The sequence below is a fragment of the Pseudoalteromonas sp. SG44-17 genome (assembly GCF_014164235.1).
In the GTDB taxonomy this organism is placed as follows: domain Bacteria; phylum Pseudomonadota; class Gammaproteobacteria; order Enterobacterales; family Alteromonadaceae; genus Pseudoalteromonas; species Pseudoalteromonas rhizosphaerae.
The window spans coordinates 1-57,671 of sequence record NZ_JACJEV010000008.1 but is presented as its reverse complement, the minus strand read 5'-3'; the positions used below and the strand labels follow the sequence as shown (position 1 = coordinate 57,671).

Below are 57,671 nucleotides of genomic sequence, written 5' to 3'. Positions count from 1 at the left end.
TCACCGTGCGGCACCTTCTCGATTCCAATCAATGAAGGTAAAGGCAACGATAACAACCAAATCGATGAATACCTTGGTGAATACAATGGCCCAGGCGTGCAGCATTTAGCATTCTTAACAGATGACCTAGTAAGCTCACTAGATAAGCTTGATAAATCAACCATTGCCACGCTTGATATTATCCCTGAATACTACGATACAATTTTCGATCGTGTACCTTGGGTTGCAGAAGATAAAGAAAAGATCCGTGAACATCAGATCTTAGTCGATAGCCAAAGTGAAAATTGCTACTTATTGCAAATTTTCTCGAAAAACTTATTTGGCCCAATCTTTATCGAGATGATCCAACGTGTTGATGACGGCGGTTTTGGTGAAGGTAACTTCCAAGCACTGTTTGAATCAATCGAGCGCGACCAAGAGCGCCGCGGCGTTTTATAAGCACCGTATTGTAAATTTAAAAAGCAGCGTACTTCGCTGCTTTTTGTCGTTTCATCAATATTATAAATGACAATCTGAATTTCACTGTTTAAATCGCGCTATTCATCACCATATCCACTGTAAAGCGCGACTGACTAAACCAAAGGAAATGTAATGAGTTTAATTAACGAAACCCATGATATAAATTTAACTAGCTGGGTTGCCTCAGCAAACGTTGCAAATTGTGACTTCCCAATTCAAAACCTACCATTTGCAGAAGTACGTCGTAAGAACTCTGACGAAGCTTTTCGTGGTGCTGTTGCCATTGGCGACCAAGTTATCGACCTTGCCAAAGTAAACGAGTTAGCTATTTTCTCAGGCGATGCACAAACAGCCATAGCAGCAGCAAGCCAAGCAACATTAAATGAATTTATGGGTCTTGGTCAGCAATATTGGTCAGCGCTACGTTTAGCATTATCTAAAGCATTACGCGAAGGCGCCGCTGAACAAGCTAAGTTAAGCGACGCATTAATTGCCCAAGCAGACATTGAGTTTGCATTGCCATGTCGTATTGGCGATTACACTGACTTTTACACATCTATCTATCATGCAACAGCAGTCGGTAGCTTATTCCGTCCTGACAACCCGTTACTGCCTAACTATAAATGGGTACCCATTGGTTACCATGGCCGTTCTTCATCAATTGATGTGTCAGGTCAAACCTTTCATCGCCCAAATGGTCAAACTAAGGCGCCAGACGCTGAAGTACCATCGCTTGGTCCGTGTAAACGTTTAGATTATGAGTTAGAGCTAGGCATTTATTTAGGTAAAGGTAATGAATTAGGTGATGCCATTGCTATCGAAAACGCTGAAAACCATGTATTTGGTTTTTGTGTATTCAATGACTGGTCAGCACGTGACTTACAGGCATGGGAATACCAACCATTAGGTCCATTCCTTGCGAAAAACTTTGCTTCAACTGTATCACCGTGGATTGTAACCACCGAAGCATTAGCACCTTATAAAACATCATGGACTCGTGATGAAAATGACCCACAACCATTAGATTATTTAGAATCAAGCCAAAACCGTGAGCTTGGCGCCTTTGATATAAAAATGGACGTGCAAATTGAGACCGCTAAAATGCGTGAACAAGGTGCTGCACCTTCATTAGTCTCTAAATCAAGTTTCAAACATTCATACTGGACAGTGGCACAAATGGTGACTCATCACACAGTAAATGGTTGTAACTTTATGCCAGGTGATATGCTGGGCTCAGGTACGCAATCAGGTCCGACTCATGAAGAAGCTGGTTCATTACTTGAACTGTCTCGTGGTGGTAAAGAAAAAATCACCCTTAATAACGGTGAACAACGCAGCTTTTTAGAAGATGGCGACAACGTTATTATGCGTGGTTGGTGTGAAAAAGCCGGTTTTGCTCGTATCGGTTTTGGCTGCGTAGAAGGAACGGTTCTTCCTGCTAAGTAACTAAGTTGTAAACATTTATTAAATGTATTTATTATAAGGAGGCGACCAACGCCTCCTTTTTTAAGATTAATTACAATTTTTTACTGGCTTTTTCAGCTCAGATTGCTATCTTAATTCGGTTAATAGCCAGTGTTTATAAGCCATGTCAGCATTTATTAAGTCTTTTTATCACAAATTATTCCCAGCTAGACAGCTGTTGATCCGCCAAAATGGTGAGGTTAAACATGTGATATTAGCACCTTGGTTACAAATATCAGCCGTAGCTATTATTTTAATTGCTTTAATTTGGTTGGCTGTTTCGACCCTGCGAATATACTCTCAAACCAACAAGATTTCCGATATCGAACAAAGCCAATTATCAAAACAACAACAGTGGCAGCAACAAAGTAAAGAACAACAAGCACAATACGATAAACAGTTAGCCCAGCTTGCGGTGCTAGAGCAAAAGCATGCTTTATTGCAGAGCATGATCGATTCTTTACCTGAGTCGATGAGTAATCCCACACTGCCAGCAGCGCCGCCAGAAGGTGAACTCGGCGAACAACAAGAAGAGTTCCACGAACCATTAGTTGATGAAAACCCTAACAGCGCACACACTCTTTCACTCTCTGACTCTGTTAATATCGAGCAACGTTTTGCACTACTCGATAGCCAATACCAACACAGCTTTTTACAAATAGAGCAACAAATAGAACGCCGCCAGCACGATATTTTAGCGATGCTCAAAGGTGCAGGACTTGATACCGCCTTGGCGCGTCGTCTAGATGGTAATATGACAGAAACCGCGCAAGGTGGTCCGCTGGATTTATTTGATGAATCAAAGATCCCAGCTGAATTTTTAGTCATCGCAGATAAACTATTGGCGTTGAATAAGCTTGAAAATTTACTCAGTGAGTTACCGCAAACTCTGCCTGCAGCAAATTACTATATTTCGAGTAGTTTTGGCCTGCGTAAAGATCCAGTGAATAACCGTCATGCTTATCATAAAGGTGTTGATTTAGCAGGTTGGCATAAAACCGAAATATTCGCCCCCGCTGATGGCACTGTATTACGCGCAGGACGCAACGGTGGTTATGGTAATTTTATCGAACTGCAACATAAAAACGGCTTTGTAACTCGGTTTGGTCACTTAAATAAAATCAACGTTAAAAAAGGCCAAACGGTAACCAAAAATGATGTTATCGGATTAATGGGCAGCACTGGCAGAAGTACTGGCACTCACCTACACTATGAAGTATTACTTAACGACAAACATGTCAATCCAGTCAAAATAACAAAGGCGCTTTCTCGTGTTCGGTAAAAAAAAATCAACAGTAAGTAGTTCTGCAAATTCTCAACTAAAAAGAACTAGCCACACTCCTTCGATAATTTCTGAAGATGTTCGCTTAACGGGCAGCCTAGTGAGTCAAGGTGAAGTACAGCTTGATGGTCGCATAGATGGTGATGTTCGTGTTAACCATTTAGTTATTGGTAATACCGGTTGTGTTGAAGGCTCAGTGGTCGCTGAAAGCGTGATTGTAAAAGGTAAAGTAATCGGCTCACTCAACGCCAGCAAAGTAGTTATTGAACGTTCAGCGCAAGTGCACGGGGATGTTTATCAAGATACTTTAAGTATTGATGCTGGTGCAATTATTGAAGGTAACTTAAAACAACGCCATGAAGCTGAAACGGTTGAATTAATTGCCAATAACGCAGAATCAAAGCCAGAGCTTACATCTGCGCTCAGTGAAGGTGATAATGACTTGTCGTTTTTCAACAAACAAGCCGCTGAGAAAAAGTAATCGCTTTATTATTCTTTTACTTTTTCTTAGTAACGTACATTGTAATATCAGCAGTGAAGACCAATTCACTGCGAGTATTGTAAAGCTTCACTGGCACCACTAAATCCTCTTTATCTAGCCATTGTCTTGGCATTGCAATTTCTGCCACAGCTGTGACATCAGTATCAACCTTCGCTAAGTACTGCACCGTCATTCCTTTAGGGATCCAGCGATGAGTTTTATATGGCACGGTAGCATCTACCATCACACCGGCACATAACTCAGCTAAATTACACTGCGCAATAGCATGGATAGTCCCAATATGATTGTGCACACTCCGTCGGTTTTTAACCATTGCGCTGCAATGTCCGTCACGTAAATCTAAAACAGTGGGTTTCATGGAGCCAAAATAAGGGGCTTTAAAACACACTACTTTAGTAAATAACCAATTGCCAAATGGTAGACGCTTAAAACTATGCCATGCTGTTAAAACTGCAGATTTATTACTCATTATTATTTTCCATTGAATGTCGCTATTGCAAAATTAGCACATCAGACCAGTTAGCAAAAGTGCATTTATACTTATAATCTTATTGATAGATGGGTCATATGCCCTTTCTTTTTTATCTTTGCAGACCTAAAATACGCGGCAAAAGGAGCACTCATGCCAACAACCGATCGCCGCAATCATCTTAGTGTTATTTTAATTCTCGCTCTTCTGGTTATATTCTGCCCATTAGCGATTGATATTTACTTACCCGCATTTCCTGATATAGCGCAAGCATTGGCTATTGATGAGCAGCAAGTGCAACTTACCGTCGCTATTTTTATGCTGACGGTTGGCTTAGGTCAGCTTATAGCAGGTCCTTTAGCCGACAAGTTTGGCCGCCGTCCAGTCGCACTATTTGGCATCACACTGTATGGATTTGCTGGGATGTTGGCTTTTTTAGCACCTAGTTTTAGCATTCTGATGCTTGCACGTGCACTGCAAGGTTTTGGGGCTTGTGCCACTTTTGTAGTTGCATTTGCGATTGTTCGTGATACCTACGGCAGTGCTAAAAGCGGCCAAATGATCACTTACCTAAATGGTATTGTGTGTTTTATTCCGGCGTTAGCACCTATTTTAGGCGCTTGGCTGACTGTGCAATTTGGCTGGCGGATAAACTTTTTATTTTTGGCGGGGTTTGCTTGTATTGGACTAATGATCACTGCCATATATTTTAAAGAAACACGCCCTGCGGATAGCCACTATGAGGGCCACATACTCGATTTACGTCGTTTTATACCAATCATTAGCACGCCTATTTTTCTTTTTAATAGCCTAATTTGTATGGTGGCAATGTCGGCTATTTTAGCTTTTGTAACATTAGCACCGGGATGGATCATGACCGAGTTAGGTGGATCGGTCAGCGATTTTACTTTTTGGTTTACTCTCAATGCCATTGTTAGCATTGTAGCTAGCTTTATTGCACCATTGTATATCAAACGCCATAGTCAAAAAGCGTTACGCATAGGTATGAGTTTATTAATTTTCTCTGGTGTACTGATTTTAATTCTCGGCCAGTTTAAAAGTGCCTTTGCTTTTATGCTGCCAGTGTTGATTGCTGCGCTAGGCTTTGCACTTAGCTTAGGCTCAGCGGCTGGAATGGCATTATCACATTTTGCTAAACAAGCAGGTACTGCATCTGCGTTAATCGGTTTAATGCAAATGAGCGGCGCTGGAGCATTGGTTATGCTCACCCAAGTGCTCCCTTTCAATGCACCCGAGTTTATTGCTTTTCACTTATTATTATTGCTGCCACTGTGGGTTATACTGCTCAGTAATAAAGCACACGCTTATCACCCTAAAAACACATAAAAACAATGATCAATTTTGAATTTTTACTGTCATTTTTAGCCGCGAGCTTTTTAATCGCTGTTGCACCAGGTCCTTCCAATGCTTTTTTAATGGCGCAAACTTTTGCCAATGGCCGCGCAGCAGGCTTACAAAGCGCATTTGGTTTTGCTTTAGGCGGAGTGGCGCATACTTTATTTGCCGTTGTCGGTCTTACGGCTATCCTAAAAGCCTCAGAAGTGGCTTATACCAGCGTACAATACGCTGGTGCTGCCTACTTATGTTATTTAGGTGTTATGATGTTTAAAAGCACATTTATCCAGTCAGAGTGCAGTAGCGAAGATAAACCCCATGTAAGCACCAAGAAAAAAACTAATGTTATGTTTCAGGCTATGATGACTGAAGTGCTCAACCCTAAAGTAGCGTTATTTTTTATTGCGTTTATTCCGCAGTTTGTTGATCCAACCCTGTCATCATCAACTACATTTCAATTAGCTTTCTTTGGCTTACTGTATCCACTTTTTGCGTTTCCGATTGACTGCACGTATATTTACTTTGGCGATAAAATTGCAGGCTACTTTCGAGAGCACCCGCAAAGCCAAATTTGGATTGATCGTATAACAGGTGTAGTATTTGTAGTTCTTGCGGTTAATCTACTCATCTAAAAAGAAAAAGAGTCAACATGGAACAAAAACAGCAAACCCTTCCAGCGCAAAAAAATATTGCTTTAGTTGCACACGATGGTAAAAAAGCAGCCTTGCTAGCCTGGTGTAATAAACATCGCGATAACCTCAGTAAGCACACTTTATATGGCACAGGCACCACAGGTCATTTAATTGAGCGAAATACTGGACTTGAAGTTATCAAACTACTTAGTGGCCCTATGGGGGGCGATCAGCAGTTAGGCGCTAAAATTGCGGAGCATGAAATTCATGTGTTGATTTTCTTTTGGGACCCCCTTGCATCTCAACCTCATGATCCGGATGTTAAAGCATTATTACGCTTAGCTGCGGTATGGAATATTCCAGTGGCGTGTAATGAAGTCAGCGCAGATATGATTTTAAGCTCGCCTTTGATGCATAACGAGCTTGAACGGTCATTGCCAGATTACGAGAAATACCTCGCAACCCGACAAGTCATTCTATAAGCACCCTTTAACGATAAAGCATACTTGCCCATTTAGTGAGTCCGGCGGTTACACTACCGAAGTGATCGCCGTTTACCATTTTAATATCACCTAAGTGCTCAACTAATGCAGCTTTTATTAGTGGCGATTGCGCGCTGCCACCGGTAAGGTAAATCACATCAGGAACGGTCCCTGCATCTTTAATCGCTTGTTTTGCTAAACTTACTATTTGCATAATCGAATCATCAACCGCCACAGCTAAATCAGCTCGTGATAGCACTTTATGTAATTGCGGTGCTAAAAACCCTAATTCACAGTCATACTCAGTCACTGACGAAAGCGCAATTTTTGCCGCCTCCCCTTGCTGTACCAGCTGATGACCTTGCTTATTTTGCTGCAAATCGATCAGTCGTTGAAATAACTCAGGTGCTTGTACTTCACGTAACTGCGTAAGTAATTCTCGGTGATGGCTTTGACTATAAAACTGGCTTTGTAAGTTCACATCGTTAATTTTACATGCTTGCCAAAATGCTTGATTAGGCAGTGGTAAACCTGATTTAAACTGACTGCCTAAACCAAGCAATGGCATTAATGCGTGATAGCTTAAAGCAATGTCTAAATCATTACCGCCAACACGTTTACCTGTATGCGCTAAAAAGTCACGGTCACGGTCACTACTATCACGAAAGCTAGGTCCCATTTGCACAAATGAGCAGTCACTGGTACCACCACCAATATCAATAACCAATACTTTTTGATCGTGATTTAAGTCACTTTCATAATCAATTCCCGCTGCGAGTGGTTCATATAAAAAAGCCACATCTTTAAAGCCAGCTCGTTTTGCTGCACGCTCTAAAATACCAATTGCTTGTTGGTTTGATTGCTCTCCACCCACGGCTTGGAAATTTACCGGGCGGCCAATAACCGTTTGTGTTAACTCTTTTTGTAGTGATTTTTCAGCACGCTGTTTGATTTTTAAAATCATTGCGGTGGCAATATCTTCAAAGAAGTTGATTTGCCCTTGCTTTAAGCCTATTGCGCCAAAAAACGATTTAGGGGATTTAACAAAATAGCCTTCTTCAGGAAATTGCACATATTCGTTAATTGCTTCACGGCCAATAAAAAGACTTTCATCACCGGGGGCTAGATCTAAGTCAGACTTGATCCGCACCATACTATTGAGCAGGGCTTGGCGCTGGGTTTTAAAATCAGTTTCATAATTTGTACCTGTTAGATGCTGAGCAACAAAATCGACAACTAAAGCACTATGATGTGTGTATAAGGTTGAAGGGAGGTAAAACTTACCTTGCTCTAGGGGCACCAGCTCAACAGTATTTTGAGCATTCATTACACCCATTGCGCAATTAGAACTACCATAATCAAAACCAACTACCATTACTTCACCACAACTAACATCAAAAGGCCGCGCAATTTAGCATACTTACGGCTTTTTTTAAATGTTAATCAGGATCGCGTTGACGTAAAAAACTGGCAAACCGTGGTAAACCGTTTTTAGTAAAACCATGGTATCGGTATGTCACCGTCGCTCCTATTGCGGGTGGATTTTGGCGCTGTGCGTTACTAAAGCCAGTACCAATTGAAAACTCTTTTCCTTGTGGTGTAACTACTTTTAACGCCCCTAGCATGCCAGTAAATTTGCCTTTTCCTGGAAGATGAGCAATGACGACCGCTTCACTATCAAAATAAGGTTTTAACTTTAACAGCGCATCAGAACGGCCACTTTTATGCATTGCCGAGGCTAAATGCAGCATTACACCTTCACCACCTTGCTGAGTTACTTTATCAAAGTACGCAGATAATGCCTGCTCAGTGGTAAACTGATACTGCTGTACTGCTTGGATGTGAGGCTTATTTAATGTTTTTACTAAACGTAGATAATTTTCATAGCGTACTGCAAAGGGATTATGTTGATCTGGCATGTCAAATATCTGATAGGTGACTTTTTGCCAGTCACTATCCAACGGCTGTAAAGTGCGCACAATACCACTGAGGTCTGCAAAATCACCGCGCTTGGTCCACAACTCACCGTCTAACCTCAAATTAGGTAAATCAGCAATAAACCAGCCTGGCGCATGAATGGCATTGCCATTACGGGTTATCAACTGTGTTCCCGTCCAAATCGCACGGACCCCATCAAACTTCTCACTAACGAGATAGTTTTCAATGGCAAGCGCTTGATCTTGTTGATAAACCTTGGCAAGTTGGGCATCAGCGGTGATCTGTGTATCAGTTGCTAAGCAAGTAAAAGTACTGATCAGCAACCATAATACTGTTAGTCCTTTAAGCATATCGGTCTCCTTGTTTATCACCAAGCAGACTAAACTATAGCTTAGTTTGTACCCATTGCCATAGCTGCTGTAAATTATCCATGCGAGAAACAGCTAAACTTAAATCGTGGCCTAGAGTATGTTTATTCGGTATTGCAACCACAGGTACGTTTGCATTAGTTGCTGCTGTAACGCCGGTGTGTGTATCTTCAACAGCAATTGCTTGCTCTGCTGAAATCCCTAATGTTGTCAGTGCAAGTAAATAAGGGTCTCCCGCAGGTTTTGGATTTTGCACGTCGTCTTTAGTCACTACGCAGTCAAACCATTCATAAAAGCCATAGCCTTTTAAGATAGGTAACGCCTCATGGCGTGAACTACCCGTCACTAATGCCATTTTAAGATCGCTTTGCTTCACTGCCTCTAATACCTCTTCGGCAAAAGGCATTAAAGGAGGTAAATTAGTGGTAACAAATTGCTCGAATGCATCATATTTAGCCTGCGCTAACCACTGCGCTGAAACCGATAAGTTATATTGCTCAACCACTTCAATTGCCGCATCTAAGGTCGGTCGACCTGAAAAACGTTGGCAAAAATCATCTTCTTCATAGCGCACGCCAAACGGTGCTAAAACATCATTCCAACAGTTAAAGTGGACACTTTCTGAATCAACTAAAGTGCCATCCATATCAAATAATACTGCTTTTAATGTCATCCTCATTCCTTTATTTTTCAGCAACAAAAAAGGCGCTCATAGCACCTTTTTGGTTTAATACTTATGCTGTTAAACCTGCTGGCGGCTCTGCAAATGCTTCTTCACCCGTTTCAACATCTACCAACTCGTAGCCACGTTCTTTTCTAACAACTTTTAGTACAGGTTTTTCAAATGCTGTTTTTAAACGCTCTGCGTCATCTCGTAACGCATCTAAGGTGTTGCCAAAAGGCGCTGCGCCCGTTTCTGACCAATTCGTTACTTTACCATTTAGGTTATATTCAACCTCATGTATTTGATATTGCGCCGCTTCATCTTTAGTTGCTTCACAAAAAATCACTCGGTAGTTCCAAAATCCAGCCATTGTTCTTCTCTTGTTAAATTTAATTGTCGCTACTTTAGCAGTTATAAATCAGGTTTTACAATACAAAAGCCCGCAACATGTGCGGGCTTTTAATATTAGCAATTATAAAGTCTACTTAGAAAAAGTTAACTTTAAATTCAGCGCCAACATAACGCTCTTCATTAACCATTGCTGTATTGTTGTTAAAGTCGATTGCACCAATAGCAACTTGCTCATCAAATAAGTTGCGAGCAAAAATAGCTACTTCATACTCATTATTACCTTGTTCCCAAGTATAACCAGCACGCGCACCTACTTCAGTTAATGGTTTTCCTTCAAACTCAACAGCTTCATATAAGAAGAAGTTTACTTTACTGCGGTATGATACATCTGTGTAAGCATAGAAATTACCATCAGCTAACTCTGTCGTATAACGTAGTGTTAAGTTAGAAATAAACTCAGGCGCATTAGGCAAGCTGTTACCGTCAATAATAGCTTTTCCATCAACTATAGTATCTGTGATATGTAACGTATCACGAACTGGAACAGGTATTGTAATGTTGTCGTCTTTTAGCTCTGTTTTATTATAGCTAAAGTTGAACGTTGCATTTAATTCGTCTGTTAATACCCATTCAGTATCTAATTCAAAACCATAACCAGTTGTTTTGTCGGCATTGAGTAGACTCGTTGTATTTGCAGTACCACCTACAGCCGTTAACTGTTGATCATCCATTGTGAAGTAATAAACACTTGCATTTACACGGCCGCGGCCATCAAGTACATCTGATTTAATACCTGTTTCATACGACGTAACGGTCTCTGAATCAGCGGTTGTAACGTCGTCAGAAAAAGTAATACGACCTTGTATACTTGGTGCGCGGAATGTATTTGCTACTCGTGCATATAAGTTTACGTCACTGTTAAGTTTGTATGACGCAGAAATATCCCAGCTTACATGATCATCGCTTACATCTGTTGCACGAGTAATGTCTGTTGAACATTGCATTAGATTATTAAGGCAATCATCACTCACTGTTTTACGAACAGCTTCAAAGTCTTTCTTATCGTCGGAATAGCGTAAACCTGCGGTTAACTTAAGAGCATCTGATACTGTGTAATCTACAGAACCGAACACAGCCCATGCTTTAGTATCTTGTTGTTGATTAACATAACCATTCAACGCACCACCAGCTAAGGTGTCATAACCATAATTTTCGATGGTTACTGACTCATCAAAGTAAAATAAGCCCGTTTGGAAGTTAATATCACCACTAAAGTTACTTGCTAATCGTAACTCTTGTGTGTATTGATCATGATCAGGCATTACGCTTTCACTTTCTGATGGGAAAGGGATTATGCCTGGACCTTGGTAATTATCTAAAAATGCAGCACCGTAACCACCATCAATATCACCGCGAGAGCTTACTTCTGCACTTTCCCAGCCTGAAATTGACGTAATAGTATAATCGCTGAAGTCATACTCAAGCTTTAAACTTAAACCTTGCGCATCAACCGCTTGCTTTTCACGAGCCGCCGCATCGTGGTAAACAACTTTATAATCAAAGTTATCAACTAAATCGTTGGTGCCACTTTTAATTGCATTCGCGCGAAATGGAATTGGCGTACCATCCATATTACGCACGTGGTAATTTAAAAGAGCTGAGAAATCATCTTTCTCATATAAAAACTGAACACGAGCTGCGCGATCGGTGTAACCACCTAATGCATCATCTTGTTCAAAACCTGGAGCACGGTTATCGATAAAGTTGTCTTTATCTTGCCATAAGAGCGATACACGCGCCGATAAATTGTCAGTTAATCCACCACCAACAGCACCTCTAAAATCAACAGCACTATCTGTGCCGTAAGATACAGAGCTAAAACCATCAAACTCTTGGCTTGGCTTTACAGAGTCAAATTTTACCAGACCTGCAGGCGTATTACGGCCAAATAAGGTACCTTGTGGACCGCGTAGTACTTCTACACGCTCTACGTCAAAAACAGGAAAACCTTTTAAGATCGCATTTTCTTGCACTATGTCGTCAACAACGAGTGATACTGGTTGTGATGCATTCAAGTCAAAGTCGGTATTACCTAGGCCACGAACATAAAAACGTGGGAAAGTACGTCCATATGAAGATTCAATAGATAAGCTTGGGATTTTCGCATTCATAAAACGAATATCCATACCAGCTGAGCTGTATGCATCTAAGTTATCACCTTGTAGAGCAGAAACCGCTACAGGTACTTCCTGTGCGTTTTCTACACGTTTACGTGCAGTGACTTGGATAACTTCGAGTTGTTTGCTTTTTGCAACTGGAGCTTGCTCATCAGCTGCAAGAGTAGAAAATGAAGTACCTGCTACGGCAGAGAACAACGTTGCATTGATTAGGGTTGCTAACGTAGATCTTTTCATTGCTTTCATGTCGGGGTTTAACCTTTTTAGTGCACTCTTATTCAACGGTTGATGTGTTGCGCCAAATTCACTCGGCGGGTTCGGCCAATTTTTCGCGCCTTAAGTTAAGCTGCGCGGACCTCTTTGTCGAGAGTGCAAAACGAAGTAAAGAGGCTGAACGAACGCTGAAGATTATAGCACTGTGTGACACTTTTACTGCATTAATATGTACAAAAATATAAACTTTTTACAACATATGGCGACATGATAGAAGAATTTTAGAAAAATTATGCAAATATATTTATTTCATACGGACATTTGTCCTGTTAATTTCAATGGTAAAACTGTATCAGCTGTATGTAATCATCTATAGATATGTCTTTATAAACCAACTACACAAACTAACAATTTCACCCGCTAACTCGAGCAAATTCAGGATTCGCTAATTGACAATTATGCTCATTGAGTAAGCCTAGAATAGCTAAATTTAACTCTTCGATTATTTCCATATACTCGGAAAAATCAGTTGTTACTACATAACTCAATAAATCAATTTGTAATGCCCATGGCGTAAAGCCTTTAAAACGAACTCGACATGGCGTGTCATCAATCTTTTCGTGCTTATCAAGTAAGTTTTTACATGCGGCCATAAAAGCTAATAGATCATGTTGTTTAGTTTTGGCACTGAGCATTAAGTTAGGGCGATAGGAAATTCTTTCTCGCTCTGAAATGTTCTCTAACTGCATATCAACAAATTTTGCATTTGCGACGTATATAACAGATCGATCTAAAGTACGTATTCGGGTAGCACGTAAGCCTATTTCTTCGATGGTTCCCATACTTGAACCAAATTTACATAAGTTACCTATTTTCACTGGCGAAGAGATATATAAAGTAATTGCCCCTATTATATTTTCTACCGTTTTTTGCGCTGCCAATGCAATGGCTAATCCACCAATACCTAAGCCTGCAAGTAAGGTGGTGGCATTAAAACCTAAATTTTCAAACCACAATAATACGGCCACAATCACGACCAGAGTTTTTAGCACATTACTTGCTGGACGCAACAAAAATACAGCTTGTGGTTTTTTTTGCTCAATAAAGCGATCTGATAGGCGATGTTTAATAATATCAACGCAACGTAAAAACACCCAAGTCCATGCAACTAATAATACTGTTGCGCCTTGAGCAAGCGCAACGACTGTAATAGTAACATTGGAAATATCATAAAGTGAACGCGATAAAAGTACAGCCAACAATAAGCAGATAGGCCCTTTAATAAGCGCGAGTACATCGTCAGGTGTTTGCACTATAAAACGATGTAAGATCGCTGCAAAAATTCGTGTAATTAATATCGCAAGCAAAAAGAACGCAAAAAACGACCCGATAAAATAAACCCACTGCCATACCATTACTCCCAACAACTGTGTTTTGGGTAAATTATTATAAAGCCACTCGCCAAGCACGTTATAACCAAATTCATCAATTAAAAATGGGATATTACTAACTGTTGCATTCGATATTTTCCAAACTTTATTATTTCCTTTTTCATCAGGAACACGTTGTAATAATATTTGTACAGGCCCTCGCGACGTCGTTATCTCAGCAACTAAATCTCGATAACTAGGTACTGGTTCATTTTTCTTTCCTTCAGGTTTGTTACTTAATGTATCGATATCAATCCATAGCGTGCGATCAAAAACCAGTGACAGTTGCTCAGCCAGTAACTCTGGTGCAATTGCTTTAACTTCAGGTGGTAAATTTCGATAATCTAAATAATTTGTTGCTAGGGCATAATCGCGTTGGTTTACAGCACGTAAATAAGCCCGCATTGTAGTACTAGGAGTAATACGGTGGAATTCATCATAGGGCAAAGAATCAATATCAATTTCTTTGCCGGTTTCCGCGGAAGTAATTACCGTTGCTTGTAATGACTGTTCGACCTCTGAATTAGGGTTACTTTGACTATCTTCTTTGTTCTCATTATCAAACAGAGATTTTACCGTTATCTCTGGCTGTGCGAATAAACTGAAACTCAAAGAAAATAATATGGACAAGCCAATTAGTTTTAATAATGTTATGAAGTACTTATCCATAAATCAATTCCTTGAGCTGTTTTAATTTAGCACCTTACCTGTTATTAACTATAAAAGCGTTAACACTTATTTAAAAGTTAAAAACAGTATACTTCACTAGAAACTTCGCTCTAGGGCGTATTTATCTTTCTAGGTTACTATTACAGCAATATATTTGGTTTTTAGGTAAGACAAAGCTATATAGTGTGGTTATTTCCCATAAGTAAGCAATAACGCTGCATGTGATTAGGACGTAAAACAAAAAGAAAGTGGCATATCAAATTTAAAGCTAATAGCATCAAGAGACGTCGGTTTCTCTCATTTTTAACCTTAGCCAAACACATCATTAAGCTATTTAAGAAACGTATTACAAAACGACGTGGAAAAGTCTCAAAAACTTTATTTTGAATGAATAAAAGCGCTCATTAGGTAAAATCAGGGTCTATCAGCTCGAACGGTTTTGCCTAGGACGTTTAATTTTTTGTTGCCCGCATAGATGTAGATTAGAAACATGGGAAGATGCACAAACTTTGCTCTATTTTCACTTAGCCCACGTAGGTTACAAATCTAGCGTCATGATCTACTCGCCCCTAAAATGGAATGAATTTTAGCTCCCAAAGGTCAAAATGCCCCAACGCTATACACATAACGTGGAGTTTGACCTAAGTACCTACACAAGCTAACGTATATGCAGTATTTATGCTGTTAAATATAATTTTAGCGCTGTCATTAAGGAATAGAATGGATCTAACCACCACACTTTCAAAAAACTGGTCAGTACTGTTAGTACGCGGCCTCATTGCAATTATTTTTGGCGTTATTACTTGGTTAGCACCCAATGCATCTCTGAGTATTATGTTGTTATTTTTTGCGGGCTATTTTTTATTTGATGGCATGCTAAGAACATGGGTTGCTTGGAACTCTAAGCAACACAATCCCTATTGGCGCTGGTTATTGGCCGGTGGGGTGTTATCAATCATCGCAGGACTAGTTACCCTATTTGCACCAAACGTTACCGCGATACTATTACTTTATTATGTCGCTGCGTGGGCCATAGCGATTGGCGCTGTTGAAATTTTAATTGCGCTTAAATTAAGAGCGGAAATATCTAATGAGTGGATATTAATTATTACTGGGGCAATATCAGTATTATTTGGTTTATATTTAATCTTTAATCCTAGCGCAGGGATCCATACTTTACTTTGGTTAGTCGCCACTTACGCCGTACTATTTGGTGCTTTAATTGTATTATTTTCATTAAAGCTAAAAAAGATGGTGCAACAGCAATAACTCATCAATAAAAACGAAGTAATTTGCTACTCGTTGCAGCAAATTACTTCTGCAAGACTATACCGGTACCGCTGGATTTATTTCGTTGCTCGTCCCCGCCTTAATGCAATTTCACCATCAATATGTATATCGCGTTGTGGGAAAGAAATAACGACATTATGCTCAGCAAATATTTTATATACGCTAAAACGAATATCACTGCGGACTTGGCGCAACATGGTTTCTGATTCAGCACAAACCCAAAAAATAGCATTGAACACTAAAGAGCTTTCAGCAAAATCATCAAATAACACTGAAGATGCCGGCGTCGGGAGTATTGCAGGATGTTCGCTCAACACTTGTTTGATCAGTTTTTCAACTAACAATACATCTGATCCATATGCCACACCAACACTGACAGACGAACGAGCATTGCGGTCAATCAAGGTCCAATTCGTCACTGTGTTTTCGAGTAGTTGACTGTTTGGTATAAGCATGTGCACACCATCGTTACGACGAATGCGCGTGGAGCGGGTATTAATCGTTTCAACCACCCCTTTAGCGTTGCCCACTTCTAAGAAATCTCCAATACGAATTGGCCGCTCCCACATTAAAATCCAGCCACTAATAAAGTTATTAATGATATTTTGTGCCCCGAATCCTACACCAATAGCTATAGCGCCAGAAACAAAGGCAAATGCTGTTAACGGAATATTTAACACTTCAAGGGAGGTAAATATTAAAATTGCGATACTTAACACTAAATAAATACGGGTAAATAAATGCACCGCATCAGGGTTCATTTTACGTGCGAGCAGAGTTTTTCGTATTAATCGACCAATCCATGTAACCACAAACCACATGGCAAAGAGTATCAAAGGCACTTGAATAACTTTAGCTACAGTAATTTCGATATTGTTATAACTAAAAATTACATACGATAAATAATGAGAGATTGACTCTAACGTCATACTTTTTCCAAAATTAATAAAACAAATAGCTATTCAGGGTTAAGTAAGTTTAGCACGCCATAATGGCATTTACGGAGAAGTTAAAGTTCAATATGTTTTTTATGAACAAATCATTAACATTTTCTTACAGGTAATGCTATATAAGTACTGTAAGCTTAAATAAAGCACGAGGAACGAATGATGTCACAACTGACCTTAAATCAAAAATTAGCCACGTTACAACCTTTAGTTGATTTGCAACTGTTTGAATCAAGTATTGAATACCGCAATAAAATTTTGTCTGTGCTTGCAGAGCAAGAACATACTCTTAATTGCATTAATAAAGAGTTTGGTCACCAACAACCGGCTAGTTTTGGTAGCGAAAAAAAGTTTGTTTTAGGTTACAACTAATTTTGCTACTTCGCGCATGCAACATAAACCAAAATTCCCAATTAAGTACCAACCTGTAGTAGCTTTAATACGTCCTACTGTTTAAGGCTACTATTTCTCGATTTGCACTATTTTTACCTAAAAACACGTTTTTTGCGCTTAATCCCCACCTTAAACCGATAAACTTAGTTGTATATACATGAAAATTTGCTAAGTTATGGGTGTTTTATGTCTCGCCTGTTTTTCAAGGCTCACCTATTTTATGGAGTTCTCATGCGTAAGACCCTTATAGCAACTACAATTGCTAGTGCATTATTATTATCTGCTTGTAGTTCGCAAAACGATGCTGATACAAAAGAGCAAACGACTCAAGTACAAACAGTCAATGTAGACAACGTATTGATGAAACCAAGCCCATTACAATATATGGCACCAGAATTTGATAAATTTGGTACCAGTGATTATGAACCGGCATTTGATGCAGGTATTGCCCAGCAAAAAGCGCAAATCACGGCTATCGCAAACAACCCAGCTCCAGCTACATTTAAAAACACCTTAGTTGAATTAGAACTATCGGGCGAATTGCTTGATCGCGTTTCAACCGCTTTCTATAACTTATCTGGTTTGATCTCTAATGATGAGTATCAACGTATTGCAGCAAAAATGGCCCCAGTGTTATCTGCGCATTCTGATGATATTTATCTTAACAAAGCATTATTTTCACGTGTTGAAACCATTAATGGCAATAAAGCGAAGTTAAATGCCGAAGATCAGCGTTTAGTTGAGTTTTACTACACTAAGTTTGTTAACGCTGGTGCAAAATTAGATGAAGCACAAAAAGCCAAAATGCGTGAAATCAACGCTGAGCTTGCTAAGTTATCAACAGCCTTCTCGCAAAACGTATTAAAATCGTTTAAAGAGGACGTAGTATTAGTAACCGATAAAAGCGAACTTGCTGGCCTTTCTGACGCTGAAATAGCAAGCCTTGCCGCTGCCGCTAAAAAAGCAGGTAAAGAAGGCTACATGATCACGTTAGTGAACACCACGCAACAGCCGATTCTCAGCAGCCTAAAAAACCGTAAGTTACGTGAACGTATTTTTAAAGCATCAGCGACTCGTGCGCAAAATACCAATGGCCCTATCATTATCAAAGAAACCAATTTGCGCGCTCAAAAAGCAGCACTACTTGGCTATAAAGATTGGGCTTCATATGTAATGACCACACGTATGGCTAAAACCACTGAAAACGTTTATGGCATATTAGATGACTTGGCACCTAAAGCTGTAAATAAAGCAAAAGCTGAAGCTGCTGAAATTCAAAAAGTAATTGATGCATCAGGCGAAACGTTTGCCGTACAACCATGGGACTGGGCATTCTATTCTGAAAAAGTGCGCCAAGCTAAGTACGACCTAGATCCTGCTTTAGTTAAGCCATACTTTGAAATGCAATCAGTGATCCATAACGGTTTATTTTTTGCGATGGAAAAACTGTACGGCATTACTTTCAAAGAGCGTAAAGATTTACCACTTTATCACGAAGATGTAATGGCGTTTGAAGTGTTCAACGCCGATGGTAGTGCTATTGGTTTATTCTACATGGACCCTTATGCTCGTGAAGGTAAACGTGGTGGTGCTTGGATGAGTGCATATGTTAGCCAAAGTGGCTTAAAGGGCACAAAACCTGTAATTTATAACGCACAAAACATCCCTAAACCTGCAGACGGTCAGCCAACACTGATGACCTTCTCTGAAGTTACGACTATGTTCCATGAATTTGGTCATGCGGCACACGGTTTGTTCTCAGATGTAAAATACCCAAGCCTTGCAGGCACTGCAACAGCTCGTGACTTTGTTGAATTCCCGTCACAAGCGAACGAAGATTGGAACATCGAACCAACTGTACTTGCTAACTACGCGAAGCATTACAAAACAGGTGAACCAATTCCTAAAGAATTACTCGACAAAGTACTTGAGTCACAAAACTTCAATCAAGGTTTTGGCACCACTGAGTATTTAGCTGCAGCATTACTTGATATGGAATGGCATTCATTTGGTGTTGATAAGAAAATAACTGATGTACAAAAATTTGAGCATGATGCGTTAGAGAAACACGGCATTGCTTACTACCCAGTACCACCGCGTTATAAGTCTTGTTACTTTAGCCACACCTTTGCTGGTGGCTATTCAGCAGGTTACTATGCATACCTTTGGACTGAAGTATTTGCAGCTGATGCCTTTGCACATATGACAAAGCAAGGCGGCTTAACTCGTGACAACGGTGATAGCTTCCGCAAAGAGATTTTATCAAAAGGTAACAGCCGCGACTTAATGCAAAGCTATATTGAGTTCCGTGGTCAAAAGCCAACTACCGACGCCCTACTTAAGCGCCGTGGTTTAGTTAAGTAAACCAAAATGATTATAATGGGAGTCCATAATGGACTCTCATTTTTTATCGCCATTATTCATCCTAACTTTGTTACCTTCTAACTCAAATCAACACCTTACAGAAGATATATATGCTAATCTAAATAAAAAATTTAGAGTTACACAATGCAAAATATACTTTTATTTTCAACTTGCTTACTACTGACTGCATGTGCCACAGAGCCAACTGAGCACGCCGATATAGTGATCGCTAATGCGACGATCATCGACGTAACAACCGGACAACTCAGCGTTGAACAATCCCTTGCTATTCGCGATGGTGTGATCATAAAGCGCGCTAACAACTCACTAAAAAATAACTACATTACTGAGAATTACATTGATGCTAATGATCAATTTTTAATGCCAGGCCTTTGGGATATGCATGTCCATTTTGGCGGCGGTGAAGCGCTTATAGCCGAAAACAAAGCCCTGTTACCACTTTACCTCGCGTATGGCATTACTACAGTACGTGATGCTGCTGCTGATTTAAGTGAGTCAGTTTTAAGCTGGCGAGAGCAAATTAATAATAACCAATTAGTTGGCCCGACCATTTATACATCAGGGCCCAAACTCGAAGGTAAAGACTCTATTTGGCCTGGCGACTTAGAAGTTGAAACTGTCGAGGAAATGAATGCTGCTATTGATACGCTTGATGCTATGAATGTGGATTTTGTGAAAATCACCGATAGTGCATTAACACCTGAACTTTATTTAAAAGCAGTTAAAGAAGTGAAAAAGCGTGGCTACCAAATATCTGGTCATATTCCGTTTTCGCTATCAGTTACAGATGTATCAAATGCAGGGTTAGATGCCATTGAGCATATGACCTACTTGTTAAAAGCCGCAGCAATTAATGAACCTGAAATATCAGCAAAAGTGGCTTCAGGTGAACTGAGTTACCGCAGTGCTTTGCCAATTGTTACAGCAAATATTGATAACCAAACAGCTTTAAATAAATACGCCGTGTTAGCTCAAAATAACACGGCCGTAGTACCTACTTTAATTGGTGGTCAAATCACCGCTTATATTGATGAAGATAACCATCAAGATGATGAGTTTTTAAATTATTTAGGTAAAGGTCTTAAAGCCACTTACCAATGGCGTGTAGACAGAGCCAATAAAGATACCCAAGATCAAATCAAACAACGTAAAGAACGCTTTGTTAAAACAGCTCAATTACTACCTTTAGCACAACAGGCTGGCGTATCAATTATTGCTGGGACCGACGCTGGATTTTTAAATTCGTATATTTACCCAGGTTTATCTCTTCATCAAGAGCTGGCTATTTTTAGTGATTATGGCTTAACGCCATTACAAACATTGCAATCAGCAACACTTGCTGGACCACAGTTTTTAGGTAAAACGGCGCAGTTTGGAGAACTTACAGAAGGCAAAACCGCCGATATCATTTTCTTAACTGATAACCCATTAATTGATGTACGTAACACGCAAAAGCTCACTGGGGTTATTTCTCATAGTCGTTATTACAATAAAGCAGCACTTGAACAGCTAAAAGTAGATGCCAAGCAATTCGTTAGTTCACAACAGTAAATTAATCACCGGGCTCAGGTTACTTCACTGAGCCACTCCCTTTAATACTCGTTGTAGTATACACTCGCGCTTTTAGTTTGGAGTAAGCACTATGGGCTACTTATTTGCCGTCACTCTATTATGGGCGTTTTCATTTAGTTTAATTGGCGTATATTTAGCAGGTCAAGTTGATGCTTGGTTTAGTGTATTAATTCGCGTAGCCCTAGCCACACTGCTATTTTTACCGTTTTTAAAACGAACACCTCCCCAACTTGCTTGCAAACTCATGCTGATAGGCGCAGTACAACTCGGTATTATGTATAGCTTTTATTACCACTCATTTTTGTTCTTAAGTGTGCCTGAAGTACTGCTATTTACTGTAATGACCCCGCTTTACATCACGTTATTAAACGATGCGTGCAACAAGTATTTTAACCCACAGTTTTTTATAGTCGCTTTTATTGCCGTGCTGGGTGCAATTACTATTCGCTATGAAAACTTAGACAGTAACTTCTTAGTCGGATTATTACTGGTACAAGGCGCTAATATTAGTTTTGCTGTAGGACAAGTAACCTACAAACGTTTAATGCTAGGTAAGCAGCTTGATGATAAAACTGTATTTGGCTGGTTTTTTATTGGTGCACTGATTGTTGCAAGTAGCTGTTATGTCTTATTTGGTAACTCAAACAAATTACCGAGCACCTCAACACAATGGGGCATATTGATTTATTTAGGAGTTGTGGCATCTGGTGTTGGCTATTTTATGTGGAATAAAGGCGCCACGCTTGTCAATGTGGGCGCACTGGCGGTGATGAACAACTTGCTTATTCCTGCAGGCATTGTTGTTAATGTACTTATTTGGAATAGAGACGCGGACATACTCAGATTAAGTATTGGCGCGGGGGTTATGCTATTTGCCTTAGTGGTAAACCAAATAATGGCTAAAAGAGTAAATTAATTACTCTGTAGTTAAACTGTCACTAATAATTAGTAAGGTAGCGTCCACTCTGATTTTTAAGGACAAATAATGAAGCTCACACCTTTACTGACTAGTTGTTTATTATTAATTACACTAGCTGGCTGCGATGACGATGTAGAAATAGTCGAAAAAGAAGTGGTTGTTACCAACACTGAAGTTGAAATTGTTAAAGTTCCTACCCCGGTTATTGTTGAAGTAGCGCAAGGTACGAATATTCAACTCGGTGCTCGCCCCGACTACTTAATTGACGATATGGCCACCAGCGCACTAAAAACAAAATTAGAATCGTGCAAAGACGGCCCTTTTTATCGTACTGATTTTTCAATTGGTCACCGCGGTGCACCTATGCAATACCCAGAGCACACTAAAGAATCTTACATTGCAGCAGCTCGTATGGGCGCTGGCATTGTCGAGTGCGATGTGACGTTTACAAATGATAAAGAGCTGGTATGCCGCCATTCACAATGCGATTTACATACCACCACTAATATTTTAGCGATCCCAGAACTTGCCGCTAAATGCAGCGTGCCATTTACGCCAGCGGATCCTAACAGTGGTACACCCGCTGCAGCTAAATGTTGCACCAGCGATATTAGCCTGGCGGAATTTTTAACCCTTGAGGGTAAAATGGATGGCGCGAACACCAATGCCACCAATGTTAACGATTATATGAATGGAACACCGAGTTGGCGCACTGATTTATACGCCACCTCAGGTACACTCATGACCCATAAACAAAGTATTGCGCTATTTAAAGAGCTGGGTGTAAAAATGACCCCAGAGCTGAAATCGCCTCAAGTGAGCATGCCTTTTAATGGTATGACTCAAGCGCAATATGCACAAAAAATGCTGGATGAATACACGCAAATGGACGTACCCGCAAACCATGTTTATCCGCAATCATTTAACCTAGCCGACGTAGAATATTGGATTAGCACTAATCCTGAATTTGCAGCGCAAAGTGTGTATTTGGATGGTCGCGACAGCAATGCAGGGTTTGATCCTAATAACGCAGCAACATGGCAGCCAAGCATGGCAGAGCTAGCTACTGATGGCGTTAAAATTATAGCGCCCCCTATTTGGATGCTGCTAACCATAGATAACGACAGTAATATTGTACCCTCACAGTACGCTATAGATGCTAAGGCCGCAGGGCTTAATATTATTGCATGGAGCCTTGAACGCTCTGGCCCTCTAAATGAAGGCGGCGGTTATTATTATCAATCTATTAGTGATGTTATAGATAACGATGGCGACATGTTAACTGTGGTTGATGTTTTAGCACAAGAAGTGGGGGTCATGGGGATATTTTCCGATTGGCCAGCAACCGTAAGTTACTATGCTAGCTGTAATAAAATGCCTGCAAGTATTTAAACTTTAAGGCGTGTTTATTTTATCGCGCTCAGTTACCATATATTTTATATTATTTAACTGAGCGCTTTTATGATCATCCAACACCACCATGCAGACTTGCCTACCCCAACAGGTTTAATGCGCACCACGGTTTACCGCCCCGAAATGTCAGGGCAATTTCCCGCGATTATTTTTTATTCTGAAATATTTCAGCAAACCGCGCCTATTGCTCGCAGCGCTGCACTTTTAGCAAGCCATGGTTTTGTAGTACTTGTGCCAGAAGTGTTTCATGAGCTAAACCCTATCGGGACAGTGCTTGCTTATGATGATGCGGGTAAAGATAAAGGTAATAACGATAAGTGGGCAAAATCACTTGAATCCCACGATAGCGATACCCAAGCGTTGCTCGACTTTGTACAAACACAAGATTATTGCACCGGCTCTATAGGTACTATGGGTGTCTGTATTGGCGGTCACTTAGCTTATAGAGCCGCATTAAACACACACATAAAAGCCGCATTTTGCTTATATGCCACCGACATTCATAGCGATACACTCCCCGCACAAGCCGGTAATAACTCGTTTGAACGCATGGCTGATATACAAGGTGAGATTCACTTTATTTGGGGAAAGCAAGACCCCCATGTGCCACAACAAGGTCGCGACAAAATTTATCAACAAGCTGTTAGTATGGGTATTAATTACCAATGGCAAGAAGTTAACGCCCAACATGCCTTTATGCGTGATGAGGGTGAGCGATACGACGGCGCACTAGCAATCACCATGTACCAGCAAGCCGTTGCATTATTTAACCGTACTTTGTAAGCCATAAATTAGACATTTTTAAGCATACCCAATGCGGTATGCCTTTTTATAAAATAATCTTTTAAATAATCGATAAATAAGCGCAGCTTCTTAGAATCGGCGCCGCCGGGTGGAAATACGCCGTAAAGTTCTATATCTTTACTTTTATAGTCATCGAGTACAATTTCCAATAGCCCAGCTTGAACTTTTGGCCATGCATCGTAAAGTGGAATACGCCCGATACCATGGCCTGCTTCAACAAAAGCAGTTCGCGCCGCAGCGTTATTAGTCCTTAAACCACCTTGCATAGTTAAGTTATGCTTTTTACCATCTTTTTGTAGCGTTAATGTTTTACTGCCGAGCTGATACACCACCCATTGATGTTCGCTTAATTGCGCTGGAGTTTTAGGTTTACCGTAATGGGCAAAATAATCTGGCGAGCCACAAATACAGGTACTCATCGTAGTGAGTTTAGTCGCTTGTAAATTGGAGTCACTAAGCGCCACACCGCGAATCGCAAAATCAAAGCCATTTTTAATAATATCAATCACTTCGTCACTTAACTGTAAATCAATATCGATTTTGGGATACTGACGTTTAAAATCATTGATTGCAGGCACAACCAACTGCATACCGACATTCACCGGGCAGCTAATTTTAAGTAAGCCTTGTGGTTCGCTTTTTATATTTTCTATTTGCTGTTTAGCCGCATTAGCTTGCTCAGTAATAATTCTGCAGCGCTCATAATAAGCAATCCCCGCTTCGGTCAGAGCCATAGTTCGCGTTGAACGATTAAGCAGCGTCACTTCCAGTTGGGTTTCTAATTTTTTTAAGTGATAACTTGCCACTGCACGAGTAAACCCCAATTGTTTGGCGGCCGCCGTTAAACTGCCCTGCTCTACAATTTGTGCAAATACCACCATACTTTTGAGTTGCTCAAACGATACCTTCATAAGATCTCCTATACTGACTTACTTTATTGTATCAATTATTAAACCAATAAAGTTGAATTTATCATCGTTGTTTAAAGTAACCTTAGTGCATATAGTAGTTAGTAAGATAAATTAAAAATTTAAATCATCAGAAGGAATATGGTTATGGCTAAAAAAATACTTATGGTTCTTACCTCTCATGCAGAGCTTGGCAATACCGGTCATAAAACGGGCTTTTGGGTCGAAGAATTTGCGGCTCCTTATTATGCATTTATTGATGCCGGTGCTGAGGTTACACTCGCATCAGTAAAAGGCGGGCAACCACCGATTGATCCAAATAGCGCCGCACCTGATGCCGCAACAGATGCTACAAAACGTTTTGATAACGACAGTGCAGCACAAACATTGATGGCCAATACAAAAGCGCTTGGTGATGTAAATGCCAGCGACTTTGACGCCGTATTTTACCCAGGCGGTCATGGCCCATTATGGGACTTAGTTGACAATACAGACTCAATTTCATTGATTGAAGACTTTATCAAAACAGAAAAACCTGTTGCAGCTGTTTGCCACGCAAGTGCCGTGTTTTTAAATGCTAAAAATTCAGATGGCAGTGCATTGGTTGCAGGTAAGAAAGTAACTGGCTTTAGCAACAGTGAAGAAGCCGCAGTGCAACTTACTGACATTGTTCCATTGTTGGTAGAAGATGAGCTGATCAAAAAAGGCGGTGATTACCAAAAAACGGATGATTGGGGTGTGCTCGCATTAGTCGATGGCTTATTGATCACCGGTCAAAATCCTGCCAGCTCTGAGCTTGCAGCGCAAAAACTGCTGACCCAATTAGGCTAATTCTTTAATATTGTAACTAAAGCCTTGCTTAACCCAGCAAGGCTTTTCAATTAAGCATCAGGATAGGTATACTCAGTCAAACATATTTAAAATTAAGTGATGTATGGCAAACCCAAAAAGCTCTTTGAGCATTCCTCCTCTAGTCAGTAAACGCTTTACGCTTATTGGTATTATTTTATTGTGTGTTTTACTGCAAATTATTAATAGCTTACCAGGCGTTAACTTAAATGGATTAGGTATTTACCCTCGCAGTCTAAGTGGCTTAACGGGTATTTTTTTCGCGCCTTTTTTACATGGCGGCTGGGCACATTTGCTTAGTAACTTAATCCCATTTGCAGTGCTTGGCTGGCTAGTCTGCCAATATAGCGTCAAACGGTTTTGGGCTGTATTTATCTTTACTGCTGTGGTTGGAGGATTACTGGTTTGGCTATTTGGTCGCGCTAATATTCACGTTGGCCTGAGCGGTGTACTTTATGGCTTGTGGGGCTTTTTAATTTGCTACGGCATTATGCATCGGTCATTTAAGGCCATTGCTATTAGTGTCGCGGTGATATTTTTATATAGTGGTTTAATTTGGGGTGTTTTGCCACAGCGTCCCCATGTGTCATTTGAAAGCCACCTGTTTGGCGCACTCGCTGGTATTCTTATTGGCTATTATTTAGCAAAACAAGATAAGAAAAGCGCAAGTTACAAGCTTTAAAGTTAGCAAGGTTAAAGATAAAATATTAACCGTCATTATCTCGGATTAAATAAATTTGCGCTTTCTCTATTTCGGTTAGCGCTTTATACCCTCGTGGATAAGGCCATCCATGACCTCATCTAAATGATCTTCATATTACCAATGAAAGTTATCTTTGCTTCCCTTGCTCTAAATGATCAACTAGGATGGGTTGTTCGTAACCTTAATTAAAGTAACCAACGTTTAAGGAGTTTTGATGAGTAACAGCGAAAACTATACCCCGCCTAAAGTATGGCTGTGGGACGCGGAAAGTGGCGGTGACTGGGCAAAAATAAATCGACCAATTGCAGGCGCTACGCACCAGCAAGATTTACCCGTTGGTGAGCACCCTCTTCAGCTTTACTCACTGGCAACCCCTAATGGCCAAAAAGTCACCATCATGCTTGAAGAACTATTAGAGCTTGGTATCACTGAAGCCGAATATGATGCGTTTTTAATTAAAATCGGCGATGGCGATCAATTTGGCTCAGGCTTTGTGGGTGTTAACCCTAATTCAAAAATTCCAGCGCTGATGGATCACAGTACGACCCCTATAACGCGGGTGTTTGAATCAGGTGCTATTTTACAATACTTAGCAGAGAAGTTTGATGCGCTAGTGCCAAGCGACCACACCAGTAAAACCGAATGCCGTAACTGGTTATTTTGGCAAATGGGATCAGCACCTTATTTAGGCGGTGGTTTTGGTCATTTCTATGCCTATGCACCACACAAAATGCAATATCCTATTGACCGATTTACGATGGAAGTTAAACGCCAGCTAGATGTATTAAACCGCCATTTAAGTGATCATGATTACATGGCTGGTAGTGACTATTCAATCGCAGATATTGCTATTTGGCCATGGTATGGCTCGCTGGTATTGGGATATTTATACGACGCCGCCGAGTTTTTAGATGTTGAATCATATACCCACGTGATGCGCTGGGCAAAACAGATTGAACGCCGCCCTGCAGTAAAGCGTGGTCGCAGAGTTAACCAGACTTGGGGACCAGAAGATGAGCAACTAGCCGAGCGCCACAGTAAAAGCGACTTTTAACGAAAACCTAACAGCGCGATTAGTATGACTAACCGCGCTGTTACTTATGCTGGCTGTAAATCTATTTGGTTATTTCGCGCCTGCAGGATCTGTAAGCCGCGAGCTAAGAATATGCCACTTAAAATACCGTAAATCGCGCTGACAATAACCATAAATTCTGTACTTTGCGTAACTGCTAGTTGTATTGCCAACATCACTCCAACACAATATTTAGTAAAGAAAATGGCCATTATTAGTATAAATGGTACTTTGCTACCAGGTATATGAAACACATGCTGCTCACTTATGTAGCGCACTCCCTTTGGCAAACCGAATTGACGAGCGACTCCCCAACCAAGTACTAAACACACAAACCAAACTGCTAATGCAATTACACCAGAAAATGCGGAGTACACCCCAAAAACTGACAGGCCAGCCATTGCGACAGGTAACACACAAACACTGCGTAACGTGACCTCTCTTGCTCGGGTTTGTTTGACACCAAGCACAATCAGGCCGGCAAATAACGCGAACACCCACAGCGGTGTATGTTTAATTATATCAATCACTAAACTTCCTTTTTATTGTTGTTATTGCTTATTGTATTAGTGCCTTGAGCTTAATCTTATTTAAATAATTAATAAAGTTACAATTACATTTTTTTAACCTTTATATACGTAGCAAGCTTAATGGGCCATCTCGATGCTAACTTAGAGAATAGTAAAAGGCGACGACAAACAAATATCGCAGAGTGTAATCGCCATCATTTCAGTCGTAGCAAAACAACAGCGCAATTTGATAACCAAAAACCACTCAGCAGCAAACTAAAACATTCTCTTAAATCGAATGGTTAAGCCATTAAATTGCATTGTTAATTTGTAATATAAAAGGATATGCTCTTATTAGTAATTTACAATTAAAGGAACGGCTATGAAGAACGTATTATTAATCAACTCATCACTCAACGGTGAAAACGGTAATTCACATCAGCTTAGTGAGCAGTTCATTGCTGAGCTTACACAAAAAACTGACATTACAGTGACTCGTCGTGATGTTGCCGAAAACTCATTACCACACCTAACTCAAGCTGAAATGGGCGCATGGATGACAGAGCCTTCACAACGCAGCGATGAGCAAAACAAACTGGCTGCTATTTCTGATGAGTTGGTCACTGAGCTGCAAAATAATAAGCTCATCGTGATGGGCGTCCCTATGTATAACTTTGGTATTCCATCTACATTAAAAGCGTGGATCGATCGTGTTGCTCGCGCTGGCATTACGTTTAAATACACTGAAACAGGCCCAGTTGGGTTAGTTGAAAACACTAAAGTAGTTATTCTTGCTGCTCGTGGCGGTATGTACTTAGGTACTGATATGGATACGCAAACTAAGTATCTAAAAGACTTTTTTGCATTTTTAGGTATCAACGATGTGGACTTTATTTATGCTGAAGGCCTAAATATGCCAGGTGGTGATGACAGCAAAAACGCCGCTAGTAAAGAAATTTCAGATTACGTATCGGCACTTTAATTTTTTGATAAACAAGCGGTCAGTAAGGACCGCTTTTTAGTTAGCCATGCTGATTTCATTTATTACACATTCTTATCGTCAGTGGATCCGTGTAACTCAACATTCAATACTTTTGTAAACTTGGTGCTTATGTTGCAACACTCTCTATAAACCGCCCATTTCGCTATGCAAAGGTGAAATCTTTTCACAGTTAGCGAAATTATTACAAAGGAGATGAGTATGACGATTAAGAAATCTGCACAATCACATTGGTCTGGCGATATTAAATCTGGTAAAGGTCAAATTAGCACCGAAAGCGGCGCTTTAGATAATCAGCCCTATGGTTTTAATACGCGCTTTGAAGATAAAGCGGGCACTAACCCAGAAGAACTAATAGCTGCGGCGCACAGTGCTTGCTTTAGTATGGCGCTATCACTTGCGTTAACTGAAGCAAATTACGTTGCTGATGATATCACCACCAGTGCAGTGGTTAGTTTAGATGAAGTGGATGATGGCTTTGAGGTTAGTCATATAGCCTTAAGTGTAGAGGCAAAAATTGCCGGTATTGCTGAATCAGAATTTAAAAAACTGTGCGAGCAAACCAAACAAGGCTGCCCTATCTCAAAATTAATGAATGCTGAGATATCTCTCACTATGGCACTCAACTAAGCTAAAAAATTAACCGTATATAAGCCAAGTAATTATTACTTGGCTTTTTACTGCACGGTTTTTACTATACGTAAAAGGTATAAACGTAAAATTTCAGCTAAATCTCTGGCCTAGCCAAGCTAAATAAATCATGCGTTGTCGTAAAGTAATCTCCGCCCATTTTACCAACGGTATTTAAAGCTCTTGGGTCAATATAGCCGTTAACAAGTACACTTTCATCAATATAAATACCAACTACATTTAATAACATCATTTGCCCGCCACCTGCTTGTTCAGAAATAGTGACCACGTCACGTAAGCTACATTCATAACGAACCTTAGCTGCTGCCACCCCCAATGGAGTTACTGATTGACTTGCACATGATGCGATCCCCACAGCCGTAAATTCACTAGTTTGCGAAGAAAAATTACCGCAACTTTGATTCATTTGCTCCACCAGATTATGACTGACCACATTGATAACGCACTCTTTTGTGGCCAGTAAATTGTTTAAGGTATCCTTGTTTTGATTCTCAGCTGGATTTACCTGAGTCACACTCAACACTGGCGGGTTTACACTTGCCACGGTAAAAAATGAATACGGCGCAATATTCGCCACGCCATCACTACTTAACGTGCTTATCCATGCGATAGGCCTTGGCGTGATCCCACCAACCAATTTACTGTATGCCCCTTTTTGCTCGTCAGGATCAGTTAAATCAAAATACATCATCACCTCATTAAATTTAAACTCATTAAACTAAACGCCTTTTCACTTTGTTACGTATTAAAGACAAAGTAAATGAAAAAAACGCTTTATTACTATGACACACTCTTTGTACTGGTTTACTAACGATTTACGACTAAGCGATAACGCACTAATCTCTCTTGCTGCAAAGCAAGATACAGCACTTAGCTTTATATATTGTGTTGACCCTCAATGGTTTAAAAGCAATCACCATGATTGCCAATCAATGGGACAACATCGCTGGCAGTTTTTAGCGCAATCTTTACAACAGTTAAACAATACTCTGAAAGACTATGGGCAACATTTAGTGATCTACCATCAAGCTGCTCATGAGGTGATTGAACATTATTATCACCATCACAACGTGCGTACTCTATATTGCAGTGAACAAATTGGTTACGATGAGCAGCAAACGCTACTCAATGTAGCGAAAAATCATGGTGATCTTGTTATTAAACAAGCTAATACATTTACCTTATATGACAACCAGCAACTTCCTTTTACTATTAATGAACTGCCAGCAACATTTAGCCAATTCAGAAAGCTAATTGAGCAAACAACGCCCACTATAAATACACTTTTAGATCCTCCAGTGTACATAGCCAGACCTTTAATTGCTCCAATGCCTTGGCCAACTACATTGCCTAATGTCAGTAAAGAACGAACGTTATTCGCAGGTGGTGAACAAAGTGCGACTGATCATCTAGCTGATTACTTTTCAAGTGCTAATCCATCTACCTACAAAGAAACTCGCAACGCTTTAGCTGGTATTGAAAACTCAACCAAGTTTTCTCCTTGGCTTGCTAATGGCTGCATTAGTGCTCGGCAAATAGTCAACGCTTTGCGTAATTATGAGCACATTCATGGCGCAAACGACTCAACTTACTGGATTTATTTTGAATTACTGTGGCGTGAATACTTTCAACTATACAGCCTGCGTTATGGCAATAAGTTATTTTCTTTTGCCGGAATTACAAAGCGTAAGCCACTAACCAGTTTTTACCCACAGCGATTTAAGCAATGGTGCACAGGCACAACACCGTATCCCATTGTCAATGCATGTATGAAACAGCTGAATAAAACCGGCTATATGTCAAATCGTGGCCGGCAATTAGTTGCAAGCTGCTTGGTAAACGAGCTCAAGCTAGATTGGCGCTTTGGCGCTGCTTATTTTGAACAACAACTGATTGATTACGACGTGGCATCTAATTGGGGAAATTGGCAATACCTTGCAGGTGTTGGCGCGGATCCTCGCTCGGGTAGGCATTTCAATTTAGTAAAGCAAACCCAAACCTACGATGCTAATAATCAATTTATTAATCACTGGCAAGGTGATGAGGTACACGCTATAGACTCGTTAGATGCCGCAGATTGGCCGTTAAGCAGTTAATAATGCTTAAAGAATAGCGGTGGTGAGAATAAAAGTTGTAGCATACAAAACCGAGCCTTTTAGACTCGGTTTTGTACATTTTAGCAAGGTGCCACATTATTAAATGTTCTAATTTTTGTTTTTAAATCAAATGCTGCATAACCAGCCACAATAATAAAACAGCCTGCTGGCACAATATAAGAAAAAGCGACACTGAAGGTATCAATAAATACAGCCTGTACCACGGGTACTATCGCTCCACCTAAAATAGCCATTACTAATCCGGCAGCACCTAACTTTGCATCATCGCCTAAACCATGTAATGAAATTGCGTAAATAGTGGGAAACATTAACGATAAACAAGCCGATATACAAACTAAAGCCCAAACCCCACTTATAGTTGGCATTTGCACCATATATAAACATAGTAGCGTCGCAATTACAGAGGTTGCCATTAATAGTTTTGCTGGTCTAATAAATCCCATAAGCCATGTCATCACAAACCGAGAGAACAGAAAAGTGATCATACTGTATTGCAAAAACGTTCCACCGGTCACTTCGTTTGTATCAAGTGCTTCCATAACGTATTGAATGGTAAAGGTCCATACACAGGTTTGCGCTGCAACATTAAAAAACTGCGCAATAACGCCAAAGCGATAATGTGTATTTTTAAATAATCGTTTAAAGGTTGCACGAAAATCGACATGCTTAGATACCTTTTTTTGTTTGCAAAAGTTAGATGTTTTAGTAAATGCAATTGCCAGCCAAATAAGCACAAGTACGCAAGCCATACCCACATAAGGCACCATAACCGCATCTAGTTCTGCTTTTATTACCTGAGTTAGTTGCTCAGCGCTCATAGCTGCACGCTCATCTGAGGAAGCTATATTTAGGCTAGGTAAAATAAGGGTTGCGGCTAAAAACACACCGATATTAGTACCAACAGGATTGAAAGATTGCGCTAAATTTAATCTACGGGTTGCACTTTGCTGATTTCCCATTCCCATCACATAGGGGTTTGCTGAAGTTTCTAAAATAGATAGACCACCAGCTAACACAAATAAAGCGGCTAAAAAAAAGCCGTAAGTCATTGCTTGGCTTGCGGGATAAAACATAAATGCCCCCATCGCAGCCATGCCTAAGCCTGTCAATACTCCCGTTTTGTAAGAAAAGCGTTTATTTATATAAGCGGCAGGAATGGCTAAGCAAAAGTAGGCGCCATAGTAGCTAAACTGTACAAGTGCCGATTGCACTGAAGACATAGTAAATATTTTACTAAATACTTTAACTAACGGATCAGTCATATTTGCTGCAGCACCCCATGCTGCAAAGCAAAGTACAAGCAAAATAAAGGGAACCACCATCTCCTTAGAGACAAGAGGTGTTTTTGTATGTGTGTGTGTGGTCATTGCCATGTCTCAGTTGTTAACTTTGAGTAAAGCATTTAAACAGGTAAATATCACCTCGTCAATAAATCAACTATAGTTATTTATTACATTTAACAATACTTAATTGTACTCTGTCGTTAATTTAATATTAAATGATCAGCACAGTAATAAAACCAATGCTGTCGCCAAGTATGTCCGCTCAGTGTACAATTAGTTAAGTTATTCAAGACAATAACAGATTAGACAGGAATCATTATCAAAGCTAAAAACCCTCGACTCGTCTCACAAGAAGGCCGAAGCCAATCTGGCTTGCGTGCTCACAATGAACGTCGAATTATGTCTTTAATTCGTCAACAAGGGAGTGCGCCAAAAGCCGAGATAGCACAAAAAACGGGTCTTTCTGCACAAGCCGTTACAGTTATTATCAATAGCTTAGAAGCCGAGTCGTTATTAATAAGAAAAGAGCCACAGCGTGGCCGTGTTGGCCAACCCACTATTCCGTTTGCCTTAAATCCTGATGGTGCTTTTGGCATCGGCTTAAAAGTTGGTCGCCGAAGTTATGATTTAACCTTAATTGACTTGGTCGGAAATATACGCGCAACCTTAAATGAGTACTGTGCCTACCCTACTGTAAATAGTCTGCTCACTTTTCTTGAAAAAGGTATCAGCGTACTTAAAATGAGCTTAAGTGACGAGTTAGCCGAGCGTATTCTAGGTATTGGTGTGGCAACTCCTTTTGAAATTTGGAATTGGACTGAAGAAGCTGGCGCACCAAAGAAAGTAATGAATGAGTGGAAGTCTTTCGATTTTAAACAAAGAATCAATCAGATCATCTCTCTTCCTGTCTATGTATGTAATGATGATACCGCAGCATGCTCAGCAGAGCTGAGCTTTGGCAACCCAGCTCGCTTTACTGATTTTTTATACATTTTTATTGGCACTTTTATTGGTGGTGGAGTCGTTATAAATGAAACCTTATTTACTGGTAAAAAAGGCAATGCGGGAGCTATTGGCTCATTACCAAGGCCTGTACTCAATAGTGAAGGCCAACTAACATCGCAACAGCTGATCATGCAGTCTTCGCTGTATATACTTGAAAAAATGCTTAAAGATGATGGTTACAATACCGACATAGTGTGGAGTTCAAAAAAATATTGGGGAGATTTAGGCCCTGTTTTAGATAAATGGATAGATCAAGTTGCAGATGGCCTTGCCTATGCAGCACTGTGCTCACTGGCTATTTTTGATTTTGAAGCCATTGTGATTGATGGTGCAATCCCTATCAATGTAAGAGAAAAAATAGTATTAGCAACAAAGTTAAAATTAAGCCAAGCCGATCATCGTGGCATATATCGCTGTGCCGTACAAAGCGGCTCTATTGGTGCTAAAGCTCAATCAATAGGTTGCGCTAACCTACCGTTAATTATAAATTTTTCTCAAGATAACGTCAGCCTTTCCCACAACTAGCTTCCAATAAATTTATCAAGCAGCCGGCGCTATTCGCCGGCGCTTTGATATTCTGGATTACCCGCAAATAAATTCAATTAAATAACTCCATAAACTTGTACAAAAAAATAAGTAATAATAGTTGATTTATTTCTTTTAGTTCTCTACATTCTATTTACAAATTTGCCCAAACTGGTGAGGCGGGCTGATAAAACAGCAAGTTTGTAATCACACGCAACAAAAAGCAAAAAATGGTTTAGGATTTGGGCACATAATCGTAACGGGCACATCTGGTCAAAAAAGAGTGAATCTATCAATGCCATTAACCCAGCTAAGTTAGCTGGCTTGATTCGAGAAGATACATAAAGCGACGTATTTTTTGACACCAAAATCAATAACTGTCTTGGTGGTCAAGGCTTAGATTTAACCAAAGGTATCGTTTAAAACGAGACGATACCCTGACAATTTTTATAGGAATAACGTAATGGAAGTAGTTGCAATTGGTGAAGCCTTAATTGATTTACTCTCAAATGATTGTATAGATAAAACAGTATTAAGCAGCGAGCTAGGATTCACTCAATTTGCAGGAGGTGCCCCCGCAAATGTAGCTGTCGCCGTAGCAAAGTTAGGCGGTTTGAGCTCATTGCTTGGTAAGGTAGGCGATGATCCGTTTGGTCGTTTTTTAATAAAGGCACTCGATACAAATAATGTTAAAACATCACATGTTAGCTTTTCTAAAAAAGGTAAAACTGCACTAGCCTTTGTCTCATTAGATGAAAGCGGTGAACGTACATTTGATTTTTACGATAAAGACGCCGCGCATTATGATTTGCAGATTTCCGATTTAACCCCCTCTTTATTTGCAGCCCCTAAAATAGTGAGTTTTTGCTCAGGCTCTTTAGCTAAGGCTAACGTATTAAATACTACGTTAAATGCACTAAAACACTTTAAAGAAGCAGACTCGGTTACATGCTTTGATATTAATTTTCGACCTGCCTTTTGGGATGAACCACTTACAGCCCCATCCATTATTAATGATATAGCTAAAACGGTTGATGTTATTAAAGCAAGTAAAGATGAGCTGATAGCCCTGTATGGCATTGAGCATATTGAAACCGCAATAAAAAGCTGGGTAGACAATGGCGTGTCATTGGTTTTAATGACTGATGGTGGCGAGCCAATTACATTTTCCTCATGCTCATTTAGTGGTACATATCCTTGTCCACCAGCGAATGTCGTAGATACCACAGCTGCCGGTGATGCTTTTGTAGGCGGTTTTTTATACCAAGTAGCTTCGCTAGTAAGTGATAAAAACGAATTTACTGATTGGGTCAATAATTTTGAAAACGTATTAAAAGCAATCGACTTTGCAACTAAGTGTGGCGCCTCAACTGTCGCAAAGTTTGGTGCATTCGACGCTTTACCAACGCAGCAAGACCTGTCTGCCTGAGCACTTACAATCAAGCAGCCTATTTGTAACCTCTATACTAACGACTAAAACTCATATTTTTAGTTTTAGTCGTCTAACAAAATCGCTTTTAAACTACTTTTACATTTAATACGTATAAAACTATTTATGCCTAATTATTTATAAACGATACGGTTTTGATATCACCAGTATGAAAGAAAAAATAAACATAGTCTGGTTTAAACGTGACTTACGCCTAAGCGATCATCAGCCTTTAAAAAATGCGTTTAGTAATTGCCTGCCCACACTATTAATTTATAACTTTGAACCTTTACTGCTTGACGATGGGCATTACAACGAGCGGCATTGGCGCTTTGTCTATCAATCAATTGTTGATTTAAATACCCAACTAGCTCGCTTTAATAGCCGCGTGTATATATTTAATGAAGACATGCAAACCCTGCTTGAATCGCTTCACTCGCAGTTTGCAATCACAAACATTTTTAGCCATCAAGAAATAGGGCTAAACAACACTTTTGAACGTGATAAAACCATTAAAGCATGGTGCCAACACCATCATATTAACTGGTTAGAGTCGCCAACCGGGGCTGTGATACGTGGCAAAAAAAATCGCCACAATTGGAACGAACGCTGGCAACAAACCATGCAAGCACCTATTGCTATACCTAACTGGAAGCAAATAAAGCCACTCCCCCTTACTGACTATAAAACACCCAAGCTGCCTAGTGCCTATACGCAAGATAATGAATATTTTCAGCATGGGGGCCCACGACTTGCCCGTGAAGTAATGCAAAGTTTTTTTGCTGAACGCGGTAAGGGTTATCAAAAAGGAATATCTAGCCCTAGTTTAAGCCGTACTCATTGCTCTAGGCTATCGCCCTATTTAGCGTGGGGAAATATCAGCCTGAGGCAAGTGTATCAAATGGCGATTGACGCATATCATAGCACTCATGCTGATAAAAAAGGTTGGAAGCGCCCGCTTGCTGCATTTGTATCTCGCCTGCACTGGCATTGCCATTTTATGCAAAAGTTTGAAAGCGAATGCAGCATGGAATTAAAAGCATTAAATCCGGGGTACCATGCATTTCCATATCGTGATGACGCACAAGTTACTAGCGATATTGAACGCTGGGCACAGGGGCAAACCGGTATTCCTATTATTGATGCCTGTATGCGCTGTTTAAAAGCCACCGGTTATATTAATTTTAGAATGCGCGCTATGTTAGTTAGTTTTGTTACGCATCATTTAAACATCAGCTGGCAACATGCAAGCCTGCCGTTGGCTAACTATTTTTTAGACTTTGAACCGGGGATCCACTACCCGCAAATACAAATGCAAGCATCGGTTACGGGCATTAATACTATTAGACATTACAACCCGATTAAACAATCTGAGGATCAAGACCCGAGCGGTGAATTTATAAAAAAATGGTGCCCAGAGCTTGAAAAGCTGCCTGTAGAATACTTGCATGAACCTTGGGAGCAAACACCCATGGAAGCATTATTTAACGACTTTAAACTAGGTGACGATTACCCTGCACCGATGATTGATTTAACCAAAGCGTCTAAAGAAGCGAGAGAACGGCTTTGGCAATATCGCGAACGTATTGAGGTTAAGCGCGCTATTCCTGCGATTTTAAAAAAGCATGTAAGCATCGCCCCTAGATCAAAAAGTACAAAGACAAACCATCACAATGGCTCATAAAAAACTAACTTTACCGCAAAAAACCTGCCCCACTTGCAAACGTGATTTTGCTTGGCGTAAAAAATGGCAGCGCGACTGGGATAACGTTATTTACTGCTCGCAGCGCTGTAAACGCAGTAAAAACGAAGAGTCAACGCGCTAGCTAAAATTTGCAGTTAAACAGAACAAAGCTTTGTTATTGATTCTAAAAATACGGTAACATCATTGTTATTATTAATAATAAATAGCAATAATTATCCTAACGGTGGTTTTTCAGGGTAAGTAAAATAAATTAAGGGATACTATGAATTGTAAATTGGTATACCCAAATTACCTTAAAATACGAGGTTCAGTTGGAATTAAACGCAACTTAGGCAAGGCATTGATTGCAAATAATAGTGGTTCTATTGTTAAAATCAATAACGCAGTATAAGTTGCGTTTAAACCAACCCTTCGGGCATTCCACAGGAAATTACTCTCCGCGTTGTTACTTCTTAAAAGGGATTACCATTATTGCAAAGTAACGCCTTGATATTAATCCCCTGTGTAATGCTGAATTCTGTATTTTAAGATAACTTGGGTATATGGTTTACTTAAACCTAGTTTTATTGAAGGTCAATTTCGTTCGCACACATGCACGCACTGTAATGGCCACTGGATACTAATCGAAGACTTTGCAGCTTGGAAAGAGCGTAACCCAAACTTTGCATTTGCTGACAATATCTCATTCGAAGCCGACGCTACAGACACTAAAAAAGCATTAATTTGCCCAGTATCGGGGGTCATTATGCGTAAGTTTCGTATTTCTTCATCAACTGACCATCGTATTGATTACAGCGCACCAGTAGGTGGGATCTGGTTAGATGCAGGTGAGTGGGAATTACTAAAAGAAGAAGGCTTAGCTGGTACTTTGAATGCAGTAGTAACACAGCAATGGCAAAACCAAATTAGAGAGCAAAGTACCAAGCAAAACTTTAGTGACATATATGCTGATAAATTCGGCGCAGACACTTATACAAAAGTGAAAGAACTCAGAACATGGCTTAATGCACAACCGCAAAAAGCAGATTTGAGAGCCTACCTAATGGCTGAAGACCCATATTCTGCAGAAAAGTAAGCTGCTAAAAAAGTGGGACTCGCTGTATCGAGTCCTTTCATCACAAAATACACCACAGTCATTGTACTTGTTTAATTTTCTTATTGCTGTGTTAACCGCATGCGCCACTGTTTTACTGTTATACTCAAATGCTAATACGCAGAAGCCAATCGCGGCTATGTCATATTTACTTTCAACTTGTCATTCTATGCAAGTTAACCACCTGATTTAAAACCGCTTTATATTAAAAATACTAATTTAGTAAATAACAAAACCCTTTACTGAGACCATTGTTTACAGTCAAGTGTTTCGCTTGCCTGTAAAACAGCCCACAGTTTGTTGGCGAAGTAGCATCATTCGTTTATGAACTCAGCATACTTTAAACAAGGCGATAGCATGAGTGAATTAACTATTGGCGTAATTGGTACGTCACGCAAGACAGATGAACGACGTTACCCTATCCACCCAGACCACCTTAAGCGCATTCCAGAACAACTTAGAAAACAACTGATCTTTGAACAAGGCTACGGCGAAGCTTTTAATGTGAGCGATGCGCAAATAGCCGCATTAACCGCTGGTGTTGCACGTCGCAGTGATATTTTAACCCAAATAGGCACCGTGATCATCGCCAAACCGGTGCTTGCTGATTTACAAGAGCTACGTGAAGGTGGAACCCTTTGGGGCTACGTACATTGCGTACAGCAACGCGAAATAACCCAAGCTGCACTTGATAGAAAACTCACTCTCATTGCGTTTGAAGATATGTTTGTATGGTCGCCACAAGGCAATGTTGGCCGTCATACTTTTTATAAAAATAACGAAATGGCCGGCTACTGTGCGGTATTACATGCACTGCAGCTTAAAGGCATTGACGGACATTATGGTGATCAGCGTAAAACCATCATCTTTAGTTTTGGTGCTGTTAGTCGCGGTGCAATTTATGCACTCAAAGCCCATGGTTTTAGAGATATTACAATTTGCATCCAGCGCCCCGATCACGAAGTACGCGAAGAGATCCTGGACTGCCATTACGTTAAAGTTCGCCAAGGCCAACACGATGAAGCACGGATGATGGTGGTTGAACACGATGGGACGCAACGGCCACTAACGGAGCTCATTAGCGAAGCCGATATTATCGTAAATGGCACTTTTCAAGAAACTGCAAACCCAGTTAATTTTGTTATTGAATCTGAAGCGGACTGCCTAAAAGCAAACAGTTTAATTATAGATGTAAGCTGTGACGAAGGTATGGGGTTCTTTTTTGCTAAACCCACCACATTTGCAAATCCGATGTTTCGCTATGAAACCGTTGATTATTACGCGGTTGATCATACACCTAGTTATTTATGGGAAAGCGCAACACGTTCAATCTCAGCCGCCATGATTGTATACTTACCTACAGTATTAGCAGGCAAGGCACAATGGCAAAAAGATGAAACTATCCGTCGTGCGATTAATATTGAAGACGGTATAATCAAAAATACTGCGATTCTAGCGTTTCAAAAGCGCCAATTAAACCCGCCTTATAATGCACTTTAGTTATTAAACATCAATAAACACGCCGAGCAGCTAATCCTGCTCGACGAGTTCATCTGTAAGAGTCATTGTTCTGATGTTGTTTGCTCACCAGCAACTTTTTCTCTCAGTTGCATCACCACTTGCTCTGATATAGCTAAATCTCCTTGCTTGGCACTAAAGCTATGAACAACCCCGGCAGAGGCAGCAACCACTTCCAACACCACTTTATCAAAATCAACATCAAATAAAGTTTGGTCTCGTACTACGGCATCCCCCTCATTAACGTAAATTGCCGAAATCGTAGCCTTACCCATCATTCCTTGTAGTTCAGGTACTTTGATATCCATATTGCTTCCTTTGTGGTTAATTTAAATGCTATTTCGCGCCCCATGCAGCAATCAATTTTTCAAACTGAGCCTGCACATTGTTATTATTGATACCTTGAGTTTGTTGGTTAATTGCATTAACAAGCTCAGTAAATGACGTTTGGTTATTGTTACTGGTAACCGCTGCAGTTAGCGCATTCACAGCCTCTTTATTATCAAGGGCTGCAAGTTGCTCAATTAACGCCTGCAAGTGTGGCTGACAGTTATTACCAGCTATAGCACGGCTTAATTGCTCTAAACTTGCCATATAAGGCGTTTGCACAAAACCATTATCAAGCGATTGCGCTATGCTACTAATTGCTTGTTTATTATCTAAACCTTGAATATTCACACCAACACTTTGTAATAACTGGCTGTAATCGTGGCTTAGGTTGTTTTTACTAAGTTTACCGGCAATCTCTTCCAGTGATTGATGCAAATAACCCATTTGCTCCACCGCCATCATCACCGGACTGCCGGCGCCATCAAGTTTATTTAAACGTACAAAGTCACCTTTAATTTGACTAAAGCGCTGCTGCTGTTCTGCGCTTAAGGTGCCACGCAGTTCACCGAGTTTAAGTAAGTTCTCTTCAGAGCCTTTACTGAGTGTTTGCGCTTCACCACGATAATGGTCACAAATCAAGTTTTCTAGCTCTTCGTCATTCATGGCAGCAACGACTTTTTCTGCCATTTTATTCATATTACGGTAGCTGCCTTGCAATTTAAATGGCGGCTCTGTGCGGTAATTATTATCTTGCGCGGCTGAGGCAATATACTGGGCGTTCACTTTTAATACGGTATTACGAATAGTGATTAGTCGTATAAGTACCGCTTTAATTTCGTTAACTTCCGCTTGTGAATAGCCGTGTTCAAGCTCATTTAATGAAATATCTTCGCCTTGACACATCCTCACTAACTTATATAAATCTTCCATGTTGCGGTTAGCCAATGGCGCTAATACTGCATTAGATGTTAGCGCATTTTCTATAAAGCTCATGGCAAACTCTTGCTCACACCCGGCTAAGGTATCACCAAGATTATAAATATCGGCGCGGTTTGCCAACATATCAGGAATTTTAAAGCTCTCACCAGATTCCGTATACGGGTTACCTGCCATCACTACGGCAAACTTTTTACCGCGTAAATCATAGGTTTTACTTTTACCGTTCCACACCCCGTCAATACGTCTTGAGCCATCACACAAAGAAATAAACTTTTGTAAAAACTCAGGATTAGTATGCTGAATATCATCTAAATACAGCATCACGTTATTGCCCATTTCAAAGCTCTGATTGATTTTTGCAATCTCTTTTTCAGCAGTAGCATTAATGGCTTGAGCAGGATCGAGTGACACCTGATCGTGCCCTATCGACGGGCAATTTACTTTTACAAAAGTCAGCCCTAAACGGTTAGCAACGTATTCAACTAAGGTGGTTTTACCGTAACCTGGCGGCGAGATCAGTAATAGCATGCCCATTAAATCAGTGCGTTTGTTTTTACCTGCTGAGCCAATTTGTTTTGCTAAGTTATCACCAATAATTGGGAAGTACACTTTATTGATTAGCTGATTACGTACAAACGAGCTAAGTGGCCTGGCTTTAAATTCCTCAAGTTGCAGACGTTCTTTTTGCGCCGCTAAAATATCACTGCGCAGTGCATGATACTGCTCAAAAGCCGGTACTTGCTCTGTGATGTATTTACGAGTTCTGGCATAAAACTCTGCATAATCAACATGTAAAGTTTGCTCTTGCACTCGTTTATGCTGCCCCATTAAACGCTCAACTTGGGTGTTTGGGGTGACGTCCAACACAGTGTATTTTAATGTTGTGGTGGCACTGAGATGCAAGTAGTTAGCCGCTTCCGCCTGCACCATCGCCGACACTTTAGGATTTTGCATGCAGTACGCATTAAGCCAACTTAAAAATAATAATGCTCGCTCATCAGTTTGCTTTACGTTTTCACAGGCCTGAGCAAGCTCGTTGCTATAACCTTTGGCTTTAGCGTCACTACTAAACTGTTCAGCTAAATTTTTAGCTTGCTGAGAAACGATAAATAGCTGTTGCTCTGCCGTTTTTTGTTGCGCTAATTGTTGCACTAAATAAGCTGCGGCCAAGTCACTGGATAAATCAGCAAAACGTGCAGATAATTTGCTAACTTGAGTTAAAAAGACATTGATCTGTTCACTTAACTGCGCGGTTAACGTGCTGATAAAACTGGTCGCAGCAAAGTGTTTATCCATCAAAATAGCATTGCTCGCTTGATGGAAATATTCGTTCAGTTGTGCAGATGACAATTGCGCACTAAATAACTGCGCAATAATACGACAACTAGCCGGATAAATAAGTAAATCCAGACTATTTTTTTGCGTCAGTAAGGTGTCAATAATTGCCCATGCATCGTGGTCATGAATGCCTTTTTCATAGCCTTCTTGATAGCGCGGTTCAGCAAATTTTTGCACCAGCTGCAATAATTGTTTATCTCGTTGTGCCTGCTCTAATTGTGCAAAAGTCAGCGAATGCTCACTGTTTTCACAAGCGAGTAATATTTGTGCAGCTAAATACTCACCACGATAAACCACCTCACTTTCAGAAACTAATGTTTGTTGCCACAAATGACGGCTTTGCTGTAACGTTTGTAAGCTTTTCTCATCTGTTATTGGCTCAAAATAATCAGTACCCGTTAAGTGCAGCATCAGCTGCTCGTCACGCGGCAATAAGGTTAAATCGAGTAATTGCTTATTAACACTAAAAGCGTGCTTACCAATACTGACTGTATTGCCGCCGTCAGTGAAAATATCTTGTTTATCACGTAACGAACGTATGCCCTGATCTTTACTGGCTTTTAGCTTTGATTGGATATCATCGGCACGAATTTCATCGCCTAACTCTTTAAGCTCACTAGTCAATGCACGAAGCTTGCTGATCATAGGATCGGCGGCAAAATAAGTATTTAATGCATCAAGCTCAGTAAAGCTTTGCGCACGGCGGTTAACGCCTTGCAATATACGCTCGGCGGCATTGGCTAAATTCAATGCGCGGCGCTGACGGGTATCAATTAAGCTTTGTTTATGCGCTTCAAAGCTTTCGTATACGTCATCACGTTTGGCAATGATCTCTGTCAGGTATTCGTCAAAATCACTAAATTGCGATTCCAGCTCTTCAAGCTGAATAAGCAAACGTGAAAGTTGCTCGTCACACGCCTCTGGGGTTTTAGCATTGTTTAGTGCGTTGGTAATACTTTGCGAAAAAAGCTTAAAGCGTGCGGCAAATTCAGCTTTAGCTTCAACACTGCCAAGGCTCTTTTGGCGGATTTCAATACTCGCTTTAGCACGATTAACCAACGCATAAACAGCACTGATATCTTCGAGGATTTGCGTGCGCACACGGCTGTCGTCGATGTCTAAATCAAGCATAGTGTGGTTAAGTAAATCCAGCTCTACACTTTGCGCATCTAACTGTGCGATATAGGTCTTCAGCTCGCTAACGCTTTCGCTTTTACTGCTTAGCTCTTCAAGCTCTTTAAGTTTTTCGTGGTACGGCGCCAGCGCGCTGTCTTGTTGTAAAAACGCAGCAGTTGCTTGGCTTACTTCTACCAGCCGTGCATCAATCTCACTTTGTAAGTTATTCAGTGCAGCAATATCTATATATTTAATATCTTCAAGGCTTATTACTTGCCCTTTGAGCATTTTTAATGCATCAATACCTTGCACAAATTGCGGTGCGACTTTAAAGCTATCAGGACGTACTTCTCGGGTTACATCAGTGTATTGCTTATTAATATCTATCAAGGCTTGCTTGGCTTTGTTTTGAATCTCGGTGACTTTTTCAAACTCATCAAGCACTTGCTCAGCGGTTTCATTGATGCTGTGTAGGTTTTGTGCGATTTCCGCAAATTCGCTTTCGTTAAGCCAATGGTAACGGTCAAAGATATTCCGGCTAAGGGCAATTAAATCTTCGTAATGAAATAAAGTCGGGCTTTGCTCGCTAATGGCTTTACAGACACTGTATAAATCAGAAATACCGCGAACTAAATCGGGGTTACCTATTTTACCAAAAAAGCTAGTAAGTGGCGGCGCATTGGCTGCAAATTCAGCCGATACAAACGGGCTTTGCCAAATTTGAATCGGGTGTACTCGCTCCGCTTGGTCTTTATCGGCTTTAAAAGTCAGCGTTATACCATCGTTGTAAATAGCATAACCGTGACAATAAATTGGATTTTGCAGGTTTTTATCAATAATATTATAGGCAAAAAGTGCATAACGGCCTTCACTTGGCTCGTAAAACACGTATAAAACATCTTCGCCGTTCGGTGACTTTATATGTCGGTGAAATTCTAAATCTTCTATTTGCTCTTCAAACGAGCGTGCTTGCCCTGATTGTAAGTAGTAACCACCAGGAAAAATAATGCCGTGATCTTCAGGTAAAGTTACACATGCACTGCCGATTGCATCTTGGCGCATGACCTGCTGAGTGCGGGTGTTATAAATAAAGTAACGCCATGTTTTTTCACGGTATGGGAGAATTTTTAGCAGCACTAAGTCGCCTACCAGCGCGTACTCAACTTCGCTGTCAGCAAGGGATTGGTTTTTATCATCAACAGCTTCTTGATAAATCCCTTCACCGGTGTCAGTGCTGTTTTCTATTTTAATGGTCAGTGAACCGCCAATGGTTTCAACAAACACTTCATCGGCGATGTTGATATGAGCATGGCGCCCTTCTATGTGGTTACTTCGGTCAGTTTTGAGCCATTCAAAATCATAGTCATGTGCGTGTTGAATATCACGCTCACCGCGGTTATCGATATAATTAATGGTGTTGTCTGGGTGAATTTCCCAGCGAAAAACCCGCACATCCGATAACTTGTCACCGATTTGGAATAGCGCAAATAGCTTGCCATTTTGTTGATATAAATGCTGTAGGCTGGTTTGTTTGTAGTAGGTATATAGTTCTTCAAAATCACGAATAAAACGACTATCGGTTAAAAAACGCGTTGTCTCTGGGTAAGGCTCAATTTCGTAATGGTCGTCTTGCTCCACCAGCTTTTGTACACTAAATACATCACTGATTGCGGTTTCTTTTTTTAATCCCAAAAATACGTTGTAAGCAAAGATAACTTTATCGCCAATAATCACGATATCGCGCGGGGTACAATTTTGCTCCGTACGAACGCGAACACGCCCTTTTACTTGTAGATCAGTGCTACCAAACTCGTTAATACGCTGTGTATTTACATCATCTATTTGCGTTTTTAAACTAGCACCAAAATTATTTAAGCGGCGTTTAATTAAATCGTACGAGCCTTGTTCTAGCGCTTGTTGAGTTGCGTCCGTCATGAAACCTATCCTGAAATTTAATAGAAGTTAGCCGCAATAGTTAAACTATTGCGGCTACAACGAGAGAACTTAGAAATTAAGCTAGTCTTTTGGATCTAGTTTAATTTTCTCATCTAACCCACCACCTAAGTTACCGCCTAACATGCTTAGTAATTGGCTTTTTTCAGCCGCAGAGGTATTACTTAACTGCTTTAATAACTTACTCATGTTGAAGTTTTTAAGTGTTTCGGCTGAGCCATTCGCCCCAGCTAACACCCCTTTTAGGTCTTCAATTAAATTACGATCACCATTTAAGTGATCTTTAAATACGGTTTGTACGGTTTTACTTTCATCAACTAAGCCATCAATTGATTTACCTAAACTGATTGCACTCATAAATTGATTAAAGAACTGACCATCGCCGCCCATAATATTGATATCAGCATTACCTAAGGCTTTCGCCATAATGTGTGCTTGATGCTCGGCAATATCTTTGCTGGCTGAAATTTTTGCCAATACGAGCTCTTTTTGTTGGTTAAGCTGCAGCGTAAAGCTTTCGTAATCGCGAGCATCTTGATCCATCGCATTCAAGGCTTGTAGCTTCTCTTCAAGCCCTTTTGCTTCGGCGCGCATCTTACGCTCTAGGTTAATCGCTTCCACTTCACCTTGTTTCTCATTCGCATCAGCCATGGCTGTTTGTACTTGCGCCTGAGATAAACCAATTTCACGGTTACCTTGTGCTTCAGCTTCAAGTTTTTGACGCATTACTTTAGCATCAGTTTCACCTTGAATTGCATTTGCTTCGGCCTTCGCTTTAATAACATCCGCTTCAGCAAGCCCTTTAGCAGCTGTTTCAACTTGTTGCGCATGCGCCAAAATCTTTTTCGACTCAGCTTGTTGATTAGCAATTCTAAGCTCCGCATTGGCCATTGTTTCAAGCTCACGAGCTTTATATTCTGCGGCTTGCTCTTGCGCTTTTGCAGCTTCGATATCTTTTACTAATGACTGTTCGGCTTCGGCTTTGGCACGAATGATCATCGCACTCTTCTCGCGCTCTGCACCTGCGAGTACTTTCACATCTTTAATGCGCTCTTCTTCTTCAGCCACTGATTTTTCAACAATCACGCGATCACGCACTACATCGGCAATTTCTTTACGTTCTACTTCCAGTGCTTTTTCTTTATTGATGCGCAGGATTTCGGTTTCTCTTTCACGTTCGATCACTTCAATTTCACGTGAACGAGCAACTTTCTCTTCTTCAATACCCAAAACGCGTAATCGGTTTTGTTCGGCAATATCAAGCTCACGTTGCTTATTTTGCTCGCTAATGCCAATCGCTTCTTCTGTTTGAATACGGGCCTGCTCTGATTTTAAGCGCTCTTCTTGGCGTACTTTTTCAGCTTCGGCGTATTCACGGGCTTTCACGGTTTCAATTTCGCGCACTTGACGTGACATGGCATCTTGCTTTTGGCGCTCAATTTCCAGTGACTTTTCGGTGGCTTCTTGATTTTGGATCTCAATTTTAGCGCGTTCATCACACTTCAATTGATTGGTAGATACATTTTGTACTGCAGTCATTTCAGTGATGCGGCGAATACCTTCGGCATCGAGAATGTTTTGCGGATCGAGCTTATCAATTGAGGTTTGTTCAAGGTAATCAATAGCAACATCTTCAAGTGAATAACCCGATAAATCTTGGCCAATCACTTCTTTAATATTATCGCGAAATTCATTTCGGTGAGTAAATAACTCAACAAAATCCATTCGCTTACCAACAGTTTTAAGTGCTTCTGAGAATTTCGCTTCAAACAATTCTTGCAATGTGGCGTGCTCTGATGCACGGGCGCAACCGACTTGCTTAGCAACGCGTAAAATATCTTCTTTGTTTTCGTTAACACGAATATAAAAAGTAATGGCGATATCGGCGCGAATATTATCTTTACAGATCAAACCGCCTTTATCTTTACGCTCAAGCACCATGCGCTTGGTTGAAATGTCCATCACTTCCATTTTATGGATCACAGGATAAACAATTCCGCCCGTAGTGGTGACATCGGGCTCGTTCTTCATTTTATTAATGATCAGTGCTTGGCCTTGCTCTACCTTGCGATAAAACTTGCCGATAATTAGCAAAATAGCAAAAATAACAGCGATTGCTATACCTACAAATGTCAATATAGGTATGAGATTATCTAAAAATTCCATGTTATGTCCTAACGTGATTATCGATTTATTATGTGTTACTTGCCCCTAAATAAACTAGGGTATTACCAAGGTTTGGCGGTAATAATGTAACAGTGTTGCTCTTTGAGGTGTTCAAGCAACACCGCAGTGTCACCTGATATAAATTGCTCGTCATTTTCAGCTCTAACTTCAAGTAACTGCTCAGTACCTTGAAATTTAACCCGTGCTTGGCCAAATGTATTAGTTACTTTGCCAGTAACAACAATACATTCTAAACCCAGTAAATCTGAACTTTGCGAGGTTTGTGCGCTGCTAAAAAAGCGCTGTAATGGCCGAGAAATAATGGCCGCAATTGGCATAGCAATCAGCAAACAAACGCCCAGCATTAGCACGCCAAAAATATAAAACCACATACCATCGCCTAACAGGTAGGCAAAAAACTTATGGGCATAGATGCTGATCAACCAGCTACTCATCACTACGAGACTAATAGATACAGTAATTGGGATGCCACCAAACCCCATGCTAAACCATGAACTCAAGCCTGAGCTTTGCGACGCATCGGCTTCAATTTCTAGATCTGATTCAAACATGTCAATATCAGCAAAGCCAATAAGTGTTATTAGCCAAAACAACATCACAACTAACAACAGGGCTGAAAAAATAACGGTGGGGAAAGTAAGCGCTAAGTTTAAAAATTCCATCATTACAACTATCCATTTATTTTAAACGCAGTAGGCGATAAAACTTTTTATCATTTAGTCGCGTAAATGTTAAGTGTTTTATGGAAAATCAACGTTGTTAATATAAAAAATTGTAAATGAACGACTACTTTGAAACGTTAACTTAGCTTAATTAACGACTTAGAAGTAAAAAAACGCCGCAATTTAGCGGCGTTTTACTTTGTGTGTATGACAACCTAAGTTACATATTACCCAGCTTTATCATCATTGCTGTATACATTTTAAGATTGAGCTTAAGTTGTTCAACTGTAATAAACTCATGCTCCGAGTGACCGGTGTAGCGCTTGCCTGGCATTGATGGCCCAAACGATACCGCATTATCAAATAACTTGGCATTGGTGCCACCACCAATAGATACAAACCCAGCCTCTTGATCACCGGTAAAATGTTTAAAAATATCTAACAATGCTTGTGCATGAGGTGCGCTGTCGAGCAACATTGGCGTGCCAATCACCACATCAACACCAGATAACTTTACGTTATTTCTCACTTGCCAATTACTCAGTGCGGTATCAATTTGCGTACGCAATACCGCTTCATCTTTACCCATTGGGCGACGTAAATTCACAGCGAGTGTGAGTTCATTACCATTACGTTCAATAAGCGTTGGTGCTACTGTCATAGGTCCCATAAAGTCATGTTTATAAGCAATATCACCAAACTGTTTGCCATGTATATCAAGACCAATTAGCTGATTAATAAACGCAATTACTTGGCCATCACTGTTATTCTCAAGCTCAACACCTTTAAAAACTTCTGCTAAGTAAGCAATGGCGTTAACCCCAGATTCTGGCTCTGATGAATGAGCAGACAACCCTTTTACGCTGATAACAACACTATCAGCTTGCTCGCTAAAGTTAAATTCCACAGCGTTAAGCGCACTCGCTGCATGTTTAAGTTTGCTGACTAACGCAGTATCGGCGTTATGTAACACCACACTCGCATCTTCTGGTATTTGGCTTTTAAAAGCGCCGCCAGTAAGTTCACTTACATACACTCCTGTTTGTGCTGAGGTAGCATTAAACGTTGGTGCAATTAAGCTCCAACCTTTCTCCGCGACAACCACCGGGTATGACGCATCAATAGTAACCGCATATTTAGGCTGCTGATAGCTTTTCATAAACTCTTCAAGCGGACCCCAATCAGATTCTTCAGCTAAGTAAATCATCAACTCAATACGATTATTAAGTGTGATCTGTTGATCTTTTATAGCTTTCATTGCATATAAAGCGGTTGCGATAGCACCTTTATCATCTTCTGTTCCACGCGCAATTAATTTACCTGGCTCTGAGGTACTATCTATTTCAAACGGGCTTTTTTTCCACTTACTTGCGTTGGCAGGTTGCACATCGCCATGGGTTACTATGGTTACTTTATCTGTTTGTTGACCCATACCAATTAAGACTGTGTAACCTAAATCTTGGTAATCAAAACCAAGTTCAGCAGCTTTCATTTTTAACAAAGCTTTAAAGCCAATAAAGTCGGGATTATCAGGAGTATTGATGCCGTCTTTATTAACCGTCGGGAATGATACTAAATTAGCTAAGGTATGAATTTGCGCACTTTGGTAGGTATTTACAGCATAATCAGCAACGCTGTCATTAATCTTATTTAATTTTGCATGTGCGTTAAAGGCCAATAAAGCGATACTAGCTAAAGCTAATTTTTTCAAAACAAGTCCCATTCAATTAACAACTAAGAATCACAATTATAACGCTCTGGCTTAATAACGAACAATGCTTTGCGATAGACCGACAACTTATTATTAATAAAACATAGAGCAAAGCAGCTAGGTAAATAATAGGCTGTAAGAAACTTAAGGTTTCATCTGATCAACCATTTCAACAAAACGTTTAACCCCTTGCGTAATTTCACTTAACCCTTGAGATACTTCTAAAATACTTTCTTGCCCTTCGTTTGCAATACCAGCGACAGATCCTAATAGTTCATCCATTTGACTTATCAACGCTTGAGTTTGCTCAACGACACGGCCTATCTCTGCGGTCGATTCTGCGGTATTACTTGCAAGTGTGCGCACCTCATCAGCAACGACAGCAAAGCCACGTCCAGCTTCACCAGCTCGAGCAGCTTCAATTGCAGCATTAAGTGCAAGTAAGTTTGTTTGATCTGCAATAGATCGAATAGTAACCACAATATCAACTATACTTTTAGACTGTATTTTAAGCTCTTTCCCTGTTGCCGTTGCATTATTAACTCGTTCAGCAATGTTTTTTGATGTTTCAACAGCTAAGCCTAAAATATTTACTGCATTGGAAGTTACTTGACTGGTTTCCTCTGAAATAGTCGCAGCTTGATCAATCGTGTTAAATGCTAAGTTAACGCGCCCTGTTATGTCTGATGCAAACTTAATAACTTTATATACCTTACCGTTTTCATCAAAGATTGGATTGTAAGTTGCCTCAAGCCACAAAATGCGACCATCTTTGCTAAATCTCTTAAAACGACCTGAATTAAATCGTCCCTTACTAAGGCTCTGCCAAAACTCTGGATTTTTAAGATAAAACTCTTTATCACAAAATATTTTATGATGTTTTCCTTTTACTTCTTCAAGTGAATAATGAACGGTTGATAAAAAGTTTTCATTAGCATCTAAAATATTTCCTTGTGTATCAAACTCAATGACTGCTAACGATAGATCTAGCGCATTAAGAATTGCATCTTTGTTCTTCAACACATTATTTATAGTCGTGATGTCATTGGCAATTTTAATAACTTTACTTACGCTGCCATCATCTTCTACAACTGGAAAATAATTTGCTTCTAAATAAATAGGAACCTTAGTTTTTGTAAAACGTAAAAAAGTACCACCAAATGATTTACCCGCACTTAAATCTTGCCAGAAATGGCGATAGTCCTCAGAATTTACATAGTCTGAATCACAAAATATTTTATGATGTTGGCCAACAATCTCACTAAGCTTAAACCCCATTACATCTAAAAAATGTTTATTAGCATCAACAATGATGCCATCCACTGTAAAACTAATAAAAGCTATATTAGATTTAATTGCATTTAGCTCTTTTTGAGCCTGATAGGTCATTGGGTCAGTTTGTTTATGTTTATCTAAAACAGCATTCTTTGACTTAAAAAACATCATTTTATCCTTTGACTGTATCATTCTTATTAGCTATTTAAATCATAGAATTAACAACACTACTCTTTAACAGCCACACTTTAATTGTGACTACTATTCACTACCATTTAGTAACAAAAATCAATAATATCTAATAGTTAAGAATTTTAAAAAGAGCAAGATTAGTCATCAAATTAGTAAGGGGTATTACAGAAAACGCAGGAGATATAAACGATAATATTATAGGGATAGTTGAGTTTCTAAAATAAATGAGCTATCAGTAAATCTTGTTACTTTTGAGCAACTAAATTTTTAATGTGTTAGAGCATTTAAAATGCCCACATAACAAACATTTTATAAATTTATTAGTCATATTTGCATACAACGAAGTATAATGCGCATCTTAAAATTATGGGGTCGATCATGAATCGCAGAAAGAAAATCGTTACAAAGTTTAATAACAAAGATAAGCGCGCAAATGCAAAATTACATAAAAGTAATAAGCCTGCTTATGTGTCTAAAGCTGAACGTGAAAGATTGGCACTACTCGCTCAAGAACAGCAAATAGACACTTTAAACGATGAAGCGTGTTGATAAATCAATAAAAACAAAAGCTTGAGACGAAGTGAAATAAAAGTTAATAAATAGTTGTAAATTGCACATCTAACTGTAATATTGAATATTCAGCAACAATGCTGAAACACACCAATAATCACTTAGGAGGCATAAATGAACAAACTATTTATTATCGCTCCTAGTGCTCCTCAAGAATGTTCTGTCAACTATCATTTAAGTGAATGGTTCGACGAATAAAAAAACCTGAATAATTTAAAAGCAATAATGCCTCGCAGTAGGAAGGCTTCTATGTAATTAAAATTCAGGTAACAATAATGAAAAGAAAACTCTCAATTCTTAATGGATCACTAGCCGCGTGCATGTTTTTTTCGTTTGCAAGCAATGCTTGCTTAACAAGTGAAGTTGAATCAAACGACACTGAAAGCAATGCAAATACCCAACTTTGTAGTAATACCACCGTTGCAGGCTCGTTGAGCCGCAATGATACTGATTGGTTTAGCTTTGAAGTAACTCAAGTCGGGCCTATTGAGGTCAGCCTTGAGCACAACACTAACGATGATTTTGACTGGGCATTATACCAAGAAACAGGATCTGCTGTTGCCGAAGGGGCAACTAGCAATGTACCAGAAACAGGCAGTTATAGTGCACAATCAACGGGTACTTATTATGTAAAAGTAACGCGTTACTCCGGTACAGGTTGGTACGATTTAACGGTCAATTTTGGTGAAGGTAGTAACACCGGTGGCGGAAGTGGCAGCGGTGATTGTGGCTATAGCTCTCGCCCTGCAAAGCCAGGTTCATTACAAGCATATTTACAAGGTGGCAGTGCTGATTCATGCAACACATTAACAGCTGATCAAGGTGCTGTATTACTTATGGGCGGTGGCAGCGATGTTGATCAAGCATTTAGTAATCGCGTTGCTAACCATGTTGGCAGCGGTGCCGATGTTGTTGTGCTTAGAACCTCTGGTACTGACGCTTATAACGATTATTTACTGAACTTAATGAATGCCGACTCAGTAGAAACACTGATCATTGATACTCGCAACAAAGCGAATGATGACTATGTTGACTGGGCTATCCGCAGTGCCGAATTTGTATGGATTGCAGGCGGTGACCAATCTGATTATCTTAATCAATGGCAAGGTACAAAAGTACAAACCGCTGTGCAACACGTTTTTGATAAGGGCGGTGTCGTTGGCGGAACGTCTGCAGGCATGGCATTAATGGCAAACAGCGTGTACGACCCAGATGGCGTTGCTGGCGCAGTATCAGATGAAGTAGTCACTGACTTTTGCCACGAAACACTTAACTTCAGCAGTCGATTTATTGATGTGCCTGTATTAAACAACAGCTTAACCGATACACACTTCCAAGAACGAGACAGAATGGGGCGTGCCATAGTGTCTTTAGGCCATCACAGCAATCAGTATTTTTCTATTGCAGCCAGTGAGGCAACCTCACTGTTCATCGATGCCTCTGGTACAGGTGTTGTTGACGGCAGCAATGAAGTTTACATCTTTAAAGAAACGGCTAATACGCAAAGAGTGACATTGCAATGTGGGAGCCCAGTAAACTATCAAAATATTAATAGAGTAAAGCTACTACCTGGTGATAATTACAATGTGGTTAGCCACGCTCATAATGGTATGCAACTAGACGTGAGCATTAATGGTAATAACAACAACTTCTACTCCCCTATCAATCCTTATTAATTCCCCCAGTTAAGAGCCCTTTGGGCTCTTTTTTATTAAAAAAGCAACTTGAGCAATTTCAATCAGGCAGGCATTCTCTTACTTTGTCACACTGACGCCACTTCTGAATAAAAGTATAACGAGTAACTATGAAAAACACGCACCTACAGCGCATCCATCATGTCTGTGATTATATAAACCACCATATTGATGAGCCACTTACATTAGATAGTTTAAGTGCCGTTGCCTGTTGTTCTAAATTTCATTTTCATCGTTTATTTATCTCAATAATGGGGGTAAGCGTTACTAAGTACACGCAATTTGCTCGCTTAAAGCGCGCCTCTTATCGGCTTGCTTTTGAGCATCACAAACGCATTATTGATATTGCATTAGAGGCAAGTTTTGAAAGTCCTGAAGCTTTTAGTCGTGCTTTCAAACGTGTTTTTGCTCAATCCCCAACTCAGTTCAGAAGCACACCAAACTGGCCACATTGGCATGCGCAGTTTGACTTTAAAATACCTGAATTAAAGGTTAGTAATATGAAAGTAGAAATTGTTCACTTTGCACCGCAAGCTGTTGCGTTGCTTACCCACAACGGTTCGGCCACTAAGCTTATGGAAACAGCCGCACAGTTTATTAAATGGCGAAAAGAGTCAGGCTTATCACCGGTAAAAACCAGTGATACTTATGGCATCCCTTATAGCGATCCTGCGGTGACTGACGACAACGATTTTCGCTTTGACTTCGCCGGCTGCGTCAAGCAACCAATTAGCGATAATCAATACGGCGTAAAAAATGGTGAGATCCCGGCAGGTCGCTGCGCTTTAGTCAGGCACTTTGGCAGTCATGACACTATCAGCGACACTGTTTATTATCTATATCGTCAATGGTTACCAAACAGTACTGAAGAAGTTAGAGATTTTCCGTGCTTCTTTCATTACTTAAATCTCATTCATGAAGTAGATGAGTGTGATTTAATAACTGATATTTACTTGCCGCTAAAATAATAATTAACCGCAGAGGCAAAACCTCATTATTGCCTCTTCGTTCTGTATTCAAACTATTACAATTTCACACCCTCAAGCCGTTTAAAGCCAAGGAACTAAAATAATGCGTATAACGGATCGCTACATAGCCAACCACAGCGCTTGCTACTAGCAATTCAACTACCGCTAAATGATGTATTTGGTTTATAAACTGTACATCAACATTCATAGTTAGCATCCAATCCGCGAGTTTAAATAACGCCGTAGCACCAATGACCATGGGAAAGGTAAATGCAGCAAACCCAGGGCAAAACCTGCGGCGTAGTAATTTAAAAAATGCCGTATAAATAATTAATGTCATTAGTATGGCAATACCAAATAACCCCCCAATTATCACTGGCGACGGCTGGGTCACTACAGTGAAATACCCCGCCAACGATAAGCTTGCCGGCGCCGCTAATATAGCTAATGTGGGCTGTGCAGCATCAGGAATTTGCTCAGCAAATATTATCCGGTAAATCATTAACGGCAACATAACTGCGTACATTAACATGCCAAAATAAAGTGCTGCTTGTGCTAAAAACAACAGTGCTGGGTTACCCGAGAACGCTACATCGGCAACAATAATACCCACAGGTGGTACAAACCAACTTGGCACCATGTGTTCAATTTTAAATTCACGAACACGATGAATAACAAAGCTCAATAAAAATCCTAAGTGCAATAAAAATGCGCCTACCCAAAGCACATCCCCTGCTAATGGATTAACGTGCCCTAACGAATTAGATACCACCAACGTTGCCATAGCAAAAGTAGGCACAACGCTACCTACAACAGGGTGCGCTAAATCGGCTTTTAGTAATTGCGGGTGCAGTAAAAATTTTAAGCCAAGTATTAATAATAATACGCTCGCAATTGCCGCCCCAGTGTATTGCGCTGCGCCATTTGCATTAAACATGTTTTCCCAAGCCCAACCAAGGCTGGCTATGCCTAATGCTAATCCACCCATTGGGGTAGGTGCGGTTATTACTTTGGCTTTTATATAATTAAACATGTTTATACTCCACACTCATTGTTTATCTTATACAGAAGTTTAACCTTGCATTTTGTTTAGTTAAATCTAATTATATAGAACACATGTTCATAAAAACTAAACATAAAACTCATGAATATTTCTCTTAAACAACTTAAAGTGTTTGTAGGTATTACTCAGCATGCAACACTTACCGCAGCCTCAGAGCGGCTTTATCTATCTAAAGCGGCAGTCAGTATGGCGCTTAGCGAGCTTGAAAAGCAGTTAGGTCACCCACTGTTTGACCGAGTAAATCATCGCTTAATTTTAAATCAAGAAGGGCAAAAATTACTGCCCTTGGCCGATGAATTACTGCACAGAGCAAATGATATTAATACGCTTTTTTCGCCCCAAGCAAAAGCCAGCGGCACCTTAAGAATAGGTGCCAGCGATACCATTGGTAATCATGTGTTGCCCTTTATACTCAGTGGATTTCGCCAACAACAGCAGCATTATTCACAGCAAGTTTTTATTTCAAATTCTGAGCTTATTTGCCAAAAACTGCGCGATTTTGAGCTCGACATTGCACTAATAGAAGGCCAAGCCCAGCAAAGCGACTTAGTCTCAACCGTGTTTAGCCAAGACTCTATGTGTATTATTGCACCGCTATCCCACCCTTTAGCTGCAAAATTACAGCTTAGTTTTAATGATTTAACAAACAGCGAATGGGTATTAAGGGAAGCTGGCTCTGGTTCACGCTCATTCTTTTTACAAAACCTCGCTACGCATATCGATAATTGGAGCCAAAGTTTTGAACTCAACACGACAGAGGCACTGATCAACAGCGTTGCTGAAGGGTTAGGGCTGGGCTGTTTATCGTCACTCGCGGCACAGTACGCTTTACAAGATGGCCGCGTTACGCAGCTTAACTTAAACCACCCCATGCAAAGGCAGTTTTGGTTGGTGATGCATAAAGACAAATACAAAAATCCGTTGTTAACGCAGTTTATAGATTTTTGTGATCAGCTGTAATTTAGCCATGCTAAACATCATGGCTACATTTAGGTAATTTACTTAAAATGCGTAGCTGATACCGGCATTAACCGAGCGACCTTGTCCTGCTAATTGGCTGAAGCCTTGGCTCATATCTGTTTTAAAATCAGCAATACTGACTCCGCCTAACGGCTGTTGATAATACT

General features: G+C 40.2%; 48 protein-coding genes and 1 pseudogene (1 of these 49 running past the window's edge). 30 read left to right on the top strand and 19 right to left on the bottom strand.

All coding sequences use genetic code 11. The features are described from left to right. From hppD to H5182_RS08040, 4 genes are all read left to right on the top strand, one after another. Window positions 1-438: the 3' end of a 4-hydroxyphenylpyruvate dioxygenase gene (gene hppD / locus H5182_RS08055; RefSeq protein ID WP_145237345.1), read on the top strand. 609 nt of this gene lie to the left of the window's left edge; only the last 438 of its 1,047 coding nucleotides appear in the window; its start codon lies off the left edge, out of view; the stop codon is at window positions 436-438. A 153-nt stretch (window positions 439-591) separates the two neighbouring features. Further along, on the top strand, window positions 592-1,905 hold the full coding sequence (fahA, locus tag H5182_RS08050; RefSeq protein ID WP_145237348.1) for a fumarylacetoacetase: 1,314 nt from the start codon (window positions 592-594) through the stop codon (window positions 1,903-1,905). A gap of 142 nt (window positions 1,906-2,047) precedes the next feature. After that, window positions 2,048-3,205, top strand: a complete 1,158-nt coding sequence (locus tag H5182_RS08045; RefSeq protein ID WP_182759858.1) for a M23 family metallopeptidase — start codon at window positions 2,048-2,050, stop codon at window positions 3,203-3,205. After that, window positions 3,195-3,686 (top strand): polymer-forming cytoskeletal protein, encoded by a 492-nt coding sequence (locus H5182_RS08040; RefSeq protein ID WP_182759857.1) that lies wholly within the window; start codon window positions 3,195-3,197, stop codon window positions 3,684-3,686. The genes H5182_RS08045 and H5182_RS08040 overlap by 11 nt, the downstream gene beginning before the upstream one ends. Before the next feature lie 16 nt (window positions 3,687-3,702). Here the strand turns inward: H5182_RS08040 and H5182_RS08035 are convergent, their stop codons facing one another. Beyond that, window positions 3,703-4,176: a hotdog fold domain-containing protein gene (locus H5182_RS08035; protein ID WP_145237355.1), complete on the bottom strand. Its 474-nt coding sequence runs from the start codon at window positions 4,174-4,176 to the stop codon at window positions 3,703-3,705. A 153-nt stretch (window positions 4,177-4,329) separates the two neighbouring features. On the opposite strand from H5182_RS08035, the gene H5182_RS08030 reads away from it, so the two are divergent. The 3 genes from H5182_RS08030 to H5182_RS08020 are packed head-to-tail and all read left to right on the top strand — an operon-like array spanning window position 4,330 to window position 6,646. Then, on the top strand, window positions 4,330-5,523 hold the full coding sequence (locus tag H5182_RS08030) for a multidrug effflux MFS transporter (protein WP_182759856.1): 1,194 nt from the start codon (window positions 4,330-4,332) through the stop codon (window positions 5,521-5,523). Between the two features lie 5 nt (window positions 5,524-5,528). Further along, window positions 5,529-6,164 (top strand): LysE family translocator, encoded by a 636-nt coding sequence (locus tag H5182_RS08025; RefSeq protein ID WP_182717058.1) that lies wholly within the window; start codon window positions 5,529-5,531, stop codon window positions 6,162-6,164. Window positions 6,165-6,181: 17 nt separating this feature from the next. Further along, window positions 6,182-6,646, top strand: a complete 465-nt coding sequence (locus H5182_RS08020; RefSeq protein WP_145237363.1) for a methylglyoxal synthase — start codon at window positions 6,182-6,184, stop codon at window positions 6,644-6,646. 7 nt (window positions 6,647-6,653) lie between these two features. Here H5182_RS08020 and yegD read toward each other — a convergent pair whose 3' ends face one another. The 6 genes from yegD to H5182_RS07990 all read right to left on the bottom strand — a co-directional run bounded on the left by yegD (window position 6,654) and on the right by H5182_RS07990 (window position 14,456). Then, the gene (gene yegD, locus H5182_RS08015) at window positions 6,654-8,021 is read right to left on the bottom strand and encodes a molecular chaperone (protein WP_182759855.1); all 1,368 of its coding nucleotides are present in this window, start codon (window positions 8,019-8,021) and stop codon (window positions 6,654-6,656) included. 64 nt (window positions 8,022-8,085) lie between these two features. After that, window positions 8,086-8,934: a DNA ligase gene (locus H5182_RS08010; protein ID WP_182759854.1), complete on the bottom strand. Its 849-nt coding sequence runs from the start codon at window positions 8,932-8,934 to the stop codon at window positions 8,086-8,088. Window positions 8,935-8,968: 34 nt separating this feature from the next. Beyond that, a complete protein-coding gene (locus H5182_RS08005) occupies window positions 8,969-9,625 on the bottom strand; it encodes an HAD family phosphatase (protein ID WP_182759853.1) in 657 nt (218 codons plus the stop codon). Window positions 9,626-9,686: 61 nt separating this feature from the next. After that, the gene (locus H5182_RS08000; RefSeq protein ID WP_145237374.1) at window positions 9,687-9,986 is read right to left on the bottom strand and encodes a hypothetical protein; all 300 of its coding nucleotides are present in this window, start codon (window positions 9,984-9,986) and stop codon (window positions 9,687-9,689) included. 115 nt (window positions 9,987-10,101) lie between these two features. Then, window positions 10,102-12,390 carry a TonB-dependent receptor gene (locus H5182_RS07995; protein WP_182759852.1) on the bottom strand — a complete coding sequence of 763 codons (2,289 nt, stop codon included), beginning with the start codon at window positions 12,388-12,390 and terminating at the stop codon, window positions 10,102-10,104. A 380-nt stretch (window positions 12,391-12,770) separates the two neighbouring features. Beyond that, the gene (locus H5182_RS07990) at window positions 12,771-14,456 is read right to left on the bottom strand and encodes a mechanosensitive ion channel family protein (protein WP_182731078.1); all 1,686 of its coding nucleotides are present in this window, start codon (window positions 14,454-14,456) and stop codon (window positions 12,771-12,773) included. A 720-nt stretch (window positions 14,457-15,176) separates the two neighbouring features. Between H5182_RS07990 and H5182_RS07985 the strand changes: the two genes are divergently transcribed. After that, the gene (locus H5182_RS07985; RefSeq protein ID WP_145237379.1) at window positions 15,177-15,725 is read left to right on the top strand and encodes an HdeD family acid-resistance protein; all 549 of its coding nucleotides are present in this window, start codon (window positions 15,177-15,179) and stop codon (window positions 15,723-15,725) included. 77 nt (window positions 15,726-15,802) lie between these two features. Here H5182_RS07985 and H5182_RS07980 read toward each other — a convergent pair whose 3' ends face one another. Then, window positions 15,803-16,675, bottom strand: coding sequence for a mechanosensitive ion channel family protein (locus H5182_RS07980; RefSeq protein ID WP_145237382.1), 873 nt, complete (start codon window positions 16,673-16,675; stop codon window positions 15,803-15,805). Between the two features lie 180 nt (window positions 16,676-16,855). On the opposite strand from H5182_RS07980, the gene H5182_RS07975 reads away from it, so the two are divergent. The 6 genes from H5182_RS07975 (at window position 16,856) to H5182_RS07950 (ending at window position 24,158) form a co-directional block, all read left to right on the top strand. Then, on the top strand, window positions 16,856-17,065 hold the full coding sequence (locus tag H5182_RS07975) for a hypothetical protein (protein ID WP_145237750.1): 210 nt from the start codon (window positions 16,856-16,858) through the stop codon (window positions 17,063-17,065). A gap of 252 nt (window positions 17,066-17,317) precedes the next feature. Next, window positions 17,318-19,450, top strand: a complete 2,133-nt coding sequence (locus H5182_RS07970; protein WP_145237386.1) for a M3 family metallopeptidase — start codon at window positions 17,318-17,320, stop codon at window positions 19,448-19,450. 144 nt (window positions 19,451-19,594) lie between these two features. Continuing rightward, entirely contained in the window at window positions 19,595-21,022 is a 1,428-nt protein-coding gene (locus H5182_RS07965; RefSeq protein WP_182759851.1) for an amidohydrolase family protein, read from the top strand. Between the two features lie 91 nt (window positions 21,023-21,113). After that, window positions 21,114-21,959, top strand: a complete 846-nt coding sequence (locus tag H5182_RS07960) for a carboxylate/amino acid/amine transporter (protein ID WP_182759850.1) — start codon at window positions 21,114-21,116, stop codon at window positions 21,957-21,959. 69 nt (window positions 21,960-22,028) lie between these two features. Further along, window positions 22,029-23,354, top strand: a complete 1,326-nt coding sequence (locus H5182_RS07955) for a glycerophosphodiester phosphodiesterase family protein (RefSeq protein ID WP_182759849.1) — start codon at window positions 22,029-22,031, stop codon at window positions 23,352-23,354. Between the two features lie 69 nt (window positions 23,355-23,423). Further along, window positions 23,424-24,158: a dienelactone hydrolase family protein gene (locus H5182_RS07950; protein ID WP_182759848.1), complete on the top strand. Its 735-nt coding sequence runs from the start codon at window positions 23,424-23,426 to the stop codon at window positions 24,156-24,158. 8 nt (window positions 24,159-24,166) lie between these two features. Here H5182_RS07950 and H5182_RS07945 read toward each other — a convergent pair whose 3' ends face one another. Continuing rightward, window positions 24,167-25,090, bottom strand: a complete 924-nt coding sequence (locus H5182_RS07945; protein ID WP_149980844.1) for a LysR family transcriptional regulator — start codon at window positions 25,088-25,090, stop codon at window positions 24,167-24,169. Between the two features lie 144 nt (window positions 25,091-25,234). Here H5182_RS07945 and H5182_RS07940 point away from each other — a divergent pair, with 144 nt between their 5' ends. The 3 genes from H5182_RS07940 to yghU all read left to right on the top strand — a co-directional run bounded on the left by H5182_RS07940 (window position 25,235) and on the right by yghU (window position 27,693). Next, a complete protein-coding gene (locus H5182_RS07940; protein ID WP_149980845.1) occupies window positions 25,235-25,918 on the top strand; it encodes a type 1 glutamine amidotransferase domain-containing protein in 684 nt (227 codons plus the stop codon). Window positions 25,919-26,021: 103 nt separating this feature from the next. Beyond that, window positions 26,022-26,618: a rhomboid family intramembrane serine protease gene (locus tag H5182_RS07935; protein ID WP_182759847.1), complete on the top strand. Its 597-nt coding sequence runs from the start codon at window positions 26,022-26,024 to the stop codon at window positions 26,616-26,618. A 235-nt stretch (window positions 26,619-26,853) separates the two neighbouring features. After that, on the top strand, window positions 26,854-27,693 hold the full coding sequence (gene yghU / locus H5182_RS07930; protein ID WP_182759846.1) for a glutathione-dependent disulfide-bond oxidoreductase: 840 nt from the start codon (window positions 26,854-26,856) through the stop codon (window positions 27,691-27,693). A 44-nt stretch (window positions 27,694-27,737) separates the two neighbouring features. Here the strand turns inward: yghU and H5182_RS07925 are convergent, their stop codons facing one another. Beyond that, entirely contained in the window at window positions 27,738-28,241 is a 504-nt protein-coding gene (locus H5182_RS07925) for a DUF6622 family protein (RefSeq protein WP_182731071.1), read from the bottom strand. A gap of 361 nt (window positions 28,242-28,602) precedes the next feature. On the opposite strand from H5182_RS07925, the gene H5182_RS07920 reads away from it, so the two are divergent. Next, window positions 28,603-29,202 (top strand): FMN-dependent NADH-azoreductase, encoded by a 600-nt coding sequence (locus H5182_RS07920; protein ID WP_182731070.1) that lies wholly within the window; start codon window positions 28,603-28,605, stop codon window positions 29,200-29,202. A gap of 219 nt (window positions 29,203-29,421) precedes the next feature. Beyond that, window positions 29,422-29,850 carry an OsmC family protein gene (locus tag H5182_RS07915; protein WP_145237444.1) on the top strand — a complete coding sequence of 143 codons (429 nt, stop codon included), beginning with the start codon at window positions 29,422-29,424 and terminating at the stop codon, window positions 29,848-29,850. A gap of 97 nt (window positions 29,851-29,947) precedes the next feature. Here the strand turns inward: H5182_RS07915 and H5182_RS07910 are convergent, their stop codons facing one another. Then, entirely contained in the window at window positions 29,948-30,559 is a 612-nt protein-coding gene (locus H5182_RS07910; RefSeq protein WP_145237753.1) for a flavin reductase family protein, read from the bottom strand. A gap of 94 nt (window positions 30,560-30,653) precedes the next feature. Here H5182_RS07910 and H5182_RS07905 point away from each other — a divergent pair, with 94 nt between their 5' ends. After that, window positions 30,654-31,967, top strand: a complete 1,314-nt coding sequence (locus tag H5182_RS07905; RefSeq protein ID WP_145237447.1) for a DASH family cryptochrome — start codon at window positions 30,654-30,656, stop codon at window positions 31,965-31,967. 80 nt (window positions 31,968-32,047) lie between these two features. Here H5182_RS07905 and fucP read toward each other — a convergent pair whose 3' ends face one another. Then, window positions 32,048-33,355, bottom strand: a complete 1,308-nt coding sequence (gene fucP / locus H5182_RS07900) for an L-fucose:H+ symporter permease (protein ID WP_182759845.1) — start codon at window positions 33,353-33,355, stop codon at window positions 32,048-32,050. A 288-nt stretch (window positions 33,356-33,643) separates the two neighbouring features. On the opposite strand from fucP, the gene H5182_RS07895 reads away from it, so the two are divergent. From H5182_RS07895 to H5182_RS07870, 6 genes are all read left to right on the top strand, one after another. After that, window positions 33,644-34,801, top strand: a complete 1,158-nt coding sequence (locus tag H5182_RS07895; protein WP_220497081.1) for an ROK family transcriptional regulator — start codon at window positions 33,644-33,646, stop codon at window positions 34,799-34,801. A 463-nt stretch (window positions 34,802-35,264) separates the two neighbouring features. Next, on the top strand, window positions 35,265-36,230 hold the full coding sequence (locus tag H5182_RS07890) for a carbohydrate kinase (RefSeq protein ID WP_182759844.1): 966 nt from the start codon (window positions 35,265-35,267) through the stop codon (window positions 36,228-36,230). A 169-nt stretch (window positions 36,231-36,399) separates the two neighbouring features. Continuing rightward, a complete protein-coding gene (locus H5182_RS07885) occupies window positions 36,400-37,914 on the top strand; it encodes a cryptochrome/deoxyribodipyrimidine photo-lyase family protein (protein WP_182759843.1) in 1,515 nt (504 codons plus the stop codon). Beyond that, a complete protein-coding gene (locus tag H5182_RS07880) occupies window positions 37,904-38,056 on the top strand; it encodes a DUF2256 domain-containing protein (protein WP_182731067.1) in 153 nt (50 codons plus the stop codon). The genes H5182_RS07885 and H5182_RS07880 overlap by 11 nt, the downstream gene beginning before the upstream one ends. Before the next feature lie 624 nt (window positions 38,057-38,680). After that, window positions 38,681-39,010: a hypothetical protein gene (locus H5182_RS22320; RefSeq protein ID WP_259398189.1), complete on the top strand. Its 330-nt coding sequence runs from the start codon at window positions 38,681-38,683 to the stop codon at window positions 39,008-39,010. Window positions 39,011-39,385: 375 nt separating this feature from the next. Next, window positions 39,386-40,528 carry a N(5)-(carboxyethyl)ornithine synthase gene (locus H5182_RS07870; RefSeq protein WP_182759842.1) on the top strand — a complete coding sequence of 381 codons (1,143 nt, stop codon included), beginning with the start codon at window positions 39,386-39,388 and terminating at the stop codon, window positions 40,526-40,528. 62 nt (window positions 40,529-40,590) lie between these two features. Here H5182_RS07870 and H5182_RS07865 read toward each other — a convergent pair whose 3' ends face one another. The 6 genes and pseudogenes from H5182_RS07865 to H5182_RS22530 all read right to left on the bottom strand — a co-directional run. Continuing rightward, window positions 40,591-40,854 (bottom strand): biotin/lipoyl-containing protein, encoded by a 264-nt coding sequence (locus H5182_RS07865; protein WP_182758545.1) that lies wholly within the window; start codon window positions 40,852-40,854, stop codon window positions 40,591-40,593. Between the two features lie 28 nt (window positions 40,855-40,882). Beyond that, on the bottom strand, window positions 40,883-46,204 hold the full coding sequence (locus H5182_RS07860) for a DNA repair ATPase (RefSeq protein ID WP_182759841.1): 5,322 nt from the start codon (window positions 46,202-46,204) through the stop codon (window positions 40,883-40,885). An 81-nt stretch (window positions 46,205-46,285) separates the two neighbouring features. Next, window positions 46,286-48,388, bottom strand: a complete 2,103-nt coding sequence (locus H5182_RS07855) for a flotillin family protein (RefSeq protein ID WP_145237480.1) — start codon at window positions 48,386-48,388, stop codon at window positions 46,286-46,288. A 62-nt stretch (window positions 48,389-48,450) separates the two neighbouring features. Continuing rightward, the gene (locus H5182_RS07850; protein ID WP_259398259.1) at window positions 48,451-49,074 is read right to left on the bottom strand and encodes an OB-fold-containig protein; all 624 of its coding nucleotides are present in this window, start codon (window positions 49,072-49,074) and stop codon (window positions 48,451-48,453) included. A gap of 217 nt (window positions 49,075-49,291) precedes the next feature. Continuing rightward, on the bottom strand, window positions 49,292-50,782 hold the full coding sequence (locus H5182_RS07845) for a dipeptidase (RefSeq protein WP_182759840.1): 1,491 nt from the start codon (window positions 50,780-50,782) through the stop codon (window positions 49,292-49,294). Between the two features lie 144 nt (window positions 50,783-50,926). Next, a pseudogene (locus tag H5182_RS22530) lies at window positions 50,927-52,156 on the bottom strand (methyl-accepting chemotaxis protein); the annotation flags it as partial. A 471-nt stretch (window positions 52,157-52,627) separates the two neighbouring features. Here H5182_RS22530 and H5182_RS07835 point away from each other — a divergent pair. The 3 genes from H5182_RS07835 (at window position 52,628) to H5182_RS07825 (ending at window position 55,481) form a co-directional block, all read left to right on the top strand. Continuing rightward, window positions 52,628-52,798 (top strand): DUF2986 domain-containing protein, encoded by a 171-nt coding sequence (locus H5182_RS07835; RefSeq protein ID WP_169020566.1) that lies wholly within the window; start codon window positions 52,628-52,630, stop codon window positions 52,796-52,798. A gap of 296 nt (window positions 52,799-53,094) precedes the next feature. Further along, window positions 53,095-54,495, top strand: coding sequence for a pre-peptidase C-terminal domain-containing protein (locus H5182_RS07830; protein ID WP_182759838.1), 1,401 nt, complete (start codon window positions 53,095-53,097; stop codon window positions 54,493-54,495). A gap of 128 nt (window positions 54,496-54,623) precedes the next feature. Further along, window positions 54,624-55,481, top strand: a complete 858-nt coding sequence (locus H5182_RS07825; protein ID WP_182759837.1) for a GyrI-like domain-containing protein — start codon at window positions 54,624-54,626, stop codon at window positions 55,479-55,481. 64 nt (window positions 55,482-55,545) lie between these two features. Here the strand turns inward: H5182_RS07825 and H5182_RS07820 are convergent, their stop codons facing one another. Continuing rightward, on the bottom strand, window positions 55,546-56,514 hold the full coding sequence (locus H5182_RS07820; RefSeq protein WP_182731060.1) for a TDT family transporter: 969 nt from the start codon (window positions 56,512-56,514) through the stop codon (window positions 55,546-55,548). A 111-nt stretch (window positions 56,515-56,625) separates the two neighbouring features. On the opposite strand from H5182_RS07820, the gene H5182_RS07815 reads away from it, so the two are divergent. Then, window positions 56,626-57,504: a LysR family transcriptional regulator gene (locus H5182_RS07815; RefSeq protein WP_145237498.1), complete on the top strand. Its 879-nt coding sequence runs from the start codon at window positions 56,626-56,628 to the stop codon at window positions 57,502-57,504. Window positions 57,505-57,671 lie beyond the last annotated feature (167 nt).

Excerpts from the sequence above, each read along its gene's own strand:
- fahA (WP_145237348.1), top strand. The coding sequence starts at position 592 with ATGAGTTTAATTAACGAAACCCATGATATAAATTTAACTAGCTGGGTT.
- H5182_RS08045 (WP_182759858.1), top strand. The coding sequence starts at position 2,048 with ATGTCAGCATTTATTAAGTCTTTTTATCACAAATTATTCCCAGCTAGA.
- H5182_RS08035 (WP_145237355.1), bottom strand. The coding sequence starts at position 4,176 with ATGAGTAATAAATCTGCAGTTTTAACAGCATGGCATAGTTTTAAGCGT.
- H5182_RS08030 (WP_182759856.1), top strand. The coding sequence starts at position 4,330 with ATGCCAACAACCGATCGCCGCAATCATCTTAGTGTTATTTTAATTCTC.
- H5182_RS08025 (WP_182717058.1), top strand. The coding sequence starts at position 5,529 with ATGATCAATTTTGAATTTTTACTGTCATTTTTAGCCGCGAGCTTTTTA.
- H5182_RS08020 (WP_145237363.1), top strand. The coding sequence starts at position 6,182 with ATGGAACAAAAACAGCAAACCCTTCCAGCGCAAAAAAATATTGCTTTA.
- yegD (WP_182759855.1), bottom strand. The coding sequence starts at position 8,021 with ATGGTAGTTGGTTTTGATTATGGTAGTTCTAATTGCGCAATGGGTGTA.
- H5182_RS08010 (WP_182759854.1), bottom strand. The coding sequence starts at position 8,934 with ATGCTTAAAGGACTAACAGTATTATGGTTGCTGATCAGTACTTTTACT.
- H5182_RS08005 (WP_182759853.1), bottom strand. The coding sequence starts at position 9,625 with ATGACATTAAAAGCAGTATTATTTGATATGGATGGCACTTTAGTTGAT.
- H5182_RS08000 (WP_145237374.1), bottom strand. The coding sequence starts at position 9,986 with ATGGCTGGATTTTGGAACTACCGAGTGATTTTTTGTGAAGCAACTAAA.
- H5182_RS07995 (WP_182759852.1), bottom strand. The coding sequence starts at position 12,390 with ATGAAAGCAATGAAAAGATCTACGTTAGCAACCCTAATCAATGCAACG.
- H5182_RS07990 (WP_182731078.1), bottom strand. The coding sequence starts at position 14,456 with ATGGATAAGTACTTCATAACATTATTAAAACTAATTGGCTTGTCCATA.
- H5182_RS07985 (WP_145237379.1), top strand. The coding sequence starts at position 15,177 with ATGGATCTAACCACCACACTTTCAAAAAACTGGTCAGTACTGTTAGTA.
- H5182_RS07980 (WP_145237382.1), bottom strand. The coding sequence starts at position 16,675 with ATGACGTTAGAGTCAATCTCTCATTATTTATCGTATGTAATTTTTAGT.
- H5182_RS07975 (WP_145237750.1), top strand. The coding sequence starts at position 16,856 with ATGTCACAACTGACCTTAAATCAAAAATTAGCCACGTTACAACCTTTA.
- H5182_RS07970 (WP_145237386.1), top strand. The coding sequence starts at position 17,318 with ATGCGTAAGACCCTTATAGCAACTACAATTGCTAGTGCATTATTATTA.
- H5182_RS07965 (WP_182759851.1), top strand. The coding sequence starts at position 19,595 with ATGCAAAATATACTTTTATTTTCAACTTGCTTACTACTGACTGCATGT.
- H5182_RS07960 (WP_182759850.1), top strand. The coding sequence starts at position 21,114 with ATGGGCTACTTATTTGCCGTCACTCTATTATGGGCGTTTTCATTTAGT.
- H5182_RS07955 (WP_182759849.1), top strand. The coding sequence starts at position 22,029 with ATGAAGCTCACACCTTTACTGACTAGTTGTTTATTATTAATTACACTA.
- H5182_RS07950 (WP_182759848.1), top strand. The coding sequence starts at position 23,424 with ATGATCATCCAACACCACCATGCAGACTTGCCTACCCCAACAGGTTTA.
- H5182_RS07945 (WP_149980844.1), bottom strand. The coding sequence starts at position 25,090 with ATGAAGGTATCGTTTGAGCAACTCAAAAGTATGGTGGTATTTGCACAA.
- H5182_RS07940 (WP_149980845.1), top strand. The coding sequence starts at position 25,235 with ATGGCTAAAAAAATACTTATGGTTCTTACCTCTCATGCAGAGCTTGGC.
- H5182_RS07935 (WP_182759847.1), top strand. The coding sequence starts at position 26,022 with ATGGCAAACCCAAAAAGCTCTTTGAGCATTCCTCCTCTAGTCAGTAAA.
- yghU (WP_182759846.1), top strand. The coding sequence starts at position 26,854 with ATGAGTAACAGCGAAAACTATACCCCGCCTAAAGTATGGCTGTGGGAC.
- H5182_RS07920 (WP_182731070.1), top strand. The coding sequence starts at position 28,603 with ATGAAGAACGTATTATTAATCAACTCATCACTCAACGGTGAAAACGGT.
- H5182_RS07915 (WP_145237444.1), top strand. The coding sequence starts at position 29,422 with ATGACGATTAAGAAATCTGCACAATCACATTGGTCTGGCGATATTAAA.
- H5182_RS07910 (WP_145237753.1), bottom strand. The coding sequence starts at position 30,559 with ATGTATTTTGATTTAACTGATCCTGACGAGCAAAAAGGGGCATACAGT.
- H5182_RS07905 (WP_145237447.1), top strand. The coding sequence starts at position 30,654 with ATGACACACTCTTTGTACTGGTTTACTAACGATTTACGACTAAGCGAT.
- fucP (WP_182759845.1), bottom strand. The coding sequence starts at position 33,355 with ATGACCACACACACACATACAAAAACACCTCTTGTCTCTAAGGAGATG.
- H5182_RS07890 (WP_182759844.1), top strand. The coding sequence starts at position 35,265 with ATGGAAGTAGTTGCAATTGGTGAAGCCTTAATTGATTTACTCTCAAAT.
- H5182_RS07885 (WP_182759843.1), top strand. The coding sequence starts at position 36,400 with ATGAAAGAAAAAATAAACATAGTCTGGTTTAAACGTGACTTACGCCTA.
- H5182_RS07880 (WP_182731067.1), top strand. The coding sequence starts at position 37,904 with ATGGCTCATAAAAAACTAACTTTACCGCAAAAAACCTGCCCCACTTGC.
- H5182_RS22320 (WP_259398189.1), top strand. The coding sequence starts at position 38,681 with ATGCGTAAGTTTCGTATTTCTTCATCAACTGACCATCGTATTGATTAC.
- H5182_RS07870 (WP_182759842.1), top strand. The coding sequence starts at position 39,386 with ATGAGTGAATTAACTATTGGCGTAATTGGTACGTCACGCAAGACAGAT.
- H5182_RS07865 (WP_182758545.1), bottom strand. The coding sequence starts at position 40,854 with ATGGATATCAAAGTACCTGAACTACAAGGAATGATGGGTAAGGCTACG.
- H5182_RS07860 (WP_182759841.1), bottom strand. The coding sequence starts at position 46,204 with ATGACGGACGCAACTCAACAAGCGCTAGAACAAGGCTCGTACGATTTA.
- H5182_RS07855 (WP_145237480.1), bottom strand. The coding sequence starts at position 48,388 with ATGGAATTTTTAGATAATCTCATACCTATATTGACATTTGTAGGTATA.
- H5182_RS07850 (WP_259398259.1), bottom strand. The coding sequence starts at position 49,074 with ATGATGGAATTTTTAAACTTAGCGCTTACTTTCCCCACCGTTATTTTT.
- H5182_RS07835 (WP_169020566.1), top strand. The coding sequence starts at position 52,628 with ATGAATCGCAGAAAGAAAATCGTTACAAAGTTTAATAACAAAGATAAG.
- H5182_RS07830 (WP_182759838.1), top strand. The coding sequence starts at position 53,095 with ATGAAAAGAAAACTCTCAATTCTTAATGGATCACTAGCCGCGTGCATG.
- H5182_RS07825 (WP_182759837.1), top strand. The coding sequence starts at position 54,624 with ATGAAAAACACGCACCTACAGCGCATCCATCATGTCTGTGATTATATA.
- H5182_RS07820 (WP_182731060.1), bottom strand. The coding sequence starts at position 56,514 with ATGTTTAATTATATAAAAGCCAAAGTAATAACCGCACCTACCCCAATG.
- H5182_RS07815 (WP_145237498.1), top strand. The coding sequence starts at position 56,626 with ATGAATATTTCTCTTAAACAACTTAAAGTGTTTGTAGGTATTACTCAG.